The sequence below is a fragment of the Pseudoalteromonas sp. MQS005 genome, assembly GCF_001661605.1.
Lineage (GTDB): Bacteria > Pseudomonadota > Gammaproteobacteria > Enterobacterales > Alteromonadaceae > Pseudoalteromonas > Pseudoalteromonas tetraodonis.
Window position 1 is genome coordinate 115,343 of the sequence record NZ_LYRQ01000003.1, and the last position, 49,334, is coordinate 164,676.

A 49,334-nucleotide genomic window follows, 5' to 3' on the forward strand; every position below is an offset into this window, starting at 1 on the left:
CTTTCCAATAGCAGAAACAGATACAGAAGGATCATTGCTTCGCACTGACAATGGATTAGTCCTAATATATTCTGAGAACATACCACAGTCAGAAGCTGTATCATTGACATTAAAATTCTCGCCTTTACCAAAGGAATAAGTAAAGGTAGGTACCACTAAGGTACCTTGGCTTCCTAATAAATTTAAAATAGTACTAAGTATTAACTCTAAGGATTGCTGCTTGGAAGTAACTCCTTCCGGATAACCTAGGTAACCAACATTACTATGACAAAAAACAGTATCACCCTTACAAATCCCTACAGATTGTAAAGCCAACTCAAAATCAGTCCTACTATAATGATAGTTTTGCAATTCATTGCACCTGTAAATCGTTTAAAATATCAACCAATCCATCAATTGAAGAGAACCTTCTATCTTCAAAATGTATCTCATTTAGCACTACATTGAAGCTTGATTCACAGAATTCTATTAACATCAGCACGTCAAATGAATCAATATAACCGGATTCAAAATAATTTAACGTTGTATCAATATTTTCCATTTGGCTTTTAGACACAAACCACTGCACTAGCTTTTCTTTTACTAGTATTTCATTACTCTTACTCAATTGCAAAACACCTAACTGGAGCCCCATCGCCACCTTTAATTTTTAAGGGTGCGACGATAAGCGTAAATTCTTCGCTCTCAATCGAACGAATATTAACTAAATATTCAACGATAACAACACCTGCACCAAGAAGTATTTTATGGTTAGGTGCATCCTTTTCTGCCCCTCTTCCATTTAAAGGGTTGTCAGGCTGGGGGGTATCTAGGGCGATAAGCTTACACCCATTATCTACCAGCCATTGACAAGCATCCTCAGAAAAAAAGGCATGGTCTGAGTAGTATTCATTAGTGTTTAATTTTAAATCCCAGTCAAATCTAGCAACTAGGCGAACCGGACACTTGGAGCCTAAAGCCAATATCAACTCATCTCTGGTAATTTCATGTTTATCTGCAAGGTTCGAAAAGTCAACAACCCGTGCAGGCCCATTTAATTGAGCCAAAGGTATATTTTCAATTGTTTCACCATCAGCAATAAAGTGCCTTGGGGCATCTATGTGAGTTCCAGTGTGTGTACCTAATACAATTTTTCGCGTTTCTCTATTTTCAATTCCGTGTCGTCCTAACTGAGTTGATTCAAAAAAGGGGTGCCAATGAGCTGCAAATGTTTGCATCCCCTCTTCAAGTAACATTGTTAAATCAGTTATTTTCATTTTAATACCTCGATGAGTTCTATAATTACTCCTGAGGGAGTTTTAAATAGGAGTATATCCATCTTTTGTTCATTAACTTCAAGAGTAAATATCTCAGAAATCCAAATTACTTTATTTTTTAGTTTACTTTTAAACAGAGCTAAATCTTTTACTATAAATGCAATTGATGTGAAGCCTTGAAGATCTAGTTTTTGTTCTACAAGATCTTGTTCCGTTGAAACAAAAGAGATATCAAGGTTCCATGTTTTTACAGGTCTAGATAACCTTAGGCAATTTCCACTTTCTTTGAAACCTAGCCAACACCAAAAATCAATTTCCTTTGCAAAACAACCCGATGGTATCAAAATAGTCATCATTGAGTCATTGTAAAATAAACGATTTTGAACATCCATATTTTTACTATGGTGGTTAATAAGCTCAATGTCATATGAATCACTTCGTTTGAGTAATTTAATATCATGTTTCACAGAATACGAACCGAGTAAATTCTTTTTTGAATAATTATTCTCTAACTCTTTTTCATCAAATACCGATTCATACCCTAGCTCTTTAAATTTAGAGATATCTCGCTCAACAAAAGCTGAATTCCAAGTAAGATGGGAGAATCCAATAATCATATTAAGTACTTATTGATTAGCTTTGCTTTCATTACTTTTCCCGTGACTGAAGTAGGAAAGCTTTTCAAAACAATTATTTTTTCAGGAAGAAATTCTGAAGGTAACAAGGTACCCAACCACGCCTTTATAGATTTAACATTTAAATCATGTTCTGATAAAAGAAATAATATTGGCACTTCACCCCAAAAATCATGAGGCTTCGCAACTACTGCAGCATCCATAATACCAGTATACTTCAAACTAACATCCTCTATATACCTCGAACTTATGTTAATTCCACCTTTAATAATAATATCTTTTTTACGCCCAGTAATGCTTAAAACCCCTGATGATGACTTTCCAATATCACCTGTAGCAGGGCATTCTGAGTCAGCGTTTAAGTAGCCAAGCATCTCCCAAGGAGAATCAATTAGTATTTCGTTCGAATCAGAAAAAGTTACATTCACAAGTTCCAAACACCGACCAACTCCGTCCAAATGCCCTTCACCGACTTTCGCACAAGATATAAACAACTGCTCACTTGTGCCATAACTTTCTAAAACTTCATGTGCAAATTTATGCTCAAACTCTTTTTTTGTATTTTGCATCAGAGGCGCAGTACCGATAAATATCTTTGCTGCGCAATCACTTACCCAACCTATAGCATCTCTATCGGTTGTCATTTTAGATGAAAGGGCTAACATTGAAGGGCTTAGCCAAATAGCATTTGCTCTATATTTAGCAAAATTCTTAAAGATAGTTGCGGCATTACTAGCCGAGAAGGTTGTACTTAAAATGACACATCCACCAGCTATTAATGGACATAAAAAGGTGTTAAGAATACCAGCCATGTAAAAACAAGGCATTACATGCAACATCTTAACTTCACAACCGATTTCATTATGTTTGTTAAACGCTTCAGCGCAAACAAGTAAGCTTTTTAAGTTATGGCATACCGCTTTTGGTGTACCTGTCGTCCCTGAAGTAAAGGTAATAACCTGAGCTTTATTCGATCTATCCTTATAGATAAAGCTATTTATTTTTTTTTCAGGTATGTATTCTTCAAATTCGCCAAAATTGTTAATTACTTTGTCAGGGTTAAAGATGTCCAGCAATGTGCATTTATAACTTTCATTATAGTTGGCTGATAATGGTAAGACCTTTGCACCTAATGTGAACAATGAAACAAGAATTACAAAAAACTCCAATTTATCTTCGAGCTCTAGAGCAACTTTATCACCTTCACTTACACCAGCTTCAGTTAACTGATTCATATAAAATATTACCTGACTCTCAAAATTTAAATAAGTAATCTTTTGAGTGCCGTGTATTATTGCAAAAGAGTGTTGCTCTGCTGACTTAAATAGTTCTTTTATCATAGAATTACTTGCTCATTTACATGGTAATTTTTATAACTCGGCTTCCAATGTCCTTTTGCCTTTTGTATTTTTAACAACTCAATTGCATGCCTTTCAACCATTTCTTCAGGTGCATTGCAAGTATCTTCTTTACAAACAGAAATAATTAAATGCCTTGGATCAACTTTATATTTTTGTGACATTTCAAAAATTATAGGCATGTAACTAGAATGGAATAATGACATCCCTGATATAGTGTCAATAGATGAAAGGCCATTCTTATTAATCAAAGGTTTTATTAGTTCTTCACCTAAATCCATTACTTGTATTGGATCTATTTTTCCCTCCAACCCCATACGAGCCAGGCACCCTATAATTTGTTCTGTACTTGTATTACCGGCACTACGTCCAAATCCTTGCAGTGACGAATCAATAATTTCAGCACCAGCATTGATAGCGGCAAGAGCATTTCCCACACCTAACCCCAAATTATTATGCCCATGAAATCCAACTGTTAGACTGGGACATTCTGCAAGTATTGCTTGAACATACTCAGTCACTTCTTGTGGTAGCATTCCGCCTGCAGAGTCTACTACATAAACGGCATCAGCCCCAATTTCAAAAGCAGCCTTTGCTGCCTTAGCAAGCTTGCTAGGCGAAACAGTATACGACTTCATGAAATTGACGTATGTGAGCATACTTTTGTTTTTCGCAGAGCTTATAAATTTTTCACACTTTTTAAAATCAGATATTGTAGAACCCAAGCGAACAAAATCCATTCCATGGTCTTCAGCTAACGCAAGGTGTTCTAAATTTGCAATCCCCGGAATTGCAAACATTCCCCAATTACCTTTTTTTACACTCTCAGACGCTGCTTTCATATAAATTTCATCAGTCTCAAGAGCAACTCCTATACCTCTTTCTGAAGCACCCAGACCGACACCATGACCAACTTCTATTAACTCAAATCCACAGTAATCTAGTGCACTACAAATACCAACTGTATCATTTTTAGAAAACTGAAAGTCAATTTCATAACTTCCATCTCTTAAAGTGCATTCTAGTATTTTTGGATACTTCATCACTAATACCTTTTAATAATTGGAGCACTACTTATAAGTGTGCTCATTTTGCCTCTACTCGAAGACCAGTCGATGAACACTGCCATACTTAAAGTTTTTAATAGTTTTCAAGTATGAAGCAAAATACAAGCCACTATTAATTCCTTTGGGAGCTAGATATTCCTATAAATAGTGTAAACTGTATTTGTGAAATGTTATCTTAAATGTTAAACATTATACCTAACCCTATATAAAGGTAATAATACTACAATGAAGTATGATAGAGATAAATCATGGAATAGCATATATGCTGAAAACACAGAAATAGCCTACCCACCAGAAGCAGTTATTAGAATTTTTTTAGGGCAATTTCCTAAGTTAGAGTTTCTAGATAAAAATTTTCAAGGTAAAAAAATCTTAGATGTAGGTTTTGGTGATGGCCGTAATTTCCCTCTTTTTAATAGACTTGGTTTATTGAGTAGTGGAGTAGAAATCACAAAAGATATCGTAAATAATGCTTCTGAAAGAAAGGAGTTTAAAGGCCAAAAATTAGACTTACGAATAGGTAGCTGCGAAGAAATCCCATTCGAAGCGAATATGTTTGATTATTTAATCTCTTGGAATAGTAGTTATTATATGAGTTCTGAAAGTTTTGATTATCAAAAACATATAGATGAATTTGTAAGAGTAACAAAGCCAAAAGGCTATCTAATCGTATCTGTTCCAACGGCTTCAGCTTTTATTTATGAATCCTGTGAAGAGCTCGAAAAAGGGTATGTGAGAATTAAAAATGATTACTTCGGAGTTCGCAATGGTCAAGTTATGCGTCGCTTTGAAGATAAAGATGATTTTTTAAGCTGCTTTTCAAATATTTCACAATATTGTGAATGCGCAGAAATAAAAATGGATTGGTTCGGATTAGCTTACAATTGGTATGTTGCTGTAATTAAGTTAAACTAGCATAAGAGCGCACTTACGCGCTCCTTTTACTCTATTTAGTCTTGGGCTATGATTAAACCAGCTTTTTCGAGAGATTCAACTAAAGGTAAAAGCTCAAAAACATTAGCTCGAATCTTATCAGCAAGCTCTAATAAATCACTACCTCCATCTGCATAAGCTAGTAAATTAGTGAGCATTTTTACTTGAGTATAATCTTGCTGCATATTGCTCGTATTAGGATACAATCCTCTTTTACCAAGTTGCGGCTCACATAAATTAGTTGCTTTATATACTTTATTCTTTTCTAATAATTGAATAGCGCCAACAATTACATCTGCAGCACCTCTTAATCCAGCAGGTGTAATTAATGTAAGATTATCTAATGATGTGTGATATTCGGGATATTCCCCGTATTTGCTCCGCATGATTGAACATACAGGTAAATCAACACCAGGAGCACAAAATTGACGCTCATCACTACCACGCTCAAGAAAAGAATACTGTTTAAAACTACCAACTAAATTCTTTAAAGCACTTAGTGCTGCTCTGTCGGCTAAAGTACGAGAGTTGCGTGAACTTAGGTATGAGTACTCTCTTTCATCACCGACACATGTGACAATGAATCCAGCTTTCAGATGCTGTTTCAAACGTTTTAAATGTTTTGAAATATAAACTATTGACCCTATGGTTTCTGGTAAAAATAAAACTCTGTAAGTATATCTACGGTCAGTCATTAATTTAAGTTGCTCAATTAATGCCATACAAACAACTGGTCCAGATAATTCATTATTAGCTAAAGAAGGATGACATATGTATGTAGAAAGCAAAATTTCATTTTCTGTTTCTCCAGGTAAAACAAACTCTCCATACGTTAAATGCCCATTGAATAAATTTGTATCTATAACAACTTGGTAACTACCTTCAGTCAAAGATAAACGTTGAGAGTGGCTAAGACAAAATCCCCAATTACGCTCATAGTATGATGTAACATATGGTATTGCGTCAGGCATATCCTCTATACTGTAAAGGTGAGTTTGTAATTCTTTTAAAGAAAGTTTCTTATTAACAGGCTCTGAGTAACCCATTAGATGTAGGTTATTAACTTTAAAATCACATATTTTATTACCATTAGGATCAATTATGTATGCGTTATTTACTTTCCATTCTTGCGGTACCTTCCAGTCAAAAGCGATAGTATTTGAAGGAACCTCGTGCGCAACCAGTTCCGGTACAAACTGTTTGATATATCTCAATGTTTCTCTTACACCGTCACCTGTAAGGCTTCGATTGATTGGAAATAGCTTCTTTGCCCACTCATACATTCTATTTCCATCGATTGCTTCGTTCATTTTTAACCTTATTTTTTACTTTAATTTGTATAAAAAGCGTTGCTGCATAAGACACATGCTAGATTATTCATTAACTTAGAAGTGTACAATAAGAAAAGGAGCACAGCACACCATTAAGTTGTCACTATTCAATGGGAGGCAAATCAAGTTTTAAAGCCAAAATTAAGAATAACCATAGAACTTTATTAGCTACAGTTCAATTTATTAGCGGTTTTAATCAATCCCTAGAAAGATTATATTTTTTCATTTTTTCGACCAGTGTGGTTCGCCTTACACCTAACACTTCAGCAGCACGGGCGACAACATAATCAAAGCGCTCTAATGCCTGGGTGATTAAGTTAATTTCAAGCTCAGCTAAGTACTCTTTAAGCTCAATACCTTCGTCGGGCAATAAACCGGGAGCCGCTTGAGCAAAATCATCTTCGAGGTCTATCTCGTCTTCACTAAATCCGCCGCTAAAAATATCATTAAATGCATCACGCTCCATCAGTTCTTCTGGGTACTGTGGCTCGTAGGCTTCAACTTCAATGTAGCGGTATTTATTAGGTAAATCAGGAACATCAACCACCTTGTCTGGGAACATAATAACCATACGCTCAACTAAGTTAGCGAGCTCACGAATATTACCCGGCCAAGAATGTTCTTTTAAACTATCAATAGCACGCTCTGTAAACTTAGCAGTAGTACCACTTTGCTCATTTACACGGCGCATAAGCTCTTTAAGTAGTAAAGGAATGTCTTCTGCGCGTTGAGCAAGAGATGGGCTCTCAATAGGAAAAACATTTAAACGATAGTATAAATCTTCTCGGAACGAGCCTTTTTCTATCATGCTTTCAAGGTCACGGTGGGTTGCAGCAATAACACGCACATCAGCCTGAATCGCTTTGGTACCACCAACACGCTCATAACTACGCTCTTGAAGCACTCGCAGTAACTTAACTTGCATTTGCAATGGCATATCCCCTATTTCATCTAAAAATAGCGTGCCACCTTGCGCTAACTCAAAACGGCCTTTTCGTGCTGAAATAGCTCCAGTAAACGCGCCTTTTTCATGACCAAATAGTTCACTTTCTAATAGCTCAGCAGGAATAGCCCCACAGTTGACCGGTACAAAAGGGCCTTTATTACGTTTAGAAAGCAAATGTACGTTACGGGCGACCACTTCTTTACCTGTGCCCGACTCACCCAAAATAAGTACATTGGCATCGGTTTTTGCAACCTGCGTAATTAAAAAGCGTAAATCTTTTACCGCTTTGGTTTCACCAACAAGACCATCAAAGGTGCTTTTCTCTTTATTATTTTTATGTTCATGCGGCAACATGCGCTGATATTGCTGACAGTCGTGCAACAGCTGTGTGGTAATTTCATGAGTAAATGGCTCACATATCAACCCCACAACATTAGCCAAACTCAACAAAGGTTTAAGCGTTTCACCAATGAGTAAAAAAGGAAATGTTGGGTATCGTTTAATTAAACTTTCGTGATCTAAAGACTGCAAAGCACCTAACACCACAATACATTCTTTGTTTTGATAGTGGCTACATGCCTGTTCAAAGTCAGCTTCTGTTTGCAACTGTACCGCCTCACCAATAAAAGTAAGCGATGCGTATAATCCAATAGAGCGATTGTTATTATTATCTAAAATTAAGATCATCTTTAGCGAGCCATTTATTTCACTAATTTGTTTTATTAATCAAATTGTAAGCCAGTTGGGTTTGGATGCAAGCAATAGCGGCGATTTTTTGACATTAACGCCAAAAAACAGACACTGGCCGCACAAAGTCAATACTTTATAACTATTAATTGCCTGGGTAGTTTTAGTGACATACATACTTAGGATGAATTAAACGACATATAATACGATTTTCAATGATACGATTTCACACAGAAAAAACTCATAAAAACTGCTATTATTATTTAAAGGTGCGACTGTTTTTGCCGATAAAGTAATAGTCAAACTTATGTTGGAACTAAACTTGCTTAGAGTTCTGAACATGTAATTAAAATTTGAGGAATTACCTATGGCTCATGCATCAATCAATAAATACCGTCAAATAACAGTTAGCAGTGTTAAAGAAATGACGCCTTACGACCAAGTTAAACTGGTATTTGTTAATATTGTTGGCAAACTTTCTGCTGCAAAAGGATTTATTGAACGTAAAGAGTTAGAAAAAAAAGGCAACGCAATATCTGATTGTATTGTGCTACTTGGTGCGTTGCAGCAAGTATTAAATTTTGAACACAATAATGAAGTATCAACTAACTTAGACTCTTTGTATGACTACTGCCAGCGCTGCTTATTAACTGCAAACCTTGAAAACAATATAGATAAAATCGATGAAGTAATTACCTTGATTAAAGAGATTAAATCAGGTTGGGAAGCAATTCCATTCGAGCAAAGAGAACCACAACTATAATGGCTTTAAAGCAAATAACGAGTTCACAAGTTACAGATAGTGAAACTCGCAAATATTGTAATGAGCTAGTGAGTTTGATTAATGACTCAGAGGATTGGGATATTGAGCAAGCGCTGAGTATTCATAATAAGCTTGATACATATATAAGTGAATCACTTACAAGAGAAAAAGCTTTTTACTCTGCGACTGAACTTGAGTTTTTAATTAACCTAATAGAACAGCTATCTGCTAAAATGGATGCTCAAAAACAACTATTAGCGGTTAAAATAGTTGGTAATCAAAAAAATAAAAAAGCTGTAAATAAGTATAAATCTAACTTTTAAAATAGATTTGGCAATATTAGGCTGGTTAGCTGTGGAGAGAATCTCATGTTTGATGGAAAGGTAGTTTTAATAACAGGTGGAACAGGGTCGTTCGGTAAAAAGTATGTAAAAACACTATTAGAGCGGTACAGTCCAAAAAAAATTATTATCTTTTCTCGTGACGAGTTAAAACAGTTTGAGATGCAGCAAGATTTTGATCAGCCTTGCATGCGCTACTTTATTGGTGATGTTCGAGATAAAGAACGACTAAATCGCGCAATGCGTGGCGTTGATTATGTCATCCATGCTGCAGCCCTTAAGCAGGTACCTGCCGCAGAGTACAACCCAATGGAATGCATCAAAACTAATATTAATGGCGCAGAAAACGTCATTAATGCAGCACTTGATAACAATGTTGAAAAAGTCATTGCCCTCTCTACAGATAAAGCAGCTAACCCTATTAATTTGTATGGTGCCACTAAATTAGCCTCGGATAAATTATTTGTAGCGGCAAACAATATTGCAGGCGGCCATAAAACGACTTTTTCAGTAGTGCGTTATGGGAATGTAGTATGTTCGCGAGGGTCAGTTGTACCTATCTTCCAAAAATTCATTAATGAAGGCCGTGATCACATCCCTATCACTCATGACGAAATGACTCGTTTTTGGATAAGCCTTCAACAAGGTGTTGATTTTGTTTTAACAAATTTCGCGCGCATGTTGGGCGGTGAAATTTTCGTACCTAAAATCCCATCAATTCGAATTGCTGATTTAGCAAAAGCAATGGCTCCTGAATTACCTATTAAAATTATTGGTATTCGCCCAGGAGAGAAACTCCATGAAGTTATGTGCCCTGCCGATCTGTGTTTTGAAACCTATGAATATAACGATCATTTTGTAATTGCACCAGGCATCAAATTTAGCAGTCGTAGTAATGACTTTACAGTTAATGCACTTAATGAAAAGGGAAAAAAAGTTCAGCAAGGCTTTGAATATAACTCTTTGAACAACCCACATTACATGACGATTGAAGAAATTGAAGCCTTCAATATTGAAGCCTTAATTTAAAAGTAATGACTCCATGATCCCATACGGCAAACAAGCTATCTCTCAACAAGACATCGACGCAGTAGTTGATGTCTTAAAATCTGACTGGTTAACGCAAGGCCCAAAAGTACCCGCTTTTGAGCAAGCCATCGCAAATTATTGTGGCAGCACCTATGCATGTGCAACAAACAGTGCCACATCAGCATTGCACGTTGCATGTTTAGCGTTAAATGTGGGGAAAGATGACATCGTGTGGACATCCCCTATTTCGTTCGTTGCTTCCGCAAATTGTGCACTGTACTGTGGTGCTCAAATAGACTTTGTGGATATTGATGTAGCAACAGGGAATATGTGCACTGATGAGTTAGAAAAAAAACTTATTATTGCTAAAGAAAATAATCGTTTACCAAAGGTAGTCATCCCTGTTCACCTGGCAGGTCAATCATGTGATATGCAGGCTATATATCAACTTGCAGTTGAATATGGCTTTAAGATTATTGAAGATGCTTCACATTCTATTGGTGCAAAATATTTAGGTAAGCCTGTGGGCAGCTGTGAGTTTTCAGATATTTGCGTATTTAGCTTTCATCCAGTCAAAATAATCACCTCAGCTGAAGGTGGTATGGCTGTAACAAACAACAAACGACTTGCTAATAAAATGGTGCGTTTACGTAGTCACGGGATTACATCCGATCAGAGTGAAATGACAGAGCCAAGTCATGGCCCTTGGTACTATCAGCAAGTTGAACTCGGCTTTAATTATAGAATGACTGAGTTACAAGCTGCACTAGGCCTTAGCCAGCTCTCAAAGCTTGATGAATTTGTTGCAAAACGCAACCAGCTAGCTAAAGTATATACTAGCAAGCTAAAAGGTATGCCTATCAATCATTTAACTCAATCACACCAAAGCTATTCTAGTTACCATCTATATATTTTAACCTTGTCTGGTGATGCAATTGTAAAACATGATTCTCTTATCTGTAGTTTAAGAGAGCAAGGCATAACGAGTCATTTGCATTACATTCCAATTCATATACAACCTTATTACAAAGAGCTTGGCTTTAAGGCAAATGACTTTCCAAATGCAATGAGATACTACAGCTGCGCTCTCACCATACCTTTGCATCCTGGATTAACTAATTCAGAACAAAACTTCATAATAGAAACATTAGCTAAACAACTATGAAAATCGCTTTAGGAACCGCTCAATTTGGTTTGAATTATGGTATTAGTAACACCCTTGGGCAGGTAAAAAAAGATGAGATCAAACGAATACTTAGTGCTGCGCTAGACGCTGGCATTACAGTGGTTGATACGGCATCAGCTTATGGAATTAGCGAGAGTAATATTGGCCAATCGGGTTTAAGCCAAGCTTTATCTATTGTTACTAAAGTATCAAGTGAAAATATTCACGCGCAGGTAGAAAAAAGCTTAAAAAATCTGAACTGTGACTCAATTGATGCAGTGTTATTTCATAATTGTGAGTTGCTTTTAAGCTGTTCAGGGGAAGACTATTTTTCGCAGCTAGAGCAGTTAAAAACCAAAGGCATAGTTAAGCGAATAGGTGTTTCTGTTTATAACCCTAAAGAACTTGAATTACTTAGTGAAAGGTTTAATTTAGATCTGATTCAAGCTCCTGTTAATTGGTTAGATCAACGTTTTATACAACCTGAAATTATCGATAAGCTAATAGAAAAAAATATAAAGCTTCACGCTCGCTCGATATTTTTACAAGGGCTTTTATTAGAGCCAATGATTCAAAATAACGCTTATTTTTCACAGTTTAATAATGAGTTTTCTCAGTATAATCGTGTTATTAATGAATTAGGCTGCAATCGGCTAACTTTCGCATTAGCAATTATTGCGCAAAAAGCCCCTCATATCGAAAATGCAATTATAGGATGTTGCTCACAAGAACAGTTAACACAATTAATAGACAGCTACTGCGCCGCAAAAAAGCTTACACTCCCCTCGGATGACGTTTTAGCCTCTTTAGCTTCAAGTAATTTAGCATTAATCAATCCATCGCAATGGCTTGGTTAATTAAGCGCTAGGATTAAAAATATGATAAATGCTTTCATGCAAGCTAGGACAGGATCAACACGCTTACCTAATAAAGTTTTAAAGAACCTCCAAGGTTTACCTATGTTTATTCAACAAGCTAAGCGTGTACAACGAGCAAAATTAGTAGACAACCTAGTTATTGTCACAAGTACTGATGAAAGTGACGACATTATTGAACAGTTATGCAATGAGAATAATTTATTATGCTTTAGAGGAAGTTTAAGCAATGTTCTCAGCCGGTACTTTCATGCTGAACTCAATTACCCTTGTGATGCTATCGTTAGAATAACAGCTGACTGCCCAGTGATTGACCCTGAGCTCATGGACTATGTCATTAATAGTCATTTAAAAAACAACAATGATTATACTTCAAACTGCTTAGTAGCCACATACCCTGATGGTCTCGATATTGAAGTGATCAGTAAAAAGGCCTTACATAACGCTTATAAATATGCAGAAAAGCCTTCTGAGCTAGAACACGTAACACCTTATATAACAAGTCACCCTGATAAGTATAAGTTACAGAATATCCAAAGTGAGCAAGACCTCTCTGCCTATAGATGGACTGTTGACGAACCCAAAGACTTTGAGTTGATTTCATCAATATATGAAAATTTATATGTAAAAAAGCCTAATTTTAATTATCAAGATATACTGGAATTGTTATCGCATAAACCAGAGCTGAACTTATTAAACTCCCAAATTGCTCGAAATGAGGGAATGGTTAAATCATTAAAACAAGATAAAGAAGAAGGCTATGAATAATTACACTAATTCAGTGGAGTGGCTACATAGAGCTGAAAAAACCATTCCTCTTGGTTCCCAAACTTTTAGTAAGAGTAGAATTGCATTTCCACAAAATGCGGCGCCTTTATTTATTGAACGCGGTTTAGGTTCTAAAGTGTGGGATGCTGATAATAATGAGTATATTGACTTTGTGAATGGCTTACTTTCTGTTTCTTTAGGTTACTGTGATGCCGATGTAAATCAAGCTGTTATTGACCAGCTTGGCTCAGGGATCACTTTCTCCCTTCCTCATAGGTTAGAAATGGAAGTCGCCGAAGAACTCACAAAGCTAATACCTTGCGCTGAAATGGTGCGTTTTGGTAAAAATGGCAGTGACGCAACATCTGCAGCAATTCGACTAGCAAGAGCTTATACAAAAAGAGAGCATGTTGCTGTTTGCGGTTATCATGGCTGGCAAGATTGGTATATTGGCTCAACAACCAGAAATTTAGGTGTTCCTGAGTGTGTTAGAGCACTTACCCATACGTTTACATACAATGACCTTAGCTCATTAGAAAAACTATTCATTAACTATCCTGAACAGCTTGCTGCTGTAATTATGGAGCCAATGAATGTCGCCTTTCCAGAAGCTGGATTTCTTGAGGGAGTACAAGCACTTTGTAAAAAACATGGCTCTGTACTAATTTTTGACGAAACAATTACCGGTTTTCGATTTGATCTACATGGTGCTCAAGGGTTATTTAATGTTACACCCGACCTAGCAACCTTTGGCAAAGGCATGGCAAACGGATTTCCTATCTCAGCTGTCGTAGGTAAACAAAAAATAATGTCATTGATGGAAGACATTTTCTTCTCCGGTACCTTTGCGGGCGAAACCATGTCTTTAGTTGCTACAAAAACAACATTAAAAAAAATACAGCGAGAAAGTGTACTTAAACATATTCACACTTTAGGTAAAAAATTAATTTGTGAGCTTAATAAATTAATAGAAAAACACGATGTAAAAGATTGGCTAAGCAATGCGGGTCATCCGTCATGGTCTTTTATTATTATTAAAGACACTCAAAAATACTCCGCATTAGAGCTAAAATCTTTATTTATTCAAGAAATGTGTGCTAGAGGTATTTTAATTGGTGGTAGTCATAACCTTAGCTATGCCCATACACATGACGATATAGAAAAATTACTTAATGCATACGATGAAGTTATTTTTATTTTAAAAAATACAATAGAAACACAAAATTTATATGATGTTTTTAAAGGTAAACTATTAGAGCCAGTTTTTAAAGTTAGATAAGTGACAACTAAAGTAAGGCAACTCTTAGTTACATTTATAGAGGATAGTACAGTATGAAAGTAGCAATAATTGTCGCCCATCCTGATGATGAGACACTCGGCTGTGGTGCCACAATCGCGAACCATATTGAAAAATGTGATGAAGTATATATTTTAACACTTTCTAATGGGGTTAGCTCACGCCTAGAATATACTGAAGCAGAGATTCAAACCCGGCAAGCAGCCTTTTTAAATGCCGCCCAACATTTAGGCGTTTCTCCTAATAATCTAACATCATTGGATTTTCCTGATAATGAATTCGATACCATACCACTTTTAAAAATAGCGCAAGCTATCGAACTGTTTTTATCTAAGAATATAATTACACGCGTGTATACCCACTATCATAGCGATTTGAACATTGATCATAGAAAAACTTATGAGGCTGTTTTAACAGCGTGTAGACCGCAACCCACACAATCAGTAAAGCAAATATTTTGCTTCGAAACACTATCAAGCACTGAATGGGCAAGTCACCGTTACGAGGCATTCAAACCTAACTATTTTGTCAATATCGAGCATGTATTTAGTAAAAAACTAAAAGCACTTACAGCTTATAAAGATGAAATGAGAGAAGCCCCACACACTCGAAGTATTGAGAATATTCATGCAATAGCTAAATTTAGAGGCATGTGTATAGGCACTCCACTTGCTGAAGCATTTTATATTGAACGTTTTATAGACTAAGGCCTATTGCGCTCGTTATAAAGTCGCGGTTTTAATACCTAATTTAGGATAGAAAATAAGATGATAATATTAAGAGAAGCAGAGCAAAGTGATTGTACTCTTTTATATCAATGGGTTAATGATCCCGTCATTCGCAGCTGTGCATTAAAAGACGCCCCTATTACGTTACAAAATCACTTAACTTGGTTTAATAAACAACTAGCGTCTCTTACTAGTAAAATTTATATTGCATCTATTGACGACAAACCAATCGGACAAGTCAGATTTAATCAAACAGCTCTTAATACATATGAAATAGACACGCATTTATCTCCTTGCAGTAGAGGCTATGGTTATGGTCGAGAAATGTTAAAACAAGCGCTAAAACTAATAGAAAAAAACAAAAATAGTACATTTATTGCGACTATTTTAATTGAAAATATAGCATCTATTAAATTATTCGAAGCCTGTAACTTTAAGCGTGAAAAAGAAACAACAATAAAAAATAAAAAATGTTTCATTTACATCCGTAAAGAGGCTCTAGAAGGTGAGCATTAATATAAAACAAAGTAATACCAAAACTCTGACTCGATTATTCAACATCGCTTTTAGAGTTGATGCTTCTTTAAATATTGGTTCGGGCCATGTGATGCGTTGCCTTACATTAGCGACAGCGATTAGAAAAGCTGCCAATGTTAATATCACTTTTTTCTGTCGTGATGCTATAGGTAATAGTAATGAAAATATAATCCAATCTGGGTTTGAGCTTGTAAGAATGGCCCCTCCAAAAAGTACTATCGACTTAAAAAACTACAGCTCATGGCTGGGTACTAGCATAGATGATGACTGTGAAGAGTTTCTACAATTAACAGCGGAGAAAAATTACGATTTAATCGTAATAGATCATTATGCTATTGATACCCGTTGGCATAATAAAGTGAAAAGCATAACCAAAAAAATTATGGTTATTGACGATCTAGCGAATCGAAAACACAATTGTGACTTGTTATTAGATCAAACCTACCAATGCCCAACAGTAAAATACGCACACCTGGTAAATAACCATACAAAACTACTACTTGGCTCAAACTTTGCCTTATTAAGGCCTGAGTTTTTAGAGTTTCAAAAAGTATCAAATGACAAAAAAGAGCATACCTTACTTATTATGTTTGGAGGAACAGATCCAGACAACTTGACTCTTCAAGTTTTAGCGCTAGTAATAAAATTAAAATACATTGAAAAAATTAATGTAATCCTGAATAAAACAGCAAAAAACGTAAAGTCAGTGTTTGATTTTGCCCAACTCCATGAGAAAGTCTCTTTATATATATCACCAAACAACGTTGCAGAGATAATGTCAACAGCAACATTAGCGGTTGGTGCAGCAGGAACAACGTCATGGGAAAGATGTGCTTTAGGCCTTCCTGCTGTTGTTATTGTACAGGCAGACAATCAGCAAGAGATCGCTAATGCGCTTCAATTAGCTGAAGTGATCCGCTTTATTTCAATTGCAGAGATTGAATGCAAGTTAATTAAAGAAGTTGAATTTTGGCAAAACAGATTAAAATTAGATAAAGACGTTTATAAAAATTGCATTAATATTTGTGATGGCAAAGGCAGTATAAGAGTCGTCAACGAAGTGCTAAAAATCATAAAATAGCAATTTACCTGAAGTTGAATAATTATTAATTTGACTATAGAGATCACGTCTCTAAAACCGATAAGCGATTAAACATGAACAATTACGTTGTAGCTACAATTAAAGACTGGAATATTTCCCAATACAATAAACGCACGCCAGCTTACAATGGAAATTGGCATTTAATTACTGACAAAAAAGAGCTCACTTATAGTTACTTAAAACACCTAAACCCTAAGTATATTTTTTTTCCTCATTGGAGCTGGATTGTCCCAAAAGAAATAATTAACAACTTTAATTGCGTATGCTTTCATATGACTGATTTGCCTTATGGGCGGGGCGGAAGCCCAATGCAGAATTTAATTTCTCTTGGCCATACCACCACAAAGTTAAGTGCCCTAAAAATGGAAGAAAGTATAGATACAGGCCCTATTTACCTAAAAAAGCCTCTATCTTTGGAAGGCACCGCGCAACAAATATTTTTACGCTGTTCAGCCTTAACTTTTGATATGATTGAGTTTATTGTTAACGAAAATCCTGAATTAACACCTCAAGAAGGCCCTGTAACAGCATTTTCAAGACGCAATCCAAGCCAAAGTGTTATTGATACGAACTTAGAGCTGGATGATATCTTTGATCATATTCGCATGTTAGATGCTGATAGTTACCCAAAAGCATATATAAAACATGGAAAGTATAAGCTTGAGTTTACTAATGCCAAAAAAGGCAATGGCACTTTAACTGCTAATATAAAATTAACTTTATTAGAGTAGCAATGAAAAATAAATTTGTAGAAATAGATGGTCGAAGAATAGGGTTAGATTATGAACCTTACATTGTTGCTGAGCTTTCAGCTAACCATAACGGCGATCTTAAAGAAGCCCTAAAAACAATTGAAGAAGCCGCTAAATGTGGAGCCGATGCGATAAAAATTCAAACATATACGCCCGATACAATGACTATCGACTGCGATAAAGACGATTTCCAGATTAAAGGGGGACTATGGGATGGGCATAACTTATATGAATTGTATAAATGGGCTCATACTCCTTTTGAATGGCACCCTGCACTGTTTGAAAAAGCCAAAGAAGTCGGTATCACTTTATTTTCAACACCATTTGATGAAACAGCCGTTGAGCTGCTAGAAGCATTAAACACCCCAGCTTATAAAGTGGCCTCTTTCGAATTGACCGATCTGCCTCTCATCAAGCGAATTGCTGAAACAGGTAAACCTATCATTATGTCTACAGGTATGGCTAATATCTCAGAGATAGAGGAGGCGATCAGCACAGCAAGAGATAATGGTTGTGATGAACTAATTATATTGCATTGCATAAGTGCTTACCCCGCGCCATTCGAGCAAGCTAATTTAGCGACAATCGCGGATATTGCAACACGCTTTAACGTTATTACAGGCTTATCTGATCATACCTTAGGCACAACAGCAGCAATTGCATCAGTGGCTTTAGGAGCATGCTTTATTGAAAAGCATTTTATTTTAGATAGATCTAAAAAAGGACCTGACTCAGAATTTTCAATTGAACCCGAGCAGCTTGAATCAATTGTTAGCCAAAGCAAAGAAGTATATAAATCGATAGGTAATGTTGGGTATGAATTGAAATCAGCTGAAAGCGAAAATCTAAAATTTAGACGCTCTATTTATTTTATTGAAGATGTGTCAGTAGGTACGATAATAACAAAGAAGCACATAAAAAGAATACGCCCAGGCTACGGTCTAGCTTGTAAGTATTATGATACGCTGATTGGTAAGAAAGCTGCCGTAAATATAACAAGAGGAACAGCTGCTAAATGGGAGCTAATTGATGAATAATCTAACTAAAATAACAAGTAATGAGGTGAAAGATATTTTTTTACAAAGTATATCTTTAGACGATGCAAATGAAAATTATGTTGCTTGGCTTAATGATCCTCTAGTAAATCAGTACCTAGAAACTCGTTTTAGTAAACAGGATCTTAACTCAGTTAAGAGTTATATTTCAGCTAATTTAAATAACCCGCTTGAACAATTATTTACGATTAGAACCAACAATAATAAACACATTGGGAATATTAAAGTTGGAAGTATAAATAAAGCTCATAATATTGCTCAAGTGAGTCTGTTTATTGGCGAAAAAGAAAGTTGGGGGAAAGGCTATGCAAATCAAGCTATCAAGCTAATTAATCAATATGCTTTCGAAACGTTATTGATTAGAAAACTAGTAGCCTGGGTTTACACCGACAATATTGGAAGTTTTAAAGCCTTTCAAAAGGCTGGCTATAGCATAGAGTGTGTACTTAAAAATCATTATATATTGAATGGAAAACCAAGTGATCTAATCCAACTCTCTTTGTTTAATATTAAACCCTAATATAAGTAAGTTATTTACCAAAAAAGGCCAAAGCTAAGCTTTGGCCGGTTTATTATAGTTTTCAATAAACTCTAAATAAATACCTTTTACATGCTCATGAAACGCATCAATACATGCATTTATAAATCCTGTACGCATTTCTAAATCATTGTAATAATAGCTACTTGTCATAATGTAAGCTTGAAAATATCTAAAAGTTCCCTGAATCAGCCAATAAACTACATTATCGTCTGCGTTGCTATTACGTAATGTAAGTAATATTTTATTTTGTAAATTAAACGCATCAGCAAGCTGCTCACGTGTTTCAAAATATTGAGAAGTAATTGATAACAGCTGCTCAAGAACATCTTTTGTTCTAGCTTTTATGGCTTCCATTTTAAAGTTAACGTTACCAGCAGATAATTGCTCTAAAGAAGTAGCCCTATTAAGTAGCTCTGTTATTTTATCTTGCTTATTAACAATCGGTTTTATATTACCAATATCTTTAATAAGTTTAGGTTCAGTATACCTAATGAAAGCACCATTGGCGGTATTAAATACTTTAACATTTAGGTTTTCTTGAAGTAGTAATTCTAAGTTACCTTTTGATGAGTCAAATATCGGGGTTGTGAATACTTCTTCAGTAAAATTACCTTTAACAACAAATGCACCTTCAATACCTTTTTCAACTACTTTTTTATGCTTAAAGTCATTATCGAAATATATACTATGTTTTGAATGATGATGCTCTTTAGATACAAAGCCTAAGTCAGTACCAACTAAATATACTTTCTTAAACCCCAACTCAATAGCTGTAGCAAGTGCTGTATTCGATACTGTTGGGTTACTGTAGTCAGGGTAGGTAAATTGCTTTTTTGTATCCAAAGCACGAATAAGACGACCGCCTGCATCATTAACTTTTGATAACAAATGCGCACTTTTAAAGCGCTTTAAAATACTATCGTATACCGTATTAAGTGCAACAATATTTATCTCATTTAATTTTATCTTTAGTCCAGAGACGCGATCTATTGACTCCACCCATTCTAGCAGCCCTGCGCCTCGCTCCATTTCTATGTGAATATCAGGTTTAATATTATTACTAAGTAAGGCTCTTAATGCTGTACCACAAGAAATTATGATGATGTTATCTTGGTTATTTTTTAAAAACTCAATTGCATCATCAAGAGAAGGACCATTAGCGACTATAAATACGGGGTAATCATTTAATGAATTTTTAACTAGTTCAGGCTTTTTTAACACTGGAAACTTAGCATTTAAATTGGCTAATGTGTGCGACACGCCAATTATTTCATCTTCAAAAAACCCCCAGCCTGCAGCCCAACGATGGCCAATACCTTTTATACGATCAATTGTTTTTTCAATCAATGAGCTATCATAATGCTTAAAAAATAGTATTTGACTGATATTAAAGTGACCTTGATTAAACAAAAATTTGGAAATTTCGTTAATCACGCCATCTTCATTGCCGCCTACACGTATTGAAAACTGTCCGCCATTAGCTGTGCATTTATCAAAAAGTGGTTTTAATTCTATACAATGAAGTAACGCATAAAAAGCGTCTTTACTTGGCTCAAATAAAAACACATTTAGTACATCTTTTTTACTGAGTAGCTCTTCTATCTGATAGCCTAAACCACCGCCTAAAAAGCAGATAAAGTCGAGACGATTCTCTGCAGCAGGGTTGTGAATTTTATTATCTGTCTCTGACGAACGAACGTTATAAATTGATTTCAAAAGCGCGGCATGTTCAAAAACAATATTTTCGTCATCTTGATGACCTAGTTGATATTTGAAGTAAAGCGGATTTTCTAAAAACTGAACAACTTGTTGTTTTGCAAACTCCCTAGGATTAATTTGATAGACAAACTCATTATTATTAAATAAGTTTGCATTATTTGCTTCATCTATAGCTACGCCCGTATCACTTGGTGTGTAGTCTTTAAATGACTCATATATAACTGGCATTTGCTCTTGCAATAGAGCTAGGTTTGCAAGCAAGGTTGCTTGCAACATCATTTTTGTTAATTCTTGTTGATTAGCGTCCAAATTTCACTCCGCTTAACTTGATTTTTTAACCACCCCAGGTAGGTTAGCTAATTGTTGTTGTAAATAGCTGCCTGTTGAATTTAAATTGGCGACTAATAAATCCATTGCATTATATTGACTGTATAACCGTTCTTCGTATTTCGCCATACGAATATTAAATTTCTCTACATCAGTTTCTAGTTTAGAAAGCTGTGATTCACGACCTTCTATACGTGAACTAATAATACCATCAGAAGCCGTATAACCTTTAATGACTGTGTCTAACTGGCCAACAAAACCATCACCGTCATTTTCTCCGACAAAAAAGGTTTGTAAGGCTTGAGGATCCTTTTCTATCGCAGCTTTTAATGCATCGGAATCAATACTTAATTTACCTGAACGCTCCGTTCTAATACCAAAATTAGCTAAAAAATCGGTATTACCATTTCCCGTGCTAAATTCTGAGGTTAACAATGAGCGCACCTGGTTTACAGACCCTCTTAATAATGAGTCACCAGCAAGCGCCCCTACGCCCTCTTCAGCACTTGAGCGTCCTAATTGCTTAGATAAATCAATAAAAGCATTAAATTTGTCTACAAATGAGTTCAAACCAGCTGTAATATTTTTATTATTTTCTGTTATTACGGCTTTACTTAAATCATCGTCAGTTCCATGCATTTTTTTGGCATTAATGGTGACGCCCTCAATGACATCTTTAAATTCATTTGTACTGCTCGTCGCAACAAGCGTACCATCTATCGTAATTGAGGCATCCGTCGCTGCAGTTACTTCGTTTAGGTTTTCAGCGTAAGTTGCTGATGCTGTATCACTGTCATACGCAAGACGAGATAAACCCAAGGCGTCTGTATTGTTGCCATCAGAGACATCATCAACTACAATTTTTATTGCGTTTTCGGCGCCGGTTTCTTTACTTGATAATACTAACCGCTGCCCCGTGTCATCGGTAATAATAGTGGCATTCACGGAGTCATTGTCAGTTGAGTCATTAATCGCGTCACGTATATCAGCAAGTGTTGCGGTGTCTGACACATTAATACCAAAACTGTTAGCGCCAGAACTTATAGATAGCTTACCTTCACCCACCGCTTCATCGCCAGCTATAGCATTTGATGTTAGCTTATGGTTTTCGGCCAAACTATTAACTTTAATTGAGTAATTATTGGTTTGTGCATCTTTTTCAGAGCTAAAAGAAACAAATTCATCACTACCACTTATTGTTCTTTTTTGATATTCATCAACTGATGATAGTGACTCCAAAGAACCATTCAGCTCTTCTAAAGACGCTTTTAGTGTGCCTACAGCAGATATATCAGTCGTGAAATTAGCTTGCTGTTTTGTTACTCGCGCTTGATAAGGGGATTTTTCAGCATTGACTAAAGCACTTACAATTTCGTTTACTTGAAGTCCGGAGCCTATGCCCGTAAATGAAATAGCCATAATAATTACCCTCTTAAATTACTGAAAAATTAAACTTTAAAATCAACCAATACACCGGTGGCTTCAGCCAATTTAGCAACTATACCTAATACTTCCTCTGACGGATATTGCTTTACCAAATCACCACTTTCTTTGTCGATAACCTTGATTACATTGCGGCCAGAATCTTCATCTACTTTAAACTGAAGACTGCGGTTCATTTCACCCATAAAGTCTTGCAATTGCTGTACCACCTTCTCTAGCTTTTCAGGTGACAACTCAGTTTCAGAGACTTCGATTCTACTTGCAGCAGTAGGGGTGGTTGTATTCTTCTGTTCATCAACATTTTGCTTAACTTGAGATGGGGCTTGATAACTTGAGGTAACCTCACCTTTTTGCGCTGAGCTGATATTTAAATTTAAATTTTGCGTTTCCATAATTCGCTCCTACTATAAAGCGATATAAAGCTTTATACCTAATACAAGAAAGGAAGGGTTGCCCCTTCCTTAGTAGTTAAAGTATAGAGCTTATTGTTAAATTAACCTAATAAGCTAAGTGCTGCCTGTGGTAACTGGTTAGACTGAGCTAAGATTGTTGTACCAGCCTGTTGCATAATCTGGTTTTTAGTCAGTTTAGCCGTTTCTGCAGCGTAATCGGTATCTTCGATACGGCTTTTAGAAGCCGATACGTTTTCTGATACGTTTGCAAGGTTTGCTATGGTAAAGCCAAAACGATTTTGTACCGCACCTAAATCAGCTCGTTGAGCATCGATTTGAGCAAGTGCCGCATCAATTGTATTAATTGCATTTTGTGCACCTGCAGAAGTAGCACCTGAGATGTCAATAGTCTCAACTGAAGTTAACGCACTTGAACCACCTGTTGAATCTATTGTAGATGCATCTGAACCAAATATCTCATCTACTTTTGTTCCTGATATACCTATTTTATCAGCTGAGCTTAGGTTTAGTTCTGCTGAAACACTAAGCGAACCTGCTGTACTAGCCACAGCTTGAGCGCCAATAGTAAAACCACTTGTATCGCCAGCACCAGTTACATCAATACCATCTATATCTGTAGCTGTGAATGATATAGAGCCGGCTGCCTCATCATAAACAGCATCATAGCCATCTTCTTGCATATCTTTAGCTAGGCGAGCCATGTCTCCGCCAAATGTACCCAAGTTATAAGAATCAACCGCAGTACCACCCTTTTTAATCTCAATTGTAGACGAGCTACTTGCATCAATACCAGCGATTGTAGTTGTTAATTTAGCTTGAGCATTTACACCTGCCCCTGAAGAATTAATAGTATCAGCAATTGCTGCAGCACCAGAGCTTGCTGCAACTTCAATATCAACACCGTTGATATTAACTGTTTGTGCTGAAGTAGCTACATTGGCACTTAAAGCAACCGTTTGAACATCACCAAGAGCAGAAACAGTCGATGTTGCACCACCTTTAATTTCATTTGCACCGATAGCATCAGCTGATACATCACGAAGACTTACGTTAATTGTTTCATTTGCATTAGAACCTACTTGGAATTGCTTAGTACCAAATGAGCCATCTAGTAAGCTAGTACCACCAAATTTAGTGGTTTCTGCGATACGCGTTAATTCTTGTTGCAATGCGCCTACTTCTTTTTGAAGGGCCGCACGTGCATCAGCATCGTTTGAACCATTCGCTGATTGCAGCGCTAGGTCACGCATACGTTGTAGAATGTTTGATGACTCTGTCATCGCACCCTCAGCGGTTTGCGACATTGAGATACCGTCATTAGCATTACGCTGAGCAACACCTAGACCGTTAATTTGTGAAGATAGACGGTTAGCAATTTGTAGACCAGCCGCATCATCTTTCGCGCTGTTAATTTTCATACCAGATGAAAGACGTTGCATTGATGTGCCTAATGCATCGCTAGATTTTGATAAGTTTCTTTGTGCATTTATTGATGCAACGTTAGTATTTACTGATAAAGCCATGTTATAACTCCTGATTACTTTCGTAATGTAACTAATTGATTTTAACCAAGAGCCATCACAATAAAAATCTGTTCAAGCTCCGTTCTAATTTAGTTAACGGCCGTTATAAAATTACCTTTAGCTTTTTTTTAAAAAAAACAGTAAAAAACTTTAGTTAATTGAAATACAAACAAAAAAGCCAAGTATAAATACTTGGCTTTTTAATTTTAATTATTATTAACCACCTAACAAGCTTAATGCAGCCTGCGGTAACTGGTTTGCTTGTGACAAAATAGTAGTACCTGCTTGTTGCATGATTTGGTTTTTAGTCAGGGTTGCTGTTTCAAGCGCGTAATCTGTGTCTTGAATACGGCTACGAGAAGCTGACACGTTTTCAGATACGTTTGCAAGGTTGGCAATAGTAAAGCCAAAACGGTTTTGTACCGCACCTAAGTCAGCTCGCTGTGCATCAATTTGCGCCAGTGCAGCGTCAATCGCTTTAATAGCATTTTGAGCACCTTCCGAAGTCGAACCAGAAATATCCACACTCTCAATACTTGTTAGCGAACTAGTACCACCTGTTGACTGTATTGCTGCCGTACCTGTACCAAATAACTGATTTGCAGTTGTACCTGAAATACCAATTTTATTTGCTGATGATAAATTTAACTCTGCAGACACACTAAATGAATCTGCGACGGTTGTTACTGCAGTACTACCTATTGTAAAGCCACTTACATCAGTTCCAGTGATATCGATACCATCAACATCGGTTGCTTTAAATGCAATTTCTTTTGTTGCCGGATCGTAAATAGCATCATAACCAGCTTGCTGCATATCGCTAGTTAAACGCTCCATATCGCCACCGTAGGTACCTAAATCAAATGACTTTTCTAAAGCGCCATTCTTTTTAATTTCAATAACACCCGTACTTGATGAGGTAATACCTGCAAAACTCGTATCAATTTTGGCCTCTGCAACCACGCCTGCACCCGACTTATTAATTGTATCTGCAATTACAGCCGCACCGGACCCACCGGCAATAACAATATCTGTACCATTAATGTTAACTGTATCAGCACTGGTGCCATGGTTGGTTGCTAAGTTAACCGTTTGTACATCGCCAAGCCTAGTATTTGCATCTGCGGCGTTGCCTGGCCCTTTAATTTCATGCGCACCAATTGAATCTGCTGCTACATTACGTAAGCTTACATTAATGGTTTCATTCGCGTTTGCGCCCACTTGGAATTGTTTTGTACCAAAGGTACCATCAAGTAAGCTGGTGCCACCAAATTTGGTGGTGTCTGCAATTCGAGTGAGCTCTTGTTGCAGTGCACTGACTTCTTTTTGCAGGGATGCACGGTCAACCGCACTGTTTGAACCATTCGCTGATTGCAGTGATAAGTCACGCATACGTTGTAAGATGTTTGCAGACTCTTGCATCGCACCCTCAGCGGTTTGCGCCATAGAAATACCATCATTGGCATTACGCTGAGCAACTGTTAGGCCATTAACCTGAGAAGTTAGTCGGTTGGCAATTTGTAAACCTGCAGCATCGTCTTTTGCGCTATTAATACGCAAACCAGATGATAGTCTCTGCATTGAGGTTTCAAGTGCCATGCTAGATTTAGATAGATTGCGTTGCCCATTAAGTGATGCAACATTTGTATTTACGCTTAAAGCCATTTTACCATCTCCTAGTTTCAATCAGAATGTGGTTCAAAATATTTAAGCAAAAACCACACTTTCTATGACTAGCTAAATGCATTTGTTGTGCCAACTAATAAAAAAATATTAACCTTATGTTTTATAACAACTAAATAACATTTATTGAGGCTTTTAGTCAGAAGTGAGCGATTTTTTGACAGGAGATAAAAAGAGGGGTGACAGTTTTTTGCCGCTTCGTTAAGGCAAGTTATTACCTACTTTTCTCGTAAAGTAATAACCTGCCTTGGATGGTATTTATAAATAATCGAATAATGAAAGTTTAGCCAAGCGACCAAAAGTCGCTTGTGAAGCCTGTAAACCAGACTCATGTTTAGTAAGATCGCTGATGGCTTCAGCGGCATCAATCTCAATCAGGCTGGATCTATTTTCTTGATTATTAATATCCAGTGCACTGTTTGAATCGGTCACACGCTCAACCACATTCATCCGTCCACCTAAACCAGCTTGTGTAAATACAATCTGTTCACTAGCATTTTTAAGCTGAATTAAACCATCCGATAATGCTTGGTTAATTTGCGCTTCATCAAGTTGTTCGTCATTTAGGCTAATGATCAAATCTTCTAGTGTATTCAATACATTTTCTTTGCTTGGTTTCTCAAGGGTAAAATCAAGCTGCCCCGGTGCTACACCTTCAAGTTGAATTTCCATACCGGCAAATTCAATCGGCTCATCAGTTACTTCACCAGTCACAGGTGGTACAAGAGGATTACCATCACGTAATATCTCATACTGATCAGGCGATGAAGGGGTCGCACCAGGGATCACATTAACGTTATAGGTATTGATCGTTGGAGAAATAAGCGGATCTGGGTCTGAGTTATAATTATCTTTATGAAAACGATCAAACTCACCTTGATTTTGAACATAAACAGTTCCAGCGGTAATGCCGCCTGTTGGCGTTCCATCGTTTGAAACGACATCTAGTCGTGCATCTACGCGTTCAAATACATTGAAGCCATTATCGCTTGATTTGATCTCAACGCCTTTTGCAATGGTTACTTCGTGCTGTCCTTGATCGCCTTGGTATTCGTATTTGCCATTAGTGCTATTAAATGTATAAGTTTGAATATCGTCTTGATAGCCAGAGAAAAGGTATTTCCCCCCTTCAGATTGACTATTCATTAAGTTAAGCAGCGATTTTTGCAATTCTTTTAGTTCACTGGAAACCGAAGCCAAATCACCTTTATCTAACGAACCATTGCCCGCTCGTATAGTTAACATTTGCGCTTCTAAAATAGTGTCGTTCATACCTTGTAATAAACTTTCTTCGGTTTCTAAACGCCCTTTTAGCTGGTTAATATTCTTCGTCAGCTGCTCATTAGTTTCTATTTTATTGGTGTACAACATGCCCTGCGAAATAGCAGCAGGGTTTTCTGAGGTACTCAAATATTTTTGACCTGTCGTAACGCGCTCCTGCGCACCAGCTACATTTTGTTGATTCTCAAGTATTTTATTAATGTTATTTTGATACATTAAATTATTTGATAAACGCATAATTACCTCGCCGCACTCAGTAAAGTGTCAAAAATAGAACGTGCTGCAGACAGTACTTGAGCCGATGCAGCATAAGATTGCTGAAAACGCAGCAAATTAGCTGCCTCTTCATCTAAATTTACGCCGGATAACGATTCATACCAGGCTTCTGATTGCTGTGCTAAAGCATCAAATGCCGCCCCGTTGGTTTTTGCTTGACTGGTTACTACACCAACATCGGTTACTAATCCAGCATAGGCCTGGTTCAAGGTTTTATGATTATCGGCTGAGGCACTTGCTACCACATTTTGACGTACTAAGTCGCTATTTTGTAAGTCAGCGAGTTTTTGACCGTTGCGGTTATCATCAAAACCGCCTTCATTAAATTCTAAATTAAAGGTATCACCTGTAGCCGGTACCCCTTCAATATTAAAGTCAAAACCATAGCCATCATAAGGAGGCCCCGCTTGCGCCAAAATATTGTTAGCAGGCGGTGTAACCGTAAACGTGGTTGTACCATTACCATCAGTAAGTTGATATTCGTTAGCATTAGCAGTTTTAACAATGTTAATAGGACCATTTGCTAAGCCTAAAGGGTTTGTAAAACTGCCGGTAGTTACATCGCTCACATCACCCGGTGAAATAGTCCCAGTGCCTGTATTATCAAGCCCGTCTGCTGTTCTAATTGGAGAGGCCAATGCAATGTCTTCTCCTCGACCTGTTGTCAGCGATATATTGCCAGCCGCGCCACTATTAAGTTTTATCTGAAATTGATCACCGGCATTACCGGCTCCGGTTACGTTTAGCTCTAAACCAAACGACTCCCCGCTGGTGATTGCCGCAGAGTCAATAATGCCACTCGGTGGAATAACAGCTAACGATGCACTGCCTAAAGGCTCGCCTTTATTATCTATTGGCTGAATACTTACTTCGTTAGGGTTCCCCGTATAGGTGATCACAAAATCACTCGCTGGTAGTTCACTGCCTTTACCAGCTTCAACGGTTGCTGACATATTAGCTGTTCCGGTATTTGCTTGATAAACAAAAGCACTGACCGTTGGGATATCAAAAATATCTCCTCCAAGCTCACCGTTTGCATCCATTCCTAAACGGTTTTGCTGATTAAACGAATCAGCAAGCGCAATGCCCATCTGACCTATTTGATTTTGTGCAGGCACCAAAATATCGTCTCTAAATGCCAATAAGCCACCAATTTTACCTTTGAGTTTAGTGGGATCTATTTCTAATGGAACGGCTTGGCCACCATTTACATCTAAGCGTAACTCTTTAAAATTGGCATCGGGATCGCCACTAATCGAAAATAAGTTAAATGAACCATTTTGCATAACAACCGCTTCACCTGTGCCCATAAATACTTGTTTTTCACCATTAGGGCCATCGAGTGTTTCTATATCAATCAGTTTTGATAAATCACGTATTGCTTTATCACGCTCATTGTAAGCTGAGCTCGCATCTGCTTCGTTTTTAGTGCCATGAACACCCGCAATTTCTTGATTTAACGAACTAATACTTTCGATTAACGTATTCGCCTCTTCAGAAAATATTTCTAATTGCTCATTAACCACTGCTTTTTGCTCTGAAACAATACCTGCAAGCCGGTCCATTTGATCAATCAGATTTTGCGCATCACTCATCACCAATGAACGAGCAACCGTAGATGAAGGTTGGTTAAGTGCTTCTTGCACGTTGTTAAACATCGAGTTGATACTAGTTGATAAGCTGTTTGATTTTTCTGAAAAAATTTGATCAACCCGACTCGCCTCGCTAACAAATTGATCAAAAAAGCTTTTATTTGAGGTATCTCGGTTTAATTGCTTTTGTGCAAACTCATTTAATAACCGGTACGTTTGACCGCGGCCCACCTGATTATCAATCATGGTAGTAAATTCAGTGCGCTCTCGTACATACCCTTCAGTATTAACGTTTGCGATGTTTTTACTTGTCGTTTGCAATAACTCAGAGTTTGCTCTTATTCCTGAATTAGCAATATTTAATAAATTAAACGACATGTTACTCTACTCCTTGGCGGATAACGCTTGTGGCGATATTCTTTAACTCGTTACTGTTAAGCACTCTTTTTATTTTGTCTGCATAGTTAGGGTCGGTTGCATAACCGGCTTGCTGTAAAGAGTCTAAAAATTTGTGCGGCTTTGCTGTATTGTTTAATGCATCTTGATAACGGGGGTTCTGTGTTAAAAAATCCACAAAATCATTCACGCTATCTTTTATTGAGTCATACGCTCTAAAGCTTGCTTGCTTTTTAACTGCAGCGCCTTGCTCAAACTCTAAAGTGACCTTACTGGTTTTTTCGCCCTGCCAACTTTTATCTGACTTTATATTGAATAAATTATTTGAGCTATTGCCATCACCTTTTCTGATAATATGTTTACCCCAACCAGTCTCTAATGCTGCTTGCGCAACCATAACCGCCGGATTTAAACCAATTTTCTTAGCCGCTGTTTTTGCATGCTCCCACACGGTGCTTACAAATTCCTCAGCATTTTCAAATGTGCCAGACGCTATGTTTTGTTCGCTTTTTTCAGTTGAATCAACGAGCGGCACTTTTTCAGTGACCTTTTGGTTTTCTTGATGAGGTAAGGTGCTACCCGCACGTTGGTCACTAAAGAAATCTGACGTTGTACGAAGAACAGAGCCTGGCATAAAGTTTTTTCCATCTGGCGATAGTTGCTGCACAATTAAATCTGCAAGACCTAAAGAGCCATTTGATGAAAGCTCTGTAGCCATCTGTTGGTCGTGCATTTCTTCAAAAAACTTAACGCCACTAGCATTAAACGGGCTTTCTTTATCTTCAAAAGCCTCGTTGGCTTTACGCATACTTTTAAGCAGCATTTGGGTGAAAATAGCTTCAAATTGTGCCGCCGCTTTTTTTAACGCCGCTTTAGATGCATCGGTTGATGCATCACCGCTGTTTAAAGCATCTCGACGCAAAGAGTCTAAGTTGCCTAAATCAAAAAAGTTTTGCTTATCTAGATGATTTGTTTCCATCAGCTTTTTGACACAATAATTAATAATACCTAGTTAAATGCAATAATTGAGCCAAAAGAAGAGTAGCGATGAAAGGTTAAGGATGAAAGGTTAAGGGTTAAAGACCCTAGCCCCTAGGGCTTAGAGTCTTATAAAACTAAATTACAACAAGCTGACCGTTAATTGCACCGGCTTCTTTAAGTGCTTCAAGAATCGCCATTAAATCGCCAGGGGCAGCGCCAACTTCATTAATAGCACGAACTAAATCATCAAGGCTTACACCTGGGTCAAATACAAAAGCACGTGAATCATCTTGATTAACGTCAATAATACTTTGTTGGGTAACCACTGTTTCCCCCTCAGCTAGAGGATTTGGCTGCGCCACATTTTGTTGCTCAGCAATGGTCACAGTAAGGCCACCATGTGTAATTGCCGCAGGTTGTAATTTTACATTTTTTCCAATAACTATAGTGCCGGTACGTGAGTTAACAATTATTTTTGCCGAAGTATCTGCAGGCTTAAACTCTAAGTTTTCAAGAGTTGATAAATACGATACACGTTGCGAGGCATCACGAGGTGCAATAACGCGAATAGAAGCTGCATCGAGTGCTTGAGCGCTATTTGGGCCGATTAAATCATTTATGGTTTTCTCTAAACGTTTTGCGGTTGTAAAGTCCGGACGATTTAAATTAAAGGTAATATAATCGTTTTGCATAAATGGGCTTTTAACGGCACGTTCAACCGTGGCACCGTTTGGCACACGCCCTACGGTTGGCGTATTAATAACGACTCGGCTGCCATCTAGGCCTTCAGCACCTAAGCCACCAACAATTAAGCTCCCTTGTGCAATAGCGTATACATTACCATCAACCCCTTTTAAAAATGTTTGTAGTAATGTGCCACCGCGCAGGCTGCCAGCACTGCCAATCGATGACACAGTAATATCTATAGTTTGCCCTGGCTTTCTAAATGGAGGGAGTTCTGCATGAACCGCGACTGCTGCAACATTTTTAATTTTTGGCTTTAAACTCGCAGGTAGTGTAATACCAAAACTATTAAGCATGCCTTTAAAACTTTGCTCGGTAAAACGGCTTTGCTCTCCGGTACCCGGTAAACCAACAACCAATCCATAGCCCACTAATTGGTTTGAGCGCACCCCTTCGACCATAGACACATCTTTAATTCGCTCAGCACTGGCAGTAAATTGCCAGCCTAGTAGCACCATAAAACAAAAAACTTTAAAACCATTCATGTTGAATGTCCTCTAAAAGGGAAACAATGAGCTACTAAAGAAACGCGTTAACCAACCCGGGCTTTGTGCCTCTTGAGTTTGACCCTTACCTGAATACTGAATACGCGCATTCGCAATACGATTAGACTCAACGGTATTATCAGCATTAACATCTTGTGGACGCACTAACCCCTCTAAGCGAATAAATTCTTCACCGGTATTTAGCGTTAGCCATTTTTCACCGCGAATCACTAAATTACCATTTGGTAATACTCGCATCACGTTAACCGAAATATCGCCAACTAGGCTGTTTGATTGATTTGATTTTGAGTCACCTTTAAACGACGCATCACTACCAACCCCAAATTGAATACTATCGCCACCAATATTAACCGGTAAACCACCTAAACCAATAACAGGATCGAGGCTAGCATCTGTTTGTTTATCTGTTTCTGTTTTAGCCGCTTTTGTGGCTTGGGTTGACTCTTGCAATTTAACCGTAATGATATCGCCTGTTCTAAGTGCTTTCTTATCGGCATATAAGTCATTCGATAACTGAGTACTGAATAAAGAGCCAGTTGCTACCACTGGCTCCATATTAGGCTCAGGATACATAGGTGCATAGTAGGGATCGTCCTGCACTACTTCATTATTTTGTGTAGATACACAACCGCTTAACAGTAAAGTCCCTACTGCAAATAACATGATATTACGCATACAATCCCCCAAGACTATAATTGTTGATTGATGTAGCTCATCATTTCATCAACCGCTGAAATTACCTTTGAGTTCATTTCGTAAACTCGCTGAGTTTCAATCAAATTAACCAACTCTTCGGTCACATTTACATTTGATGTTTCAAGTGAACCTTGAATAATTGTGCCTAAACCTTCAACACCTGGGTTACCTTGAACAGGTGCACCACTTACTGCAGTTTCGGTGTACAGATTTTGCCCTATCGGCTCAAGGCCCGATGGATTAATAAAATCACTAATAGTAATTTGACCAATAACTACGTTTTCGGCTTGGCCTTTTATGCGCACCGATACTTCACCATCTTGTGACACGGTGATTGACTGTGCATCATCAGGCACGTTCATTTCTGGCTGAACAACGTAACCGGCACCCGAAGTAACCACACGCCCCTCACCGTCAGTAGTAAACTGGCCGTTACGCGAATAAGCAATATTGCCATCTGGCTGTAATACTTCGAAAAACCCAGGACCAGAAATCATCCAATCTAATGAATTTTCAGTGGTGAGCATGTTACCTTGGGAAAAGTTTTTCTGATTAGCGACAACCTTAGTACCCGCACCCAGCATTAAGCCTGATGGCATTTCGGTATCTTGCGATGAACGTCCGCCTGGTTGGTTAATATTTTGGTAGAGTAAATCTTCAAAAATAGCGCGGCTTTTTTTGTAACCTACAGTACTGGCATTCGCTAAGTTATTTGATATAACCGATATATCAGTTTGTTGAGCGTCAAGCCCAGTTTTACTTATCCATAATGCTGGATTCATAATAATATCCTCACGTTAAAGTTAAACTATGCGCATCAGCTGCTCTTGACGTTCGTCAATCTCTTCAGCTGTTTTCATCAGTTTTACTTGTAATTCAAATTGGCGTTGGTGATTGATCATATCGACCATTTCATGCACAGGATTTACATTCGACATTTCTAACGTGCCGCTCAGTACTTGAACATTAGCTGATGTTTCAACAGTTTCACCTGGCTTGGGCCTAAACAGACCATCATTGCCTTTTTCAAGCGTAGCGTTGTTTGCATCAATCACTTTTAGCCGATCAACTTCTTCTAAAAAGTTAGCCGGTGCGCCTTGAGGGCGAACTTGAATAGTGCCATCTTTGCTAAATTCTATTTTTTCAATGGGTACGGGTAATATGATTGGCCCGCCTTCGCCAATAACTTGACGACCATGACTTGTCATGAGCATGCCTTCGGCTGTGATATTTAATGTGCCTACTTTGGTATAGGCTTCATTTCCTGAGGCATCTTGAACACTCAGCCATGCGTTATCACTCATCGCTATGTCTAAGTCGCGACCTGTTTCAACAATACCCCCCGATGTCATGTTTGCGCCTGGGCGCTCCTGCATAGCAAAAACACGGGTCGGCAAACCTTCACCGAAAGCCTGCATTGATCGTGCTTGCGCAAAATCAGATTTAAACCCTGTGGTATTCGCATTTGCCAAATTATTGGCTTTAAGAGCAAGCCCTTGCAGGCTTTGTTTAGCGCCAGATGCCGCTATGTAGACCATTTTATCCATAACATCGACTCATTAAGAAATCTATACATGTGTAAATGCAATATAAGTGCCAAATTAAGTTTAAGTATGAATAAGATTTTAGGAGAGTAATAAAAAAGGCTGCACGTAGCAGCCTAAGTAAATCAAAATATGATTATCGGATCTGAAGGATGTTTTGTTGAATAGTTGAATTAACCTCAAGCGCACGAGAGTTTGCTTGGAAGTTACGCTGCGCACTAATCAAATCAACAAGCTCATTGGTTAAGTTTACGTTAGATTGTTCAAGAGCTGACGAATTGATATTGCCTAGTGTTCCTGAACCTGGCTCACCCGCGATTGGTTCACCTGACGTTAGACTCTTTTTCCAAGCAGTATCACCCACTTGCTGTAGACCTTGTGAGTTCGAGAAACGCACCATAGCGACTTGCCCTAAGAAAGTTGAATCACCATTACTGTATGACGCTACGACTTTTCCATCGGTACCAATATCAATACCTGCTAAGCGACCAACCGTCGCACCATCCTGCTCAAGTGCTTTTACCTCAAAGCGACTTGCATATTGAGTAGGTATTTTATTTGTTGTAGCAGCTTGATCCCGCCAATTTATCTCTACATCAACAGGAAAGCTTGCACCATTTGAAAGCAAGTCAGATAACCCTGCAGCAGCTCCTGCACCACCTGGCACTGTTAATGGGTTAAATGTATTACCTGTGTTCGCAATACCATTAGTATCTTGCGGAAGACCACTAGAATCAAATTTAAATGTGCTTATTGGTGTATAGGGAGCCACCGTTTGCTCTACACCATTAGTATCAAAGGATTTACCGTCTAATGTAGCATGCACATCCCATTGATTCTCATCGCCGGGAACGCTGGGGTCATTTTTAACAAAGAAAAATTGAATTACATGAGGTTCACCTAATGAGTCATAAACCGTTGTTGAGGTCGATGAATTGTAAGTCGCACTCTCGGCTGGATCAAAAGGAAGAGTTGGAGAATCTACTCGTGAATCAAGGTTAAATGAACTATATACAGTTGTTGTTGCACGAGGAGAACCAGACGAATCAGGAATTTGTAAAGCAGAAGAAGTACTAAGACTTACAGAAGTCGTATCTCCTGTTGCTTCATCGACAGGAAAACCTTGTAAATAATTGCCTTTAGCATCAACAACAAAGTTATCTTTATTAAGCTTAAACGCGCCTGCACGAGTGTAAGTAAAATCTTGAGCGCCTAAATCTTGACTCATGGCAAAATAACCCTCACCCGTAATCGCTAAATCAAGTGAGTTATTAGTAAACTGCAACGAGCCTTGGTGAAACTGCTGGGCAACCATCGTGGTTTGCACACCATCACCATTTTTGGTTTTACCTGCGCTAAATACCGATGATGCGTACACATCAGCAAATTCGGCGCGAGACTCTTTAAAGCCCGTGGTATTTACGTTGGCAATGTTATTGGCGGTAACATCTAAATCTTTTTGTGCGGCAGCAAGGCCTGTTAATGCAATATTGAAGCTCATAATTAACCTCTAACCTAAAAATATTTAGCCTATTGGCTAAAAAATACATAAAATCTATTACGCGATTTCTGCGACATCAGTCAGCCTAACCGCACCTTCTTTAGTATTAATAATAATGCCACTTGAGCCATTAATATTAACACTCTCAATATTTTTGAATGTAGCTATAGGAAGGCTAGAAAACTCACCATCCGTGCTACCCTCTGCTTTAATATTATATTCACCAGGTGGTAGTCGTTCACCAGTCTCATTGGTACCATCCCATGCAAAGCGGATAGCCCCTGCAGGCTGAGTGCCTAAATCAATAGTTTTAACCAACTGCCCTGATGCATCTTCAATGCGAATCATTAAACTATCGACTGGTTTTTCAGCTAAAACAGAACCTTTTGATTCACCCGACTCATTAAGCTCAAGTGTATTCGACTCCAACAGCGCTTGTTTGCCAACCAGTGTTGATGCTTGCAATGCCGAATTTGATGTCATCGACGCGGCTAAAGACTCAAAGTTAGAGTTTAAATTTGAGATCCCTTCGGCCATGGTAAAGTTTGTCATTTGTGCAATCATCTGATCGTTATCAGCTGGTTTGCTTGGATCTTGAAAAGACAATTGCTGTGTTAACAACGAAAAGAAATCTTCTTGGGTTAACGCATCACTTTCTTCTTTTTTTGGCACTTGCTTATCTTGCCAACGTAAAGAGTCCATGTAGGATGAAGAAGTACTAATATCGTTACTCATGAGCTACCCTCAGTTACCGCTGACCTAACAGCAGTGTTTTACTTAACATTTGCTTAGCTGCATCGGCAACTTGAACATTTGTCTGATAAGAGCGAGAAGCAGAAATCATATTTGCCATCTCCTCAACAACATTCACGTTGGGTTTGTAAATATATCCATTTTCATCCGCACTAGGATGATTTGGGTTATATTCGATTTGTAGTGGTTTATTACTTTCAACCACTCCTAACACTTTTACACCAACGGCAGAGCCCTGTGGGTTGCTTGCTGACGCTGACGCTTTTGTAAGCTCCGCAGCAAATACAGGTTGTCGCGCTCGGTACGTCTCATTTTGTGAAGAGCTAATTGTATTGGCATTAGAGATATTACTTGCCGTGGTATTTAATCGCACGTTTTGCGCGCTCATACCAGAACCAGCAATATCAAACACATTATATAAACTCATAATTAGGCTCCTTGACTACCGAGGGCTTTTTTCAGGCCTTTAAATTTACCATTAAGAAACTGGACACTGGCCTGATACTCCATAGCATTCTGTGTATACAAGTTCCGTTCCACTTGTATATCAACAGAGTTGCCATCACCTGTATCTGTTTGATTTGGCGTACGAAATAGTTCATTACTACCTACACTACGGGTACCACCGGCAATGTGTTTTTCATTGGTTCTTACCATGGTATTGCCGCTTAGTTGGTTGGACTTTGCCGTTTTTAATGCTGAGGCAAAATCGATATCTTTTGCTTTATAGCCGGGCGTATCAGCATTTGCGATATTAGTAGCGAGCATTTCTGCTCTTTGCGAACGGATCAACATCGCATGCGGATGCACGCCTAATGCTTTATCAAAACTGATAGCCATAACTACCTCCAAAAAATTGACTCAGTACCGATAAAGCAATAAATGAGCCAGCAGTGAAAATAGTGATGATAAAAACAAAAAACGACGCAATAGGCGTCGTTTAGAGTAGGGATAATATATTAATGAAGGTCATTTCTTTTGATAAATGATACCAGGGTTACAACGCACCATATCAAAGTCAGTACTTAAACCAGACATAGACTCCGACGCACCTAAAAATAAATACCCCTTAGGGTTAAGTGCTTGAGAGAATTGTGCAATTATTTTAGCTTTCACCTCAGGTGAAAAGTAAATTAAAACATTACGGCAAAATATAATATCGAACTTACCCATTAAGGCGTACGAATCGAGCAAATTTAAATGCCTAAAGCTCACTTGCTTTTTCAATGAATCAACCACTTGTGCCATACCATTGCCGCTGTCTTTAAAAAACTTTTTACGACGTTCAGCAGAGAGTCCGCGAGCCAATGCCAATGCATCATATTCAGCATGTTTACACATATCAAGCATGGTATTTGATATATCTGTACCAATTATTTGTGCACCCATTTTTAAAACACCAGGGCTGCTGGATTGAAACTCAGCAACCGACATCGCTATTGAGTAGGGTTCTTGTCCTGATGAGCTCGCCGCAGACCATATTTTTAATGGCCTATTTAACGTTTTAAACTCAGGGAATAATCTGGTTTTAAGTAACTCAAACGGATACTGATCTCTAAACCACAATGTCTCATTGGTTGTCATGGCATCAACAACGGCTGCGCGCAACTGGCGCTCATGCACACCGAGAGTTTTACTTACCAATTCAGACAACGATTCAACATTAAATCGAGACATTAATGGTGCCAAACGGCTCTTTACCAAATACTGCTTATTTTCACCTAAAACAATACCGCACTGTTGTTCTAAAAATAAGCGAAATTGATCGTATTCGTTTTGCTGCAAATCTTTATTAGTCAAATCAATAACACCTATGTTTATTAATCACGATGAACCCATTTATTAACGGCTGTTGCAAGCTCGTCTGGGTTAAATTTTGCAATAAAATCATCTGCTCCTACTTTTTCAATCATCGCTTGATTGAAAACACCACTCAATGATGTGTGTAAAATCACATGTAGTGGCGCAAGTTTAGGATTAGCTTTGATTTCTGCAGTCAGCGTGTAACCATCCATTTCTGGCATTTCTACATCAGAAATGAGTAGCCCTACTCGCTCTGTAATATCATTTACGCAATCGAGCTCTGCAATTTCTTTTAATCTTATTAAAGCTTCTTTACCATTTTTAGCCAACTCAGTTGTTACACCTAATGGTTCCAATGCTCGTTTTACTTGATTTCGCGCAACAGCCGAATCATCAGCAATAAATACTATTCTCTCGCCTAAATCTTTTTGTATATTACCTTGCGAGGCGACATCATCGCTCACGGTAGTATTAACTGGGCAGATTTCGTTTAAGATTTTTTCTACGTCGAGTATCTCAACGAGCTCATTTTCAATTTCAGTGACGGCTGTTAAATAAGAATAACGACCCGCTCCTGACGGCGGTGGCATTATTTTTTCCCAGTTCATGTTAACTATACGTTCAACACCACCTACTAAGAATCCTTGCACTGTACGGTTATACTCAGCAATTATTATAAAGCCATCTTCGATGCTTTTTATTGGGCGCCCGCCTACGGCCATAGATAAATCAATCACCGAAATAGTTTGCCCACGAATATGTGCTACGCCACGGATATAAGTGTTAGATTTCGGCATGCTAGTCAATGGAGGGCATTGAAGAACTTCTCTTACCTTGAACACATTAATACCAAAGCGCTGACGCCCATTAAGCTTAAATAACAATAATTCCAAGCGGTTTTGCCCAACCAACTGTGTACGTTGGTTTACTGAGTCTAAAATGCCGGCCATTTAAATCTCCTAAGAAAACAAATATAAGGAACGATAATTGCTTTCAATTAATAAAGCGTCATAACACAACGGGGGCGTCTAAATTCTGACGCAAAATATTTATACCCTGTTTGCAACCATAAGCATAGTCGAAACATTATGAGTTTGTTAAAAAAAACCAGAAGATACAGTGTTTTTTATTTTCTTGCTAGCCTCTGCTTCGCTTTGCCACTAAAGGCACAAGTATTTAGTAAAGAGTTATTGCAAGAAATGGCTGTATCTTATGTTGCTCAAAAAGCAGTGACTACAAATGATAACAAAATACAGTTTAGCGCATTACCGTTAGATAGCCGCATTCCCGATCGCCAATGTAATTCTGAGCCTGAGCTAATAACGCCAAGTGAGCCTCCCTTTAATCGCCAAGTCACTATTCAAATAAAATGTAACGATAGTGACAACTGGGCACAGTACGTTCATGTCAGAATCACTGAATCAGCACCTGTTGTAGTTGCAACTACCAATTTAGCACGAGGTGAAGTGATTACTCCATCCCATTTAAGTATTGATATGCGCCCTGCACACTTTATCAGAGCGCAGTACCTTGAAGATCCAACGGCTCTTATTGGTAGTCGTAGCAAACGCAACATCCGTGAAGGAATGCCCGTTTTACTTAATCAAATATGTATGGTGTGCAAAGGTGATTCTGTTACAATTTATGCTAATATCAAAGGGTTAAGAGTGAAAACGACGGGTATTGCATTAGAGGATGGCACCTTGGGCGAGCAAGTAAGAGTAGAAAACAAAAAGACAGGTAAAGTTTTAAATGCGCGTGTAGATGGTGTAGAGTCTGTGCAAGTAAATATTTAATATAAATTTATGCTAAAGTATCTTTAATAAATGCCGATATAAAGGCATCAGTTGGGCAATATACGGATTTTTATTATGGTCGGTCAAGTAAATAAATCAAATCAACAACCGAGTGTTTTAACAAACACTCAACAGCAAAAAGTTGATTTAAAAAGAGATAATGCAAATACACAGGCGGCACAAACGCCTTCACCTAAAGCTGCCAGCGATTCGGTGAGCTTAACACCGCAAGCTAAGCAATTAAAATCGTTACAAGAGAAAGCACAGCAGTCTTCTGGTTTTGATAGCAACAAAGTTGCTGAGCTTAAAAAAGCGATTACTGAAGGTAATTATCAAATCGACAGTGAGAAGCTTGCCAAAAATCTAGCAGACTTTGAGTTTAACGTTTATGGCTGATCACAATAGTTTAATTACAATTAAACTAAATGAGCAAATTACTTGCTTAACAAAACTGAGCGAGTTACTCACTCAGGAGCTTACTGCGATTGCATCTCGAAGAGGTGAAGGTTTAAAAGAAATTGCCCAACAAAAAATGTCTTTTTTAACCAGTATAAGCACCCTTGATAAAGAACTCAGCAAACTGATTGCCAGTAATGATCAGCAAACAGATGAAAACGCTGACTTAATAAAGCTAACTCGAGAAAAGCTTGAGCAGTGTCAAAAACAAAATGAAGTTAACGCTCACGCAGCGCATCAAGCGCAGTTAAGTGTAAAGCAATTAAAGGGGATTTTAATTGGCGCACCTTCGTCTATGACCTACGATCAAGCCGGTAGCGTAGTTAATACTGACAACAGCATTGTGCGTAACCTAAAAGCCTAAAGAATACTCATAAAAAAACGCCTAAACGAATAATCGTTTAGGCGTTTTTTTATGAGTAATAATTTGTCGGTTAGTAATAACTTGTCGCTTAGTAATAAGTGACTTTTTTCACTTCCCGTGGTTTTATCTCACCGATGTACAAGTCGTGTACGCGCTTCATATTAAGCTCAAGCTCAGTAATATACATATCATTAACGGCATAAGTTTTTATAATTTGCGCGCCTTTTATAATACCTTGCACTTTACTCTGTAAATAATCATCTTGGGCAACAGAGCCTGCGACGGTTGTGCCAGCGGTAATTTTTTGCCCGTACACTTGTTCCGTTAGTTCGCGGTATGCTTCTAGCTTGGAGGCTTTAATTGCCATAAGCTGTTTTTGAGTGTCATTACTTCCCGACTGCAAACTAATGGGCGCGTACCCTATTGCTTTTAATACAGGGTAATTATTTGGCTCAACATATTTATATTCAACGTGCTTATCAAATATATTGCTACAACCGCTTAACGTTAAGCAGCCTAATGTGATCATTAATGGCATTACTCGCATCATATAGGGCCTTTAAAAACTAATTAAACTCAGTTATGCACGTTTAATGCCAGTGATACCTATATTCTGTAACAACAAATAATAGTGGTACATTACTTGCTGAGACTCATTAACGCTAACGTTTAATTGGAGTAAGAGTATGAAGTCGTTTTTAAAAGCAGTATTGGCAGGATTAAGCACCACTGCTGTATTAACGTTTTCACCTTTTACTCACGCTCAGTGGTATGAGTCTACAGGCCATGCGGTTATTCAAAATAGCGACATTCCCGGTGCAAAGGCCGCTGCAATAAAAGATGCGATTACCCAAGCCCTTGTATTCTCTGGTGCGCGGGTGAGCTCGGTGCAAACACTTGTTGATGGTGTTTTAACCCAAGATCAGCTAAAAATAAGTAGCCAAGGCGAAATTCAAAAAATAGAGCTTGTCAGTGAAAACCGCAGTAGTGATGAGTTTGCAATTACCTTACGCTTAGATATCTTTGCGCAAACAGAGCAATGTCCACAAAGTAACTTTAATAAGTTTATAGCCGTCACGCAAAGCCAATTAACAAATCGTGAACAAGCGAGAATGGGTCAAATATTTGACATTAACAAAGCAGTCAGTAAAAACATTTATACCTCGTTGCAAAAATCAAAAATGAGTGCAATACCCGTTGCCTATTTCAACAAAGCTATAAAGGTTGATACCTACTTTAATCAACAGCATGACTATTCAAACAGTCAGTTAGAAGAAATTTCATCACGCAGCAACGCGCAATATGTGCTGTTAAGTCAAATAACCAGTTTATCTACCAGCGATAAACTCAATAGCGACTATGCGTTTTGGCAAGATGAAAGCTATCAGCGCCACTACCAAATAGAGTTTAGCTTATTTAATGGCACCACTTATGAGCCGTTATGGCAAAATAGCTATCAAAGCCAAGCAATTTGGCCATTTGAAAAAACAGCCATTATTGATGTAAATAGTAATCGGTTTTGGCAATCACCTTTTGGCCAAAGCATTAGTGATATAAACCAAACCTTAAGTTACGACCTACAAGCTGCCATGGCCTGTCTACCTACTCAAGGTAAAATAATGCATATGGAAAACAATAAATTAGTGATTAATTTAGGTAAGGCTCATGGCTTAGAAAAAGGCCAACAACTGAGTATTGCCCATCATAATTATTTAACCGACGCACAAGGCAACACTATGCCGCATACCATCACTACACTTAACCGTATACGAATTGAGCAGCTTTATCAGCACAGCGCTATTGCCGTTAGTATTAATGATCAGCCTTTGCCGGGCGTACAAATTAATGACATTGTAGAGATTGCCGAGCAATAGCCGCATGTAAAATGCTAAAGCGCCTCGCTTAGTTTAGCCCTTAAATTAGAGTGGGCGCTTAACCACTGAGCCAATTGCTCAACCCCAGATAAGTGCGGGTAATGCTTTCTACATGCAAATACAATATTACGTTGTTGATTAGGAAAAATAGGCAAATAATGAATACCCACTCGTGGTATTGCTGCAAGTTTTGGCACAAATGTAATTCCATCATCCATCGCCACCAGCGCTAATAAAGTCTCAAGGCTATTTCCTTGATACTGGCTGGAAACATCGACTCCTGCCGAAAAACAAAATTGCTGGGCTTGATCTTTAAAGCAATGGCCATCACTTAACATTAATAGGTTGCAACCTTGCAGGTCTTGCAGTGCCACTTTTTTATGCTTACACAATGTGTTATCGCTTGATACGGCAACTAAAAAGTCTTCTTTATATAAATCAATGGTATGGTAACTTTTAAGTTCAGGTACATCCGCTAAAATTGCAAAGTCGACTTCACCACTTTCTAGCGCAGCTAAAATAGTGGTTGTTTGCATTTCAATAAACGAAAACTGGCTATTTATAAACGATGCTTTCATTGATGTTAGTAGCGTAGGTAATAAATAAGGCGCAATCGTTGGAATAATACCAATGGTAAGCTTGCCCTGCAGTGGTTCATTAGATGTTGCTGCCAGCTCTTTTAATATTTGTGTTTGCTCTAGAACGACAGCTATTTGTGTCAATAAACGTTCACCTTTGGCAGTTAAGGTAACGTGCTTGGTAGAGCGATCAAAAATAATAACACCCAATTCTTGCTCAAGCTTTTTAATTTGCCCGCTTAAGGTAGGCTGGCTTACAAAACAGGCATCGGCCGCTTTACGAAAATGCTTATAGTGGGCAACCGCTTTGACATACTCTAAATCTTTTAAGTTCATATTCACACTCAACCTGATAGTTTACATCTATCAGTTTAATACAAACAAACGATTGGAACTATATTTAAATACTCGCCATAATGGCTATCAACAAATCAAGAGGAACTAAAAAACATGTTAAACAATATTGAAGGTCAAACAATCCCAAACGTAACATTCGCAACGCGTCAAAACGACGAATGGAAATCAGTAACTACAGACGACATTTTTAAAGGTAAAACGGTTGTTGTATTTTCACTACCAGGTGCATTTACACCTACGTGTTCATCAACGCACTTACCACGCTATAACGAACTAGCTGGCGTACTTAAGCAAAATGGCGTTGATGACATTGTTTGTGTATCAGTAAACGATACGTTTGTAATGAACGCATGGGCTGAACATCAAGAAGCGCAAAACATTACCTTACTACCAGATGGTAACGGTGAATTTACCGACGGCATGGGCATGTTAGTTGATAAAAACGATTTAGGTTTTGGCAAGCGCAGCTGGAGATACTCTATGTTGGTTAAAGATGGCGTAGTAGAGAAAATGTTTATTGAGCCAGATTTACCAGGCGACCCATTTGAAGTATCAGACGCTGACACTATGCTTGATTACATCAACCCAACTCAAGTAAAACCAGAAGCAGTTACTCTATTTACTAAGCCTGGCTGTCCTTTCTGTAAAAAAGCAAAAGAGCTACTTACAGCTAAAGGCTTTGCATTTGAAGAAATCGTAATGGGCGCTGGCGCATCACTTACCAGCCTTAAAGCGGTATCGGGCCGTGAAACCGTACCACAAGTATTTATTGGCGGTAAGCACATTGGTGGCTCAGACGACCTAGAAAAATACTTTGCTTAATTAAGTAAATAAAACAGGGGCTGCAACGCCCCTGTTTACTAAAGGAAAAACACTATGAAAGAATTGCAAACCGACGTTGTTGTTATAGGTGCAGGTACCGCTGGTTTAAGTGCCTATCGTAATGCTAAACAATTTACTCAAAACGTACTTATGATTGAATCAGGCCCATACGGTACAACCTGCGCACGTGTTGGTTGCATGCCAAGTAAATTATTGATTGCCGCAGCAGAAGCCGCCCATTCAATAGAAATGGCCCCTGCCTTTGGTGTTCACAGCTCAAAACCGGTTATTGACGGTAAAGCCGTTATGGCACGAGTAAAAAGTGAGCGCGATCGCTTTGCAGGATTCGTAGTAGAAGCGGTAGATGAAATACCTAGCGAAGATAAAATTCGTGGCTATGCACAATTTTTAGACGCCAACCGCGTACAAATAGACGACCACACCATTATTACTGCCAAACGCTTTGTAATTGCAACGGGTTCACGCCCTTCTTACCCAGGCGTATTTAATAACTTTGGCGACCGACTGATTATAAATGACGATGTATTCGACTGGGATGATTTACCAGAATCAGTAGCCGTATTTGGCCCTGGCGTTATAGGCCTTGAAATTGGCCAAGCGTTGCACAGATTAGGAGTAAAGGTAAAACTATTTGGCGTAGGTGGTGCCATAGGCCCATTAACCGACCCCGTGGTTAAAGATTACGCTAACACTGTATTTGCAGAAGAATTTTATGTTGATACCGACTCAAACGTATCAGACATGAAAAAAGTAGGTAATAAAGCAGAGCTAACCTATACCGACAAGCAAGGTGTTAAACATACTAAGCAGTTTGACTATGTACTGGCTGCAACTGGGCGAGTACCAAACACCGATAAGCTAGGGTTAGAAAATACCGGCATAGAGCTTGATGAACGTGGCGTACCAACGGCCGATGCCCATACTATGCAATGTGGAGACTCACACATATTTATAGCTGGTGATGCCAGTAACATGCTGCCGCTGCTTCACGAAGCATCTGATCAAGGAACAATCGCAGGGCAAAACGCAGGCCGCTACCCTCAAGTGCGTGCTGGTTTACGTAGAGCTAAAATTGCCGCTGTGTTTAGCGACCCACAAATTGCCATGGTTGGTGAAAGCTTTAAAGAAATTAGCCAACGTTTAGGAAGTTGTGATTGCTTTGAGATAGGCGAAGTTAGCTTTGAAAACCAAGGTCGCAGCCGCGTTATGCTAAAAAACAAAGGGCACATGCGCGTATATGCCGAGCACGGTACCGGTTTATTTTTAGGTGCTGAATTTATAGGCCCACAAGCAGAGCACATTGCTCATTTATTAGCATGGGCTGTACAAAACAAAATGACTGTACCACAAATGCTTGATATGCCTTTTTATCACCCTGTTATTGAAGAAGGCCTACGCACTGCACTGCGTGATTTAAACGCTAAATTAAAATTTGGCCCAGACATTATTAACCATTGTATGGAATGTGGCCCAGGCGCATAACACATTACTCATACACACTTACTACTCAAAGCCAAAACTGTTGTTTTGGCTTTTTTGTGTTAAAAACTGGTATATAAAATGGAGTTTAAACTGCTACACTCAGATTAATAAACAAACAAAAATGGACCGAAAATGAGCAATAATAAATATAGACTTGTCACTCGAAGCGATTTTGACGGCCTAGTGTGTGCCGTATTACTAAAAGATTTAGATTTAATCGACGATATTTTATTTGTGCATCCAAAAGACATGCAAGACGGTAAAATAACCATTACCAGCAACGACATTACCACTAACCTCCCTTATGTTGCCGGTTGTCATATTGCATTTGATCACCACTTGAGTGAAACCGTTCGTAACGCAAGCGATATAAAAAACCACATTATTGACCCAGATGCGCCCTCTGCAGCACGCGTTGTTTATGATTATTATGGCGGTGCAGAGAAATTCCCTAATATTTCAACTGACATGATGGAAGCGGTCGATAAAGGGGATTCTGCACAATTTTCAAAAGATGAAATTTTAAACCCAACAGACTGGGTACTGATGAACTTTATTATGGATGCGCGCACAGGACTTGGCCGTTTTCGTGAATTCAAAATTTCTAATTACCAGCTGATGATGAAGTTAATTGACGCCTGTAAAGATCACAGCATAGAACAAATACTAGCAATGGAAGATGTTGCCGAGCGTGTTGCTTTATATCACGAGCACAACGCACAAGCTAAAGAGCAAATAGACCGCTGCTCATCAGTACACGACAACTTAGTGGTCCTTAATTTAACCGAAGAAGAAACCATTTACGCCACTAACCGCTTTGTTATTTACGCCATGTTCCCCGAGTGTAATATTTCAATTCATAAAATGTGGGGGCTTAAAAAGCAAAACGTGGTGTACGCCATTGGTAAATCAATCACCAACCGCAGCTCAAATACTAATGTTGGCGAGTTATGCCTTAAATACGGCGGCGGCGGCCATTTAAATGCCGGTACTTGCCAAGTAGACACTGACAAAGCCGAAGAAGTATTGAGCGAGCTTATTGCTACAATTACCAGTGATGGCTGAGTTATAGCCTCGGGGTTCGGGGTTCGGGGTTCGGGGTTCGGGGTTCGGGGTTCGGGGTTCGGCAAAGTATTTTATAAAGTGGGCTAATTGATAGCTCGCTTTTTTATTATGCAGAATTTAATGGTAGGTTACTTTGAGCAAAAGCGAACAATTAAAAATTTTAATGTCTGAAGCCCAGATTTGATAATCCTTTTTTTCTTCACCACTTTACTTCATTACTTTGTTTAAGCCATTTATCAAGTACAGTCTCTAATTTAGCTAATTGCTCTGTATGTTTCTCTTGATTCTTAGCTAACTTAGCTATGTTTTGTAGTTTCCAGCGTATAGCTGGCAGTTCTGCTGCATCAGGATAGTCAAACTTTGTCCAATCAGGATCCCCTTGTTTGAATGACAACAAAAATGAGTGATCTCTTTCTGTGAAATGAGCTTGTAATGCAGCTACCATTGCAGGCCTTATAGAAGTTAAGTCTTTTAATTCAACGGGTTTAAAGGTCATGCCATCAAACTCAGCTCGAAACTTCACATCAAGAGGTTGCCAGTTAGGAGCCATAACCTCATTGATAGGTCTTGGGTGGCTTAGTACATAAGTAATAAATCCAACAAATATATCTCGAGAAATACCTTCCTCCGCAAGTAGCATACGAACATCAAACAGGTCGCGAGGGTGCTGGCGATCCATGGCTGCACATAGTTTCCCCCCATAGAGATCGGGCAGACTAACGACTGGAACCTCGGCATAACCAAACTCTTCTTCGACTGATTCTTGCACAGGTAAGCTATCCGGCTTATGCAACGTACCTCTTGCGACTGGAGAGACCTCGATTTTAATTGTTGCGTTAGAACTGGTAACAACTATACGCAGCTCATCTACTTTTTGATCCTGTAACACAGCACTCGTATCTGGTTGAGTATTAATTAAATCGGTAATGCGTTGCAGCGCAGCTTTTACATTTGCTAGCGCTTCATCTCTAGGCTCCAGAGGAAGATAAGCAAGGTCAATGTCCACGGACAGGCGTGGAAAGTCTCTTACAAATAAATTGATAGCTGTACCGCCTTTAAGTGCAAATGAAGGCTCTGTCGCAACTACTGGTAACATTCTAATCAGCAATGAAACTTGCTTGTAGTAAGGGCTCTCTCTATCCATTGTTTGGCTCTTGTTGTTTTACACTTAATATTTCTGGCACAGTGATTTGATAACGCTCATCAAATCGCCCTTGCTCTACCACCTGACGCTTTCCTGAACCTAATGCAATCTTTATTTCATCAATGCGCTGAATCCATTGATGGCCATGATAATGACTCAAAAACAAAAACACTCTATTGGTTTGAACCGAGCTACTACGTTCAAGAAGAGATTGCACTTTTCTAGGACTCAGATTTACAAGCCCTTGAAAAAGCTCTGCTGCATGCTCAAACGAAATTTGCTTCCCGATTGCATCAACAACTTCGTAAGCTGCAAGCTCAGGACAACTCGCTTTTAGCTCTTTTCCTTTAACCGTAATCATTTTTAGGTCTTTTTCAGGGACAACTTCAAGCTTATGGTTACCACTATAAAACCAATTTTGATTGGGAAATTCACGAAACCACTTAGGTAATGATTGTTTGTTCTTCACCCCAATCCAAACTTGTTCTTTGCTTAGCTGTAAATAGTGGCCCAGACCTTGATGAGTCAAGCTGCTTAACCCTGCCAGATGAACAGGATGGTTTAACTGTATGTTCATTGCTTGTAAAACTCCTCCCCAATCAGGCTTAACATCATCATTTGCGCTTGGGCGATAATAAACGCCTGAAGATAATTTTCTCAGCCAACCACTCTGCGCATATTTTTGAGCTAAGGAGTAACTAATTCCGTTCTCAGTCAGCCATTGCTGTAGAACAAGGGCTCCTGGATATGTATGGGCAACCAACCAGTTTATTTTAGATGACATTTTTATACCTAAAGTATGAATATTACTATTTTAGCAAACTCTTGGTTTACAATATTTAGAATTGTAACACTTTTAGTGTTAAAAAAAACAACTGTATAAACTTAAATAAGGAGGGAGGTTACTCCTCTTAGAGGCAGGGCTAAATGTTCACAAAGCTATTACGATGGTGAATGATCTGCTTTAATCAAACAGGACACTTTAATAATGGAATATAATCCAATTATTGAGGTGTTAAATGACAAAA

Annotated in this window: 51 protein-coding genes (1 of these 51 cut by a window edge); 21 read left to right on the forward strand and 30 right to left on the reverse strand. The window is 38.3% G+C overall.

The window, feature by feature from the left end; all coding sequences use genetic code 11:
- The 6 genes in view from A9479_RS02625 to A9479_RS02650 are tightly spaced (at most 1 nt apart) and all read right to left on the reverse strand, a layout consistent with a single transcriptional unit that may run on beyond the window.
- Positions 1-351 carry the 5' end (the start) of an AAC(3) family N-acetyltransferase gene (locus A9479_RS02625; protein ID WP_064662615.1) on the reverse strand. The gene continues 426 nt to the left of window position 1, outside the view, so 351 of the gene's 777 nt are visible here — the first part of the coding sequence; its start codon is at positions 349-351; its stop codon lies beyond the left edge, outside the window.
- Between the two features lies 1 nt (position 352).
- Entirely contained in the window at positions 353-607 is a 255-nt protein-coding gene (locus A9479_RS02630) for a hypothetical protein (RefSeq protein ID WP_156520089.1), read from the reverse strand.
- Positions 600-1,256: a cyclase family protein gene (locus A9479_RS02635; RefSeq protein ID WP_064662617.1), complete on the reverse strand. Its 657-nt coding sequence runs from the start codon at positions 1,254-1,256 to the stop codon at positions 600-602. The genes A9479_RS02630 and A9479_RS02635 overlap by 8 nt, the downstream gene beginning before the upstream one ends.
- Positions 1,253-1,873: a hypothetical protein gene (locus A9479_RS02640; RefSeq protein ID WP_064662618.1), complete on the reverse strand. Its 621-nt coding sequence runs from the start codon at positions 1,871-1,873 to the stop codon at positions 1,253-1,255. The genes A9479_RS02635 and A9479_RS02640 overlap by 4 nt, the downstream gene beginning before the upstream one ends.
- Entirely contained in the window at positions 1,870-3,231 is a 1,362-nt protein-coding gene (locus A9479_RS02645; protein WP_064662619.1) for a class I adenylate-forming enzyme family protein, read from the reverse strand. The genes A9479_RS02640 and A9479_RS02645 overlap by 4 nt, the downstream gene beginning before the upstream one ends.
- Complete coding sequence (locus A9479_RS02650; protein WP_064662620.1) at positions 3,228-4,292, reverse strand: 4-hydroxy-2-oxovalerate aldolase; 1,065 nt, start codon at positions 4,290-4,292, stop codon at positions 3,228-3,230. Before A9479_RS02650 ends, A9479_RS02645 begins: the two co-directional genes overlap by 4 nt.
- Positions 4,293-4,541: 249 nt before the next feature.
- On the opposite strand from A9479_RS02650, the gene A9479_RS02655 reads away from it, so the two are divergent.
- Positions 4,542-5,231 carry a class I SAM-dependent methyltransferase gene (locus tag A9479_RS02655; RefSeq protein ID WP_064662621.1) on the forward strand — a complete coding sequence of 230 codons (690 nt, stop codon included), beginning with the start codon at positions 4,542-4,544 and terminating at the stop codon, positions 5,229-5,231.
- 35 nt (positions 5,232-5,266) lie between these two features.
- Here the strand turns inward: A9479_RS02655 and A9479_RS02660 are convergent, their stop codons facing one another.
- Together A9479_RS02660 and A9479_RS02665 are read right to left on the reverse strand one after the other, a co-directional pair.
- Positions 5,267-6,559 (reverse strand): DUF4910 domain-containing protein, encoded by a 1,293-nt coding sequence (locus A9479_RS02660; protein ID WP_197487236.1) that lies wholly within the window; start codon positions 6,557-6,559, stop codon positions 5,267-5,269.
- 217 nt (positions 6,560-6,776) lie between these two features.
- A complete protein-coding gene (locus tag A9479_RS02665; RefSeq protein ID WP_016899225.1) occupies positions 6,777-8,213 on the reverse strand; it encodes a sigma-54-dependent Fis family transcriptional regulator in 1,437 nt (478 codons plus the stop codon).
- A 367-nt stretch (positions 8,214-8,580) separates the two neighbouring features.
- On the opposite strand from A9479_RS02665, the gene fliS reads away from it, so the two are divergent.
- From fliS to A9479_RS02730, 13 genes are all read left to right on the forward strand, one after another.
- Complete coding sequence (gene fliS / locus A9479_RS02670) at positions 8,581-8,976, forward strand: flagellar export chaperone FliS (RefSeq protein WP_013465564.1); 396 nt, start codon at positions 8,581-8,583, stop codon at positions 8,974-8,976.
- A complete protein-coding gene (locus A9479_RS02675) occupies positions 8,976-9,299 on the forward strand; it encodes a hypothetical protein (RefSeq protein WP_013465565.1) in 324 nt (107 codons plus the stop codon). The genes fliS and A9479_RS02675 overlap by 1 nt, the downstream gene beginning before the upstream one ends.
- 45 nt (positions 9,300-9,344) lie before the next feature.
- Positions 9,345-10,346, forward strand: coding sequence for a UDP-N-acetylglucosamine 4,6-dehydratase (inverting) (gene pseB, locus A9479_RS02680; RefSeq protein WP_013465566.1), 1,002 nt, complete (start codon positions 9,345-9,347; stop codon positions 10,344-10,346).
- 13 nt (positions 10,347-10,359) lie between these two features.
- Positions 10,360-11,511 (forward strand): UDP-4-amino-4,6-dideoxy-N-acetyl-beta-L-altrosamine transaminase, encoded by a 1,152-nt coding sequence (gene pseC / locus A9479_RS02685; protein ID WP_064662622.1) that lies wholly within the window; start codon positions 10,360-10,362, stop codon positions 11,509-11,511.
- Entirely contained in the window at positions 11,508-12,368 is an 861-nt protein-coding gene (locus A9479_RS02690) for an aldo/keto reductase (RefSeq protein WP_064662623.1), read from the forward strand. Before pseC ends, A9479_RS02690 begins: the two co-directional genes overlap by 4 nt.
- Before the next feature lie 21 nt (positions 12,369-12,389).
- The gene (locus A9479_RS02695) at positions 12,390-13,154 is read left to right on the forward strand and encodes a glycosyltransferase family protein (RefSeq protein WP_064662624.1); all 765 of its coding nucleotides are present in this window, start codon (positions 12,390-12,392) and stop codon (positions 13,152-13,154) included.
- Positions 13,147-14,433 carry an aminotransferase class III-fold pyridoxal phosphate-dependent enzyme gene (locus A9479_RS02700; RefSeq protein ID WP_064662625.1) on the forward strand — a complete coding sequence of 429 codons (1,287 nt, stop codon included), beginning with the start codon at positions 13,147-13,149 and terminating at the stop codon, positions 14,431-14,433. The genes A9479_RS02695 and A9479_RS02700 overlap by 8 nt, the downstream gene beginning before the upstream one ends.
- A 53-nt stretch (positions 14,434-14,486) precedes the next feature.
- Positions 14,487-15,158, forward strand: a complete 672-nt coding sequence (locus tag A9479_RS02705) for a PIG-L deacetylase family protein (protein ID WP_064662626.1) — start codon at positions 14,487-14,489, stop codon at positions 15,156-15,158.
- A gap of 60 nt (positions 15,159-15,218) precedes the next feature.
- On the forward strand, positions 15,219-15,695 hold the full coding sequence (locus A9479_RS02710; RefSeq protein WP_064662627.1) for a GNAT family N-acetyltransferase: 477 nt from the start codon (positions 15,219-15,221) through the stop codon (positions 15,693-15,695).
- Entirely contained in the window at positions 15,685-16,797 is a 1,113-nt protein-coding gene (gene pseG / locus A9479_RS02715; RefSeq protein ID WP_064662628.1) for a UDP-2,4-diacetamido-2,4,6-trideoxy-beta-L-altropyranose hydrolase, read from the forward strand. The genes A9479_RS02710 and pseG overlap by 11 nt, the downstream gene beginning before the upstream one ends.
- A 74-nt stretch (positions 16,798-16,871) precedes the next feature.
- Positions 16,872-17,549 carry a methionyl-tRNA formyltransferase gene (locus A9479_RS02720; protein WP_064662629.1) on the forward strand — a complete coding sequence of 226 codons (678 nt, stop codon included), beginning with the start codon at positions 16,872-16,874 and terminating at the stop codon, positions 17,547-17,549.
- 2 nt (positions 17,550-17,551) lie between these two features.
- The gene (gene pseI / locus A9479_RS02725) at positions 17,552-18,607 is read left to right on the forward strand and encodes a pseudaminic acid synthase (RefSeq protein ID WP_064662630.1); all 1,056 of its coding nucleotides are present in this window, start codon (positions 17,552-17,554) and stop codon (positions 18,605-18,607) included.
- Positions 18,600-19,145, forward strand: a complete 546-nt coding sequence (locus tag A9479_RS02730; protein ID WP_064662631.1) for a GNAT family N-acetyltransferase — start codon at positions 18,600-18,602, stop codon at positions 19,143-19,145. Before pseI ends, A9479_RS02730 begins: the two co-directional genes overlap by 8 nt.
- 33 nt (positions 19,146-19,178) lie before the next feature.
- On the opposite strand, the gene A9479_RS02735 is transcribed toward A9479_RS02730, so the two are convergent.
- The 18 genes from A9479_RS02735 to A9479_RS02820 all read right to left on the reverse strand — a co-directional run bounded on the left by A9479_RS02735 (position 19,179) and on the right by A9479_RS02820 (position 39,297).
- Complete coding sequence (locus A9479_RS02735; RefSeq protein WP_064662632.1) at positions 19,179-21,194, reverse strand: motility associated factor glycosyltransferase family protein; 2,016 nt, start codon at positions 21,192-21,194, stop codon at positions 19,179-19,181.
- A 12-nt stretch (positions 21,195-21,206) separates the two neighbouring features.
- The gene (gene fliD, locus A9479_RS02740; RefSeq protein WP_064662633.1) at positions 21,207-22,631 is read right to left on the reverse strand and encodes a flagellar filament capping protein FliD; all 1,425 of its coding nucleotides are present in this window, start codon (positions 22,629-22,631) and stop codon (positions 21,207-21,209) included.
- A 29-nt stretch (positions 22,632-22,660) separates the two neighbouring features.
- Positions 22,661-23,047, reverse strand: a complete 387-nt coding sequence (locus tag A9479_RS02745; protein WP_064662634.1) for a flagellar protein FlaG — start codon at positions 23,045-23,047, stop codon at positions 22,661-22,663.
- A 101-nt stretch (positions 23,048-23,148) separates the two neighbouring features.
- Positions 23,149-24,591 carry a flagellin gene (locus A9479_RS02750; protein WP_064662635.1) on the reverse strand — a complete coding sequence of 481 codons (1,443 nt, stop codon included), beginning with the start codon at positions 24,589-24,591 and terminating at the stop codon, positions 23,149-23,151.
- 216 nt (positions 24,592-24,807) lie between these two features.
- Positions 24,808-26,256: a flagellin gene (locus A9479_RS02755; RefSeq protein WP_064662636.1), complete on the reverse strand. Its 1,449-nt coding sequence runs from the start codon at positions 26,254-26,256 to the stop codon at positions 24,808-24,810.
- A gap of 276 nt (positions 26,257-26,532) precedes the next feature.
- The gene (gene flgL / locus A9479_RS02760) at positions 26,533-27,792 is read right to left on the reverse strand and encodes a flagellar hook-associated protein FlgL (protein ID WP_064662637.1); all 1,260 of its coding nucleotides are present in this window, start codon (positions 27,790-27,792) and stop codon (positions 26,533-26,535) included.
- Positions 27,793-27,794: 2 nt separating this feature from the next.
- Complete coding sequence (gene flgK, locus A9479_RS02765) at positions 27,795-29,801, reverse strand: flagellar hook-associated protein FlgK (protein WP_058155111.1); 2,007 nt, start codon at positions 29,799-29,801, stop codon at positions 27,795-27,797.
- Position 29,802: 1 nt separating this feature from the next.
- Positions 29,803-30,798: a flagellar assembly peptidoglycan hydrolase FlgJ gene (flgJ, locus tag A9479_RS02770; protein WP_064662638.1), complete on the reverse strand. Its 996-nt coding sequence runs from the start codon at positions 30,796-30,798 to the stop codon at positions 29,803-29,805.
- Between the two features lie 136 nt (positions 30,799-30,934).
- Positions 30,935-32,029 (reverse strand): flagellar basal body P-ring protein FlgI, encoded by a 1,095-nt coding sequence (locus A9479_RS02775; RefSeq protein ID WP_008113075.1) that lies wholly within the window; start codon positions 32,027-32,029, stop codon positions 30,935-30,937.
- Positions 32,030-32,041: 12 nt separating this feature from the next.
- Positions 32,042-32,725 carry a flagellar basal body L-ring protein FlgH gene (flgH, locus tag A9479_RS02780; RefSeq protein WP_013465588.1) on the reverse strand — a complete coding sequence of 228 codons (684 nt, stop codon included), beginning with the start codon at positions 32,723-32,725 and terminating at the stop codon, positions 32,042-32,044.
- Positions 32,726-32,739: 14 nt separating this feature from the next.
- Positions 32,740-33,528 carry a flagellar basal-body rod protein FlgG gene (gene flgG, locus A9479_RS02785; protein ID WP_013465589.1) on the reverse strand — a complete coding sequence of 263 codons (789 nt, stop codon included), beginning with the start codon at positions 33,526-33,528 and terminating at the stop codon, positions 32,740-32,742.
- A 21-nt stretch (positions 33,529-33,549) separates the two neighbouring features.
- A complete protein-coding gene (locus A9479_RS02790) occupies positions 33,550-34,293 on the reverse strand; it encodes a flagellar basal body rod protein FlgF (RefSeq protein WP_064662639.1) in 744 nt (247 codons plus the stop codon).
- Positions 34,294-34,426: 133 nt separating this feature from the next.
- Complete coding sequence (gene flgE / locus A9479_RS02795; protein ID WP_064662640.1) at positions 34,427-35,791, reverse strand: flagellar hook protein FlgE; 1,365 nt, start codon at positions 35,789-35,791, stop codon at positions 34,427-34,429.
- A 57-nt stretch (positions 35,792-35,848) separates the two neighbouring features.
- Positions 35,849-36,526, reverse strand: coding sequence for a flagellar hook assembly protein FlgD (locus tag A9479_RS02800; protein ID WP_064662641.1), 678 nt, complete (start codon positions 36,524-36,526; stop codon positions 35,849-35,851).
- Positions 36,527-36,539: 13 nt separating this feature from the next.
- Positions 36,540-36,971 (reverse strand): flagellar basal body rod protein FlgC, encoded by a 432-nt coding sequence (gene flgC, locus A9479_RS02805; protein WP_013465593.1) that lies wholly within the window; start codon positions 36,969-36,971, stop codon positions 36,540-36,542.
- A 2-nt stretch (positions 36,972-36,973) separates the two neighbouring features.
- Entirely contained in the window at positions 36,974-37,384 is a 411-nt protein-coding gene (gene flgB, locus A9479_RS02810; protein WP_013465594.1) for a flagellar basal body rod protein FlgB, read from the reverse strand.
- Positions 37,385-37,513: 129 nt separating this feature from the next.
- On the reverse strand, positions 37,514-38,344 hold the full coding sequence (locus A9479_RS02815) for a protein-glutamate O-methyltransferase CheR (RefSeq protein ID WP_013465595.1): 831 nt from the start codon (positions 38,342-38,344) through the stop codon (positions 37,514-37,516).
- Positions 38,345-38,364: 20 nt separating this feature from the next.
- Positions 38,365-39,297, reverse strand: coding sequence for a chemotaxis protein (locus A9479_RS02820; protein WP_013465596.1), 933 nt, complete (start codon positions 39,295-39,297; stop codon positions 38,365-38,367).
- A gap of 138 nt (positions 39,298-39,435) precedes the next feature.
- On the opposite strand from A9479_RS02820, the gene flgA reads away from it, so the two are divergent.
- The 3 genes from flgA (at position 39,436) to flgN (ending at position 40,963) form a co-directional block, all read left to right on the forward strand.
- Positions 39,436-40,143 carry a flagellar basal body P-ring formation chaperone FlgA gene (flgA, locus tag A9479_RS02825; protein WP_016899218.1) on the forward strand — a complete coding sequence of 236 codons (708 nt, stop codon included), beginning with the start codon at positions 39,436-39,438 and terminating at the stop codon, positions 40,141-40,143.
- Between the two features lie 75 nt (positions 40,144-40,218).
- On the forward strand, positions 40,219-40,539 hold the full coding sequence (flgM, locus tag A9479_RS02830) for a flagellar biosynthesis anti-sigma factor FlgM (protein ID WP_013465598.1): 321 nt from the start codon (positions 40,219-40,221) through the stop codon (positions 40,537-40,539).
- Complete coding sequence (gene flgN / locus A9479_RS02835) at positions 40,532-40,963, forward strand: flagellar export chaperone FlgN (protein ID WP_013465599.1); 432 nt, start codon at positions 40,532-40,534, stop codon at positions 40,961-40,963. Before flgM ends, flgN begins: the two co-directional genes overlap by 8 nt.
- Positions 40,964-41,051: 88 nt before the next feature.
- On the opposite strand, the gene A9479_RS02840 is transcribed toward flgN, so the two are convergent.
- Positions 41,052-41,510, reverse strand: coding sequence for an LPP20 family lipoprotein (locus A9479_RS02840; RefSeq protein ID WP_010387855.1), 459 nt, complete (start codon positions 41,508-41,510; stop codon positions 41,052-41,054).
- Positions 41,511-41,649: 139 nt separating this feature from the next.
- On the opposite strand from A9479_RS02840, the gene A9479_RS02845 reads away from it, so the two are divergent.
- A complete protein-coding gene (locus A9479_RS02845; protein WP_013465600.1) occupies positions 41,650-42,837 on the forward strand; it encodes a flagellar assembly protein T N-terminal domain-containing protein in 1,188 nt (395 codons plus the stop codon).
- 14 nt (positions 42,838-42,851) lie between these two features.
- On the opposite strand, the gene A9479_RS02850 is transcribed toward A9479_RS02845, so the two are convergent.
- Positions 42,852-43,751: a LysR substrate-binding domain-containing protein gene (locus A9479_RS02850; RefSeq protein ID WP_064662642.1), complete on the reverse strand. Its 900-nt coding sequence runs from the start codon at positions 43,749-43,751 to the stop codon at positions 42,852-42,854.
- A gap of 114 nt (positions 43,752-43,865) precedes the next feature.
- On the opposite strand from A9479_RS02850, the gene A9479_RS02855 reads away from it, so the two are divergent.
- From A9479_RS02855 to A9479_RS02865, 3 genes are all read left to right on the forward strand, one after another.
- A complete protein-coding gene (locus tag A9479_RS02855; protein ID WP_008466566.1) occupies positions 43,866-44,594 on the forward strand; it encodes a glutathione peroxidase in 729 nt (242 codons plus the stop codon).
- A gap of 54 nt (positions 44,595-44,648) precedes the next feature.
- Positions 44,649-46,097: a dihydrolipoyl dehydrogenase gene (locus A9479_RS02860; protein ID WP_064662643.1), complete on the forward strand. Its 1,449-nt coding sequence runs from the start codon at positions 44,649-44,651 to the stop codon at positions 46,095-46,097.
- 132 nt (positions 46,098-46,229) lie between these two features.
- Positions 46,230-47,162, forward strand: a complete 933-nt coding sequence (locus tag A9479_RS02865) for a hypothetical protein (RefSeq protein ID WP_064662644.1) — start codon at positions 46,230-46,232, stop codon at positions 47,160-47,162.
- A gap of 199 nt (positions 47,163-47,361) precedes the next feature.
- Here A9479_RS02865 and A9479_RS02870 read toward each other — a convergent pair whose 3' ends face one another.
- On the reverse strand, positions 47,362-48,306 hold the full coding sequence (locus A9479_RS02870; protein WP_064662645.1) for a nucleotidyl transferase AbiEii/AbiGii toxin family protein: 945 nt from the start codon (positions 48,304-48,306) through the stop codon (positions 47,362-47,364).
- Positions 48,299-49,090 carry a type IV toxin-antitoxin system AbiEi family antitoxin gene (locus A9479_RS02875; protein WP_064662646.1) on the reverse strand — a complete coding sequence of 264 codons (792 nt, stop codon included), beginning with the start codon at positions 49,088-49,090 and terminating at the stop codon, positions 48,299-48,301. The genes A9479_RS02870 and A9479_RS02875 overlap by 8 nt, the downstream gene beginning before the upstream one ends.
- Positions 49,091-49,334 lie beyond the last annotated feature (244 nt).

What these genes read in the sequence shown, in the direction of transcription:
- A9479_RS02635 (WP_064662617.1), bottom strand. Translation starts at nt 1,256, where the DNA reads ATGAAAATAACTGATTTAACAATGTTACTTGAAGAGGGGATGCAAACA.
- A9479_RS02640 (WP_064662618.1), bottom strand. Translation starts at nt 1,873, where the DNA reads ATGATTATTGGATTCTCCCATCTTACTTGGAATTCAGCTTTTGTTGAG.
- A9479_RS02645 (WP_064662619.1), bottom strand. Translation starts at nt 3,231, where the DNA reads ATGATAAAAGAACTATTTAAGTCAGCAGAGCAACACTCTTTTGCAATA.
- A9479_RS02650 (WP_064662620.1), bottom strand. Translation starts at nt 4,292, where the DNA reads ATGAAGTATCCAAAAATACTAGAATGCACTTTAAGAGATGGAAGTTAT.
- A9479_RS02655 (WP_064662621.1), top strand. Translation starts at nt 4,542, where the DNA reads ATGAAGTATGATAGAGATAAATCATGGAATAGCATATATGCTGAAAAC.
- A9479_RS02660 (WP_197487236.1), bottom strand. Translation starts at nt 6,559, where the DNA reads ATGAACGAAGCAATCGATGGAAATAGAATGTATGAGTGGGCAAAGAAG.
- A9479_RS02665 (WP_016899225.1), bottom strand. Translation starts at nt 8,213, where the DNA reads ATGATCTTAATTTTAGATAATAATAACAATCGCTCTATTGGATTATAC.
- fliS (WP_013465564.1), top strand. Translation starts at nt 8,581, where the DNA reads ATGGCTCATGCATCAATCAATAAATACCGTCAAATAACAGTTAGCAGT.
- A9479_RS02675 (WP_013465565.1), top strand. Translation starts at nt 8,976, where the DNA reads ATGGCTTTAAAGCAAATAACGAGTTCACAAGTTACAGATAGTGAAACT.
- pseB (WP_013465566.1), top strand. Translation starts at nt 9,345, where the DNA reads ATGTTTGATGGAAAGGTAGTTTTAATAACAGGTGGAACAGGGTCGTTC.
- pseC (WP_064662622.1), top strand. Translation starts at nt 10,360, where the DNA reads ATGATCCCATACGGCAAACAAGCTATCTCTCAACAAGACATCGACGCA.
- A9479_RS02690 (WP_064662623.1), top strand. Translation starts at nt 11,508, where the DNA reads ATGAAAATCGCTTTAGGAACCGCTCAATTTGGTTTGAATTATGGTATT.
- A9479_RS02695 (WP_064662624.1), top strand. Translation starts at nt 12,390, where the DNA reads ATGATAAATGCTTTCATGCAAGCTAGGACAGGATCAACACGCTTACCT.
- A9479_RS02700 (WP_064662625.1), top strand. Translation starts at nt 13,147, where the DNA reads ATGAATAATTACACTAATTCAGTGGAGTGGCTACATAGAGCTGAAAAA.
- A9479_RS02705 (WP_064662626.1), top strand. Translation starts at nt 14,487, where the DNA reads ATGAAAGTAGCAATAATTGTCGCCCATCCTGATGATGAGACACTCGGC.
- A9479_RS02710 (WP_064662627.1), top strand. Translation starts at nt 15,219, where the DNA reads ATGATAATATTAAGAGAAGCAGAGCAAAGTGATTGTACTCTTTTATAT.
- A9479_RS02720 (WP_064662629.1), top strand. Translation starts at nt 16,872, where the DNA reads ATGAACAATTACGTTGTAGCTACAATTAAAGACTGGAATATTTCCCAA.
- pseI (WP_064662630.1), top strand. Translation starts at nt 17,552, where the DNA reads ATGAAAAATAAATTTGTAGAAATAGATGGTCGAAGAATAGGGTTAGAT.
- A9479_RS02730 (WP_064662631.1), top strand. Translation starts at nt 18,600, where the DNA reads ATGAATAATCTAACTAAAATAACAAGTAATGAGGTGAAAGATATTTTT.
- fliD (WP_064662633.1), bottom strand. Translation starts at nt 22,631, where the DNA reads ATGGCTATTTCATTTACGGGCATAGGCTCCGGACTTCAAGTAAACGAA.
- A9479_RS02745 (WP_064662634.1), bottom strand. Translation starts at nt 23,047, where the DNA reads ATGGAAACGCAAAATTTAAATTTAAATATCAGCTCAGCGCAAAAAGGT.
- A9479_RS02750 (WP_064662635.1), bottom strand. Translation starts at nt 24,591, where the DNA reads ATGGCTTTATCAGTAAATACTAACGTTGCATCAATAAATGCACAAAGA.
- A9479_RS02755 (WP_064662636.1), bottom strand. Translation starts at nt 26,256, where the DNA reads ATGGCTTTAAGCGTAAATACAAATGTTGCATCACTTAATGGGCAACGC.
- flgL (WP_064662637.1), bottom strand. Translation starts at nt 27,792, where the DNA reads ATGCGTTTATCAAATAATTTAATGTATCAAAATAACATTAATAAAATA.
- flgK (WP_058155111.1), bottom strand. Translation starts at nt 29,801, where the DNA reads ATGTCGTTTAATTTATTAAATATTGCTAATTCAGGAATAAGAGCAAAC.
- flgJ (WP_064662638.1), bottom strand. Translation starts at nt 30,798, where the DNA reads ATGGAAACAAATCATCTAGATAAGCAAAACTTTTTTGATTTAGGCAAC.
- A9479_RS02775 (WP_008113075.1), bottom strand. Translation starts at nt 32,029, where the DNA reads ATGAATGGTTTTAAAGTTTTTTGTTTTATGGTGCTACTAGGCTGGCAA.
- flgH (WP_013465588.1), bottom strand. Translation starts at nt 32,725, where the DNA reads ATGCGTAATATCATGTTATTTGCAGTAGGGACTTTACTGTTAAGCGGT.
- flgG (WP_013465589.1), bottom strand. Translation starts at nt 33,528, where the DNA reads ATGAATCCAGCATTATGGATAAGTAAAACTGGGCTTGACGCTCAACAA.
- A9479_RS02790 (WP_064662639.1), bottom strand. Translation starts at nt 34,293, where the DNA reads ATGGATAAAATGGTCTACATAGCGGCATCTGGCGCTAAACAAAGCCTG.
- flgE (WP_064662640.1), bottom strand. Translation starts at nt 35,791, where the DNA reads ATGAGCTTCAATATTGCATTAACAGGCCTTGCTGCCGCACAAAAAGAT.
- A9479_RS02800 (WP_064662641.1), bottom strand. Translation starts at nt 36,526, where the DNA reads ATGAGTAACGATATTAGTACTTCTTCATCCTACATGGACTCTTTACGT.
- flgC (WP_013465593.1), bottom strand. Translation starts at nt 36,971, where the DNA reads ATGAGTTTATATAATGTGTTTGATATTGCTGGTTCTGGTATGAGCGCG.
- flgB (WP_013465594.1), bottom strand. Translation starts at nt 37,384, where the DNA reads ATGGCTATCAGTTTTGATAAAGCATTAGGCGTGCATCCGCATGCGATG.
- A9479_RS02820 (WP_013465596.1), bottom strand. Translation starts at nt 39,297, where the DNA reads ATGGCCGGCATTTTAGACTCAGTAAACCAACGTACACAGTTGGTTGGG.
- flgA (WP_016899218.1), top strand. Translation starts at nt 39,436, where the DNA reads ATGAGTTTGTTAAAAAAAACCAGAAGATACAGTGTTTTTTATTTTCTT.
- flgM (WP_013465598.1), top strand. Translation starts at nt 40,219, where the DNA reads ATGGTCGGTCAAGTAAATAAATCAAATCAACAACCGAGTGTTTTAACA.
- flgN (WP_013465599.1), top strand. Translation starts at nt 40,532, where the DNA reads ATGGCTGATCACAATAGTTTAATTACAATTAAACTAAATGAGCAAATT.
- A9479_RS02840 (WP_010387855.1), bottom strand. Translation starts at nt 41,510, where the DNA reads ATGCGAGTAATGCCATTAATGATCACATTAGGCTGCTTAACGTTAAGC.
- A9479_RS02845 (WP_013465600.1), top strand. Translation starts at nt 41,650, where the DNA reads ATGAAGTCGTTTTTAAAAGCAGTATTGGCAGGATTAAGCACCACTGCT.
- A9479_RS02850 (WP_064662642.1), bottom strand. Translation starts at nt 43,751, where the DNA reads ATGAACTTAAAAGATTTAGAGTATGTCAAAGCGGTTGCCCACTATAAG.
- A9479_RS02855 (WP_008466566.1), top strand. Translation starts at nt 43,866, where the DNA reads ATGTTAAACAATATTGAAGGTCAAACAATCCCAAACGTAACATTCGCA.
- A9479_RS02860 (WP_064662643.1), top strand. Translation starts at nt 44,649, where the DNA reads ATGAAAGAATTGCAAACCGACGTTGTTGTTATAGGTGCAGGTACCGCT.
- A9479_RS02865 (WP_064662644.1), top strand. Translation starts at nt 46,230, where the DNA reads ATGAGCAATAATAAATATAGACTTGTCACTCGAAGCGATTTTGACGGC.
- A9479_RS02870 (WP_064662645.1), bottom strand. Translation starts at nt 48,306, where the DNA reads ATGGATAGAGAGAGCCCTTACTACAAGCAAGTTTCATTGCTGATTAGA.
- A9479_RS02875 (WP_064662646.1), bottom strand. Translation starts at nt 49,090, where the DNA reads ATGTCATCTAAAATAAACTGGTTGGTTGCCCATACATATCCAGGAGCC.